At 60.7% G+C, this 57671-nt stretch carries 45 protein-coding genes and 1 pseudogene (1 of these 46 cut by a window edge); 28 read left to right on the top strand and 18 right to left on the bottom strand.

Annotation, left to right across the window (positions count from 1 at the left end):
* Positions 1–37: 37 nt before the first annotated feature.
* From AC1DOG_RS06235 to AC1DOG_RS06205, 7 genes are all read right to left on the bottom strand, one after another.
* The gene (locus AC1DOG_RS06235; RefSeq protein WP_112943209.1) at positions 38–1150 is read right to left on the bottom strand and encodes a M24 family metallopeptidase; all 1113 of its coding nucleotides are present in this window, start codon (positions 1148–1150) and stop codon (positions 38–40) included.
* Positions 1150–2370 carry a M20/M25/M40 family metallo-hydrolase gene (locus AC1DOG_RS06230; RefSeq protein WP_112943210.1) on the bottom strand — a complete coding sequence of 407 codons (1221 nt, stop codon included), beginning with the start codon at positions 2368–2370 and terminating at the stop codon, positions 1150–1152. Before AC1DOG_RS06230 ends, AC1DOG_RS06235 begins: the two co-directional genes overlap by 1 nt.
* Positions 2371–2392: 22 nt before the next feature.
* Positions 2393–4024 carry an ABC transporter ATP-binding protein gene (gene nikE / locus AC1DOG_RS06225; protein WP_112943211.1) on the bottom strand — a complete coding sequence of 544 codons (1632 nt, stop codon included), beginning with the start codon at positions 4022–4024 and terminating at the stop codon, positions 2393–2395.
* Between the two features lie 10 nt (positions 4025–4034).
* A complete protein-coding gene (locus tag AC1DOG_RS06220) occupies positions 4035–4859 on the bottom strand; it encodes an ABC transporter permease (protein WP_112943212.1) in 825 nt (274 codons plus the stop codon).
* A complete protein-coding gene (locus tag AC1DOG_RS06215; RefSeq protein ID WP_477927082.1) occupies positions 4852–5799 on the bottom strand; it encodes an ABC transporter permease in 948 nt (315 codons plus the stop codon). Before AC1DOG_RS06215 ends, AC1DOG_RS06220 begins: the two co-directional genes overlap by 8 nt.
* Before the next feature lie 63 nt (positions 5800–5862).
* On the bottom strand, positions 5863–7413 hold the full coding sequence (locus AC1DOG_RS06210) for an ABC transporter substrate-binding protein (protein WP_112943214.1): 1551 nt from the start codon (positions 7411–7413) through the stop codon (positions 5863–5865).
* Positions 7414–7438: 25 nt separating this feature from the next.
* On the bottom strand, positions 7439–8752 hold the full coding sequence (locus tag AC1DOG_RS06205) for a M20 family metallopeptidase (RefSeq protein ID WP_112943215.1): 1314 nt from the start codon (positions 8750–8752) through the stop codon (positions 7439–7441).
* Positions 8753–8866: 114 nt separating this feature from the next.
* Between AC1DOG_RS06205 and AC1DOG_RS06200 the strand changes: the two genes are divergently transcribed.
* Both AC1DOG_RS06200 and AC1DOG_RS06195 read left to right on the top strand, forming a co-directional pair.
* Complete coding sequence (locus AC1DOG_RS06200; RefSeq protein WP_112943216.1) at positions 8867–9631, top strand: GntR family transcriptional regulator; 765 nt, start codon at positions 8867–8869, stop codon at positions 9629–9631.
* A 201-nt stretch (positions 9632–9832) separates the two neighbouring features.
* Positions 9833–10723 carry a helix-turn-helix domain-containing protein gene (locus tag AC1DOG_RS06195; protein ID WP_112943217.1) on the top strand — a complete coding sequence of 297 codons (891 nt, stop codon included), beginning with the start codon at positions 9833–9835 and terminating at the stop codon, positions 10721–10723.
* A 57-nt stretch (positions 10724–10780) separates the two neighbouring features.
* Here the strand turns inward: AC1DOG_RS06195 and AC1DOG_RS06190 are convergent, their stop codons facing one another.
* Positions 10781–12922 (bottom strand): TonB-dependent siderophore receptor, encoded by a 2142-nt coding sequence (locus tag AC1DOG_RS06190; protein WP_112943218.1) that lies wholly within the window; start codon positions 12920–12922, stop codon positions 10781–10783.
* A 319-nt stretch (positions 12923–13241) separates the two neighbouring features.
* Between AC1DOG_RS06190 and AC1DOG_RS06185 the strand changes: the two genes are divergently transcribed.
* The 5 genes and pseudogenes from AC1DOG_RS06185 (at position 13242) to AC1DOG_RS06165 (ending at position 18224) form a co-directional block, all read left to right on the top strand.
* Positions 13242–14249, top strand: coding sequence for an iron-siderophore ABC transporter substrate-binding protein (locus AC1DOG_RS06185; protein WP_477927067.1), 1008 nt, complete (start codon positions 13242–13244; stop codon positions 14247–14249).
* Entirely contained in the window at positions 14246–15286 is a 1041-nt protein-coding gene (locus tag AC1DOG_RS06180) for a FecCD family ABC transporter permease (protein ID WP_477927066.1), read from the top strand. Before AC1DOG_RS06185 ends, AC1DOG_RS06180 begins: the two co-directional genes overlap by 4 nt.
* Positions 15287–15288: 2 nt before the next feature.
* On the top strand, positions 15289–16323 hold the full coding sequence (locus tag AC1DOG_RS06175; protein ID WP_112943221.1) for an iron ABC transporter permease: 1035 nt from the start codon (positions 15289–15291) through the stop codon (positions 16321–16323).
* Positions 16320–17154: pseudogene (locus AC1DOG_RS06170) on the top strand (ABC transporter ATP-binding protein). Before AC1DOG_RS06175 ends, AC1DOG_RS06170 begins: the two are co-directional and overlap by 4 nt.
* On the top strand, positions 17151–18224 hold the full coding sequence (locus tag AC1DOG_RS06165; RefSeq protein WP_477927065.1) for a DUF2218 domain-containing protein: 1074 nt from the start codon (positions 17151–17153) through the stop codon (positions 18222–18224). Before AC1DOG_RS06170 ends, AC1DOG_RS06165 begins: the two are co-directional and overlap by 4 nt.
* 73 nt (positions 18225–18297) lie before the next feature.
* Here AC1DOG_RS06165 and AC1DOG_RS06160 read toward each other — a convergent pair whose 3' ends face one another.
* On the bottom strand, positions 18298–21087 hold the full coding sequence (locus tag AC1DOG_RS06160; RefSeq protein WP_112943224.1) for a bifunctional aconitate hydratase 2/2-methylisocitrate dehydratase: 2790 nt from the start codon (positions 21085–21087) through the stop codon (positions 18298–18300).
* Positions 21088–21666: 579 nt separating this feature from the next.
* Between AC1DOG_RS06160 and AC1DOG_RS06155 the strand changes: the two genes are divergently transcribed.
* From AC1DOG_RS06155 to AC1DOG_RS06140, 4 genes are all read left to right on the top strand, one after another.
* Complete coding sequence (locus AC1DOG_RS06155; protein WP_112943225.1) at positions 21667–22005, top strand: ArsR/SmtB family transcription factor; 339 nt, start codon at positions 21667–21669, stop codon at positions 22003–22005.
* Between the two features lie 219 nt (positions 22006–22224).
* Positions 22225–23055, top strand: coding sequence for an inositol monophosphatase family protein (locus AC1DOG_RS06150; RefSeq protein WP_477927064.1), 831 nt, complete (start codon positions 22225–22227; stop codon positions 23053–23055).
* 1082 nt (positions 23056–24137) lie between these two features.
* Positions 24138–24698: an FMN reductase gene (gene msuE / locus AC1DOG_RS06145; protein WP_112943228.1), complete on the top strand. Its 561-nt coding sequence runs from the start codon at positions 24138–24140 to the stop codon at positions 24696–24698.
* Positions 24699–24785: 87 nt separating this feature from the next.
* Positions 24786–24956 carry a hypothetical protein gene (locus AC1DOG_RS06140; RefSeq protein WP_162725054.1) on the top strand — a complete coding sequence of 57 codons (171 nt, stop codon included), beginning with the start codon at positions 24786–24788 and terminating at the stop codon, positions 24954–24956.
* 289 nt (positions 24957–25245) lie between these two features.
* Here the strand turns inward: AC1DOG_RS06140 and AC1DOG_RS06135 are convergent, their stop codons facing one another.
* Positions 25246–26634: an FAD/NAD(P)-binding protein gene (locus AC1DOG_RS06135; protein WP_112943229.1), complete on the bottom strand. Its 1389-nt coding sequence runs from the start codon at positions 26632–26634 to the stop codon at positions 25246–25248.
* Between the two features lie 304 nt (positions 26635–26938).
* Here AC1DOG_RS06135 and AC1DOG_RS06130 point away from each other — a divergent pair, with 304 nt between their 5' ends.
* Positions 26939–28120 (top strand): acyl-CoA dehydrogenase family protein, encoded by a 1182-nt coding sequence (locus AC1DOG_RS06130; RefSeq protein ID WP_477927063.1) that lies wholly within the window; start codon positions 26939–26941, stop codon positions 28118–28120.
* 132 nt (positions 28121–28252) lie between these two features.
* Here AC1DOG_RS06130 and AC1DOG_RS06125 read toward each other — a convergent pair whose 3' ends face one another.
* Positions 28253–28555, bottom strand: coding sequence for a putative quinol monooxygenase (locus tag AC1DOG_RS06125; RefSeq protein ID WP_112943230.1), 303 nt, complete (start codon positions 28553–28555; stop codon positions 28253–28255).
* A gap of 9 nt (positions 28556–28564) precedes the next feature.
* Complete coding sequence (locus tag AC1DOG_RS06120) at positions 28565–29356, bottom strand: SDR family NAD(P)-dependent oxidoreductase (RefSeq protein WP_477927062.1); 792 nt, start codon at positions 29354–29356, stop codon at positions 28565–28567.
* Positions 29357–29458: 102 nt separating this feature from the next.
* Here AC1DOG_RS06120 and AC1DOG_RS06115 point away from each other — a divergent pair, with 102 nt between their 5' ends.
* Positions 29459–30385 (top strand): LysR family transcriptional regulator, encoded by a 927-nt coding sequence (locus tag AC1DOG_RS06115; protein WP_477927061.1) that lies wholly within the window; start codon positions 29459–29461, stop codon positions 30383–30385.
* A 121-nt stretch (positions 30386–30506) separates the two neighbouring features.
* Here the strand turns inward: AC1DOG_RS06115 and AC1DOG_RS06110 are convergent, their stop codons facing one another.
* The 4 genes from AC1DOG_RS06110 to AC1DOG_RS06095 all read right to left on the bottom strand — a co-directional run bounded on the left by AC1DOG_RS06110 (position 30507) and on the right by AC1DOG_RS06095 (position 34302).
* Positions 30507–30923 (bottom strand): organic hydroperoxide resistance protein, encoded by a 417-nt coding sequence (locus AC1DOG_RS06110; protein ID WP_112943233.1) that lies wholly within the window; start codon positions 30921–30923, stop codon positions 30507–30509.
* Between the two features lie 187 nt (positions 30924–31110).
* A complete protein-coding gene (locus AC1DOG_RS06105; RefSeq protein ID WP_112819777.1) occupies positions 31111–32427 on the bottom strand; it encodes an ATP-binding protein in 1317 nt (438 codons plus the stop codon).
* Positions 32424–33164, bottom strand: coding sequence for a response regulator (locus tag AC1DOG_RS06100; protein ID WP_112943234.1), 741 nt, complete (start codon positions 33162–33164; stop codon positions 32424–32426). The genes AC1DOG_RS06105 and AC1DOG_RS06100 overlap by 4 nt, the downstream gene beginning before the upstream one ends.
* Positions 33165–33261: 97 nt before the next feature.
* Positions 33262–34302 carry an alpha/beta fold hydrolase gene (locus AC1DOG_RS06095; RefSeq protein WP_112943235.1) on the bottom strand — a complete coding sequence of 347 codons (1041 nt, stop codon included), beginning with the start codon at positions 34300–34302 and terminating at the stop codon, positions 33262–33264.
* Positions 34303–34611: 309 nt separating this feature from the next.
* Here AC1DOG_RS06095 and AC1DOG_RS06090 point away from each other — a divergent pair, with 309 nt between their 5' ends.
* The 3 genes from AC1DOG_RS06090 to AC1DOG_RS06080 all read left to right on the top strand — a co-directional run bounded on the left by AC1DOG_RS06090 (position 34612) and on the right by AC1DOG_RS06080 (position 38873).
* Complete coding sequence (locus AC1DOG_RS06090; protein WP_477927060.1) at positions 34612–36381, top strand: cytochrome c biogenesis protein DipZ; 1770 nt, start codon at positions 34612–34614, stop codon at positions 36379–36381.
* Between the two features lie 47 nt (positions 36382–36428).
* The gene (locus AC1DOG_RS06085) at positions 36429–37190 is read left to right on the top strand and encodes an alpha/beta hydrolase (protein WP_112973031.1); all 762 of its coding nucleotides are present in this window, start codon (positions 36429–36431) and stop codon (positions 37188–37190) included.
* A 216-nt stretch (positions 37191–37406) separates the two neighbouring features.
* On the top strand, positions 37407–38873 hold the full coding sequence (locus tag AC1DOG_RS06080; RefSeq protein ID WP_112943238.1) for an MFS transporter: 1467 nt from the start codon (positions 37407–37409) through the stop codon (positions 38871–38873).
* Positions 38874–39011: 138 nt separating this feature from the next.
* Here AC1DOG_RS06080 and AC1DOG_RS06075 read toward each other — a convergent pair whose 3' ends face one another.
* Entirely contained in the window at positions 39012–40958 is a 1947-nt protein-coding gene (locus AC1DOG_RS06075) for a methyl-accepting chemotaxis protein (protein ID WP_162725053.1), read from the bottom strand.
* A 425-nt stretch (positions 40959–41383) separates the two neighbouring features.
* Between AC1DOG_RS06075 and AC1DOG_RS06070 the strand changes: the two genes are divergently transcribed.
* The 12 genes from AC1DOG_RS06070 (at position 41384) to AC1DOG_RS06015 (ending at position 56795) form a co-directional block, all read left to right on the top strand.
* Entirely contained in the window at positions 41384–41986 is a 603-nt protein-coding gene (locus AC1DOG_RS06070; RefSeq protein ID WP_112943240.1) for an ANTAR domain-containing response regulator, read from the top strand.
* A 55-nt stretch (positions 41987–42041) separates the two neighbouring features.
* Complete coding sequence (locus tag AC1DOG_RS06065) at positions 42042–43313, top strand: CmpA/NrtA family ABC transporter substrate-binding protein (RefSeq protein ID WP_477927081.1); 1272 nt, start codon at positions 42042–42044, stop codon at positions 43311–43313.
* Between the two features lie 360 nt (positions 43314–43673).
* Entirely contained in the window at positions 43674–44972 is a 1299-nt protein-coding gene (locus AC1DOG_RS06060; RefSeq protein WP_112943241.1) for a CmpA/NrtA family ABC transporter substrate-binding protein, read from the top strand.
* Positions 44973–45027: 55 nt separating this feature from the next.
* The gene (ntrB, locus tag AC1DOG_RS06055) at positions 45028–45921 is read left to right on the top strand and encodes a nitrate ABC transporter permease (RefSeq protein WP_112819797.1); all 894 of its coding nucleotides are present in this window, start codon (positions 45028–45030) and stop codon (positions 45919–45921) included.
* Between the two features lie 11 nt (positions 45922–45932).
* Positions 45933–46730 (top strand): ABC transporter ATP-binding protein, encoded by a 798-nt coding sequence (locus AC1DOG_RS06050; protein ID WP_113168152.1) that lies wholly within the window; start codon positions 45933–45935, stop codon positions 46728–46730.
* A 4-nt stretch (positions 46731–46734) separates the two neighbouring features.
* Positions 46735–49197 carry a nitrite reductase large subunit NirB gene (nirB, locus tag AC1DOG_RS06045; RefSeq protein WP_477927059.1) on the top strand — a complete coding sequence of 821 codons (2463 nt, stop codon included), beginning with the start codon at positions 46735–46737 and terminating at the stop codon, positions 49195–49197.
* 4 nt (positions 49198–49201) lie between these two features.
* Entirely contained in the window at positions 49202–49537 is a 336-nt protein-coding gene (nirD, locus tag AC1DOG_RS06040; protein WP_112943244.1) for a nitrite reductase small subunit NirD, read from the top strand.
* Positions 49538–49589: 52 nt separating this feature from the next.
* Positions 49590–52253 (top strand): nitrate reductase, encoded by a 2664-nt coding sequence (locus AC1DOG_RS06035; protein WP_477927058.1) that lies wholly within the window; start codon positions 49590–49592, stop codon positions 52251–52253.
* Positions 52225–53718, top strand: a complete 1494-nt coding sequence (gene cysG / locus AC1DOG_RS06030) for a siroheme synthase CysG (protein WP_477927057.1) — start codon at positions 52225–52227, stop codon at positions 53716–53718. Before AC1DOG_RS06035 ends, cysG begins: the two co-directional genes overlap by 29 nt.
* 133 nt (positions 53719–53851) lie before the next feature.
* A complete protein-coding gene (locus AC1DOG_RS06025; RefSeq protein WP_113168156.1) occupies positions 53852–54982 on the top strand; it encodes an ABC transporter substrate-binding protein in 1131 nt (376 codons plus the stop codon).
* 2 nt (positions 54983–54984) lie between these two features.
* The gene (locus AC1DOG_RS06020; RefSeq protein WP_162725051.1) at positions 54985–56049 is read left to right on the top strand and encodes a FecCD family ABC transporter permease; all 1065 of its coding nucleotides are present in this window, start codon (positions 54985–54987) and stop codon (positions 56047–56049) included.
* Positions 56043–56795 carry an ABC transporter ATP-binding protein gene (locus AC1DOG_RS06015; protein WP_112943248.1) on the top strand — a complete coding sequence of 251 codons (753 nt, stop codon included), beginning with the start codon at positions 56043–56045 and terminating at the stop codon, positions 56793–56795. Before AC1DOG_RS06020 ends, AC1DOG_RS06015 begins: the two co-directional genes overlap by 7 nt.
* A 14-nt stretch (positions 56796–56809) precedes the next feature.
* On the opposite strand, the gene AC1DOG_RS06010 is transcribed toward AC1DOG_RS06015, so the two are convergent.
* Positions 56810–57671: the 3' portion of a sulfate/molybdate ABC transporter ATP-binding protein gene (locus AC1DOG_RS06010; protein WP_112943249.1), read on the bottom strand. It continues 173 nt past the right edge of the window; the window shows 862 of its 1035 coding nt (coding positions 174–1035); the start codon falls outside the window, past its right edge — the gene reads right to left on this strand; it ends in the stop codon at positions 56810–56812.

Raw genomic sequence — 57671 nt, 5'->3', positions numbered from 1 at the left:
TGCTCCGCGGCACCTGTAAACTCGCGCGGTAGCTGCCTCACAGGATTGCGCGCGGGCTTTTCGTCAACCGAATTCCACCATTGCTGCCGACGACCACCGTCTCGCTGAAGCCGAGGCCCTGTGCCGTGGCGTAGAGATGAAAGACCATGTTCTGTTCCAGTGACCAGTCCGAGGTTGGCAAGAATACCCCGGAAAAATCGCTGGTGCGCGGCGTGCGGGTATAGAGCCCGAGCGTATAAGCCGTGACGTTTTCATAGACCGGACGTAGTCCCGCATTGAGCGCGCCCTGGCGCATGATTGCGTCGACGTCGCAGGCTCGCGCCCCCGGCTTCATTGCGGCGATCTGAAGGTCCTGCAATGCGACCAGTCTTTCGGCCGTGACAGCCAATTCGTCTGGGGGGCGTCCCACCACGATCGGCCTCATCAGACGCGCACCGTAATTTCCGACACGCGGGATGAGTTCGACATGCAGGATGTCGCCTTCACCAATTGCCTCGGTCTTGAACACGCCGTGCAGGAATTCATGGCTGCCAACAGCTTTCACAACCGGTCCAACCTCGCCGGTGTCTGCTCCCTCCCGCAAGAATACGCCCGAGGCGATCGCGGCCGCGTCGCGCGTCGTCATGCCCGGCGTCACCTGTCTTGCGATCTCCGCCATCGCCTTGTCGGCAATTTGGGACGCCTGGGCAAGAACGGCAATCTCTTCCCTAGACTTTACCCAGCGTAGGCTGTCACCCACGCCCTGCATTGGCACGAATGTCGCGTCTGGCAGAAGCGCCTGCAGCCGCATGAAGGTTGCGGAACTCATGCAATAGGAATTGGTGTCGAAACCGATGCGCGCCTTGCCAAAACCATGACCGAGGATGCTGGCAGCAACGGCTGCCTGTGCTTCCTCGGTATCGGCAAAGCCGACGACATCGGTGATCCAGCTCTGTTCGCGGCAGGGAGCTTCGTCCAGTGCGCGCAAGCAGAACCACCCTTCCCCGTCGCGTGGCAAGAAGGCCGCGCGATACATGGTTTCGGAGACAGTATAGCCCGTGAGCCAGGCCAGAAGCTCTCCACTGTCGGCGAGCAACAGGTCGGCGCCCGAAGACGCGATGGCGTCCCGGGCGAGAGCGATACGACGATCATATTCCGCCCGGGAGAACACTACGCCACCTCGCAAATATCGAGGATGGTCAGCATGTATACGCGGATCATGTCGAGGAAGTCGATGATGTCGACCCGCTCGTCGGGCATGGTGTTGTAACGACCGCCCGGACCACAGACGATGCCTTCCATGCCGAGTTCATGATAAAGATGGCCAGCATCTGTGCCATAAAAGCGGGTTGGGGTGATGGCACCAGTCGGTTGCTTTTCGCCGCGAACAGCTTCGTAGGCAGCATTGATCGACTTGACTATACGGCTATCTGGGGAGACCTCAAAGGGCGGCATCAGCGGACGGCCTTCGATCATCTCAGGAACCAACTTGGCTTTCAGACCCGGGAAGCGCTCTTCGAGTGCGCGCAGCTCGCGGTCCAGATCGGCGAGCACGCCTTCTTGCGTCTGGCCGGGGGCGTAGCGGCATGAACCCTTGAGGCGGACGAAATCTGCCACCTGTGGCGGACGCCACTCTTCGAGATCGCGGCCGAGCGCGCCATGGACGACGCCAACATGGCCACGATTGATCGAACGATGCACGTCGCTCTTTGCGCCGCTGAAAGTCATGGCATTGATGCGCGGAATGATGTCGCAGGCTGCTGCGATCGCATCGACGGATTCTTCGCGCTTGGAGAGATGGCGCGTGTCGCCGGTCAGTTCGATGACATAGCTCAGTGCTGCCGCATGCATGGTAACGGCGACAAGGTCGCTCGGCTCGCTGTTGATGAAATAGTCAGCTTTCACGCCGCTGTGGATCGCCGCCAACGTCCCGACTCCACCTTGCAGCTCGCCGACCACGAAGGTGAGCGTGACATCGCCCTTCAGCTTGACGCCGGCTTCGAGCAGCGTCTTCACCGCGCAGAAATAGGCGGCGTCACCGGCCTTCATGTTGGAGACGCCGATGCCGTAGATGAACTTGTCGTCGACGAGGCCGGCATAGGGATCGACTGTCCAGCCTTCGGTCACTGGATTGGTATCAAGATGGCCGTTGAACAACAGGCTCTTGCCCTCACCGGTGCCCTTCAATCGGCCGATCGTGTTGAAGCGGCGGCCTTCATCGAACGGCTGGAGTTCGGCTTCGACGCCGATCTTCTCAAGCTCCTTGGCCATCCAGCGGGCGAGATCCTTCTCGCCTTCGGTTTCCGAATGACTCTTGTGCTGGACCATCTTCGACAGGAAATCGAGGCAGGCCTTTTCGTCGATCCGGTCCAACAGGGACTTCGGGTCCATTGTCATGCTCCTTGATGCGGTATCACTGGTATTGTGCGGCGGCGCGCGGCACCGCCTCGATCAGGCGGCGCGTATAGTCCGCCCGGTCTGGGCTATCGATCTCATCGGCCTTCACCACCTCGATCAGGTCGCCGCGATACATGACGGCGATCCGATGGGCGATCTGGCGGATCAGGTTGAGGTCGTGGGTGATGAAGAGGTAGGCCGTGCCGCTGGCTTTCTGCAGTTCGAGCAGAAGCTCCACGACGGATGCCTGGACCGACACGTCGAGTGCCGAGGTGATCTCGTCGCAGATGACGAGCTTCGGCTTCGAGGCAAAGGCCCGGGCGATCGCCACGCGCTGTTTTTCGCCGCCCGAAAGCTGATGCGGATAACGGTTGGCATGGGTGCGCGGCAGACGCACCTGCTCCAGCATGTCGCCGATCTGCTTCTCCATATCCCTACCGTCGCCGAACAGCTTCAGCGGGCGCGAGAGGATTTCGGAAATCTTCTGGCGCGGATTGAGCGAGGCATCCGGGTGCTGGAAGATGATCTGCACGTCCTTGCGATAGGCATTGTCCATATCGCCGAGGCTTTTGATCTCGCGACCGTCGAACCAGATCTTTCCCTCGAACCGGTTGAGACCGGTCATCGCCTTGGCAAGCGTCGACTTGCCCGAACCGCTTTCGCCGACGATGCCGAGGATCTCGCCCGGATTGACGCTGAGGCTGATCGCATTGTTGCCGGTCACCCGTTCCGTCTTCTTGCCGGTCAGTGCGGCAAGAAAGGGCTTGCGGCCGAAATGCACGCTGACATTCTCGACCTTGACCAGCGGCGTGTCGGCCACGACCATGTCATCCTTGACCAGCCGATGGGCAGGATCGGGGACGGCGGCGATCAGTTCGCGGGTATAATCCTGCTGCGGGTTGGTGAAGATGTCGCGGACATTGCCCTGTTCGACGATATCACCGCGCTTGATGACGGCGACACGGCTTGCGGTGCGGGCGACCAGCGCCAGGTCATGCGAAATATAGAGCGAGGCAACGCCGGTTTCCGCCTGCAATTCGACGAAGAGATCGAGGATCTGCCGCGAGGTGATCACGTCGAGTGCCGTGGTCGGCTCATCGAAGATGATGCATTCCGGATTGCAGGCGAAGGCGGACGCGATGACGACGCGCTGCTTTTCGCCGCCGGAGACTTCATGCGGCATGCGGTGCATCATCTGCGCCGGCGTCTTCAGCCCCACATGGGCAAGCCGTTCCTCGCCTTCCTTCCACGCCTGCTTAACGGTCAGGCCGCGGTGGCGGACGAGAACTTCGGCCAGCTGCGTGCCAAGCGAAAGCGTCGGGTTGAGCGACGTGCCCGGGTCTTGGAACACCATGCTGATGCGCCGGCCTCGAATGGCTTCCATCTGCCGCTCAGAATTCTCGAGCAGATTGTCGCCACCGAGCAGAATGCGTCCACCCGGTTCGCGGGCATTCTTCGGCAGGTAGCGCATGATCGACCATGCGAGCGATGTCTTGCCGGAGCCGCTCTCGCCGACGAGGCCGAGGATTTCGCCGCGATGGATGGCGAGGTCGATGTTTTTCAACGCATGATACGGGCCGTTGGCGGTCTCGTAATCCAGCGAGTAGTTCTCGATAGCGAGAACCGGCTTGTTTTCCGTATTGGTCATGGGTGTCACCTCAGGTCCGCGGATTGAGGGCATCGCGCAGACCGTCGCCCAGAAGGTTGAAACCGATGGCGACGATGGCGATCGCCACGCTCGGCCAGATCAGGATGCCGGCGGAAAGATGCATGTAACGGCGGGCTTCCGAGACCATCAGGCCCCACTCGGCAGCCGGCGGCTGTGCGCCGAGACCAAGGAAGGAGAGCGTCGCAAACAGCATCACGGCAAAGGAGACGCGGATGGTCATCTCGACGATGATCGGCGCAATCACGTTCGGAAGCATTTCGCGGCGAATGATGTAAGCGGAGCTTTCGCCACGGGCGATCGCCGCATTCACATAGTCCTGCTTGCGCACCGACAGCGCCACGCTTCGGGTGATGCGGGCCATGCCTGGGGCAAAGGCGATGGCAACTGCGACAAGCGCATTGACCGTGCTGGAGCCGAGAAGATTGACCACGAGGAGCGCGAAAAGCAGGCTCGGGATCGACATGACGGCATCGATCGTGCGCATGATGAATTCGTCGGCTCGGCCGCCGAGGAAGGCGGAGGCGGTGCCAATCAGAGCGCCGATCAGGGTGCCCACGATGGTGGCGAGAACTGCCATCACGACAGTGGCGCGCGCGCCGATCAACAGACGACTGAAGATGTCACGACCATACTGGTCGGTACCGAGCCAGTAGGCGGCGCTCGGTCCCTTGTATCGGGCAAGCGGCGACAGCTTTTCCGGATCGTAAGGTGCGACCATCGGGCCGAAAATGACGATGGCGAGTACCAGAACCACGAGGAAGGTGCCGATGGCGCCTTGCGGCGTCTTCAGGAGACGTTTCATGAACTCAGTCATACTGGATCCTCTTATCGAGCCAGGCATAGAGGATGTCAGCGATAAAATTGACGATCGAATAGGTGGCGGCCATGATCAGCACGCCGGCCTGGATGGCGGGCAGGTCGCGCGCCTGGATGGCGACGATCAGCTGGCGGCCGATCCCGGGAATGGCGAATATTTCCTCGACAACAATGACGCCGCCGAGAAGATAACCGACATCGAGCGCGACGATGGTGATGGTCGGCAAAAGTGCGTTACGCAGCGCGTGACGACGCAGTACATGTCCACGCGACATGCCTTTCAGCCTTGCAGCGCGGATATAGTCTGTATGCAGCACGTCGACGAGTTCCGAGCGCACCATGCGCGAAACATGGGCAATCAGGATGATTGAAATGACGCAGACCGGTAGGACGAGATGCGAAATGCCATCGACAAAATCATCGGTCAGCGGCACGTAGCCGGTTGGTGGCAACCATTTCATCCAGTCGGCGAAGATGAGGACTGCAAGCGTTGCGGTGACGAATTCAGGCAGCGCCACGCCTGCGTAGGAGATCAGGCTCACGACCATATCGGCGACCTTGCCGCGCCGGATGGCCGCAATGATGCCAAGCGGAATGGCAAGGATCAGCATCAGGCCGATAGACAGGAAGGCGARCAGCAGCGAGCGCCCGAGGGCCTCGAACATGACCGGACTGACCGGCTGGCCGGTGCGCAGCGAGGTGCCGAGGTCACCTTGCAGCACATGGCCGAGCCACGTCGCATATTGCTGCCAAATCGGCTGGTCCAGACCCATGCTCTGACGCAACGCATCGAGCGCATCCTTGGTGGCGTTTTCGCCCAGCATCATGACGGCAGCGTCGGCGGGCAGGATCTGGGTAATGGCGAAGACGATGAGCGACACGACGAGAAGCGTGTAGACGATCATCACCAGCCGCTTGGCTATGTAGTTCGGAGACAGGTGCGTGTTCCTTGGTCAAGAGGGCCGGACGCCCGATTCAGGCGTCCGGCGAAGTTGACGTCATCAGCCGCGCTTCGGCGCCTTGTCGGTGAGCGAAGCGTAGTCGAGGCGGAAAACCGATGCGCGTGGATGCGCTTCGAACCCTTCGACCCAGCTGCGCTTTGCGGCCAGAACGTCAAAGAAGGACGGGATGATCGAGGGAACATCCTCGTTCATGATTTCCTGAGCCTTGGTGTAGAGTTCGGCGCGCTTGGCCTCGTCGATCGTGCCACGGGCCTCGGCGATGAGCGCATCGAATGCCTTGTTGTTCCAGCGCGTCTCGTTCCACGACGCGTCCGACGTGTAGAGAAGCTTGAAGATGCCATCAGGCGTGGGCTGCATGTTGTAGAAGCCGACGTAGAAGCTTCCTTTCTTCCAGACCTGTTCGAGGTAGGTCGCGTGCGGCATCGTCTGCACGTTGATGGTGACGCCGGCTTCCTTCGCCATTTCCTTCAGAGCAACGGCGAGCTGCGTGCGAACCGCGGGGCGATCCGATGCGATAAGGGTTGCTTCGAGACCGTTCGGGAAGCCTGCTTCAGCAAGCAGCTTCTTGGCTTCCTCGATGTTCTTCTCGCGCTTCGCCACGTCCTTGAAGAAGCGGTAGGAAGCATTGAGCGGCGTGTCGTTGCCTTCGGTGCCGAAGCCTTCGGTCACGAAGCCCACCATTGCTTCGCGATCGACCGTCAGCGCGATCGCGCGGCGAACACGGGCGTCGTTGAACGGCGCCGTGTCGCAGCCGAAGTTGATGTTGCAGAACTGGCCGGATGGCGTACGCAGGCCGACAAGACCGTCGGTTCCGTCGATGCGCAGGAACTCGGTCGGCTGGATCGTCGAGATGACATCGATATCACCGGCGATCAGGGCCGAGGTTTCAGCCGAATTGTCCGGGAAGACCTGAACTTCGACACGATCGACATAGGGACGAGCCGGATCGTAGTACTTCTCGTTGCGTTCGACCACGACAAGACGGTCCGGCTCGTAGGATACAAGCTTGAACGGACCGGTGCCGACAGCCTTGGTGGAGAGGCTCTTCAGGTCGCCGGTGGCGATCGAGGCCGGGATGATGCGGGCATTGGTATAGGCCATGGCGACTGGCAAGTCGGCATAGGCGCCAGAGAGCTTGAACAGCACGGTCGCATCGTCGACGGCGACGATATCGGCGATCGGGCCGACATTGTTGCGGCCGGGCGAAGCCGTTGCCGGATCGAGGATGGCCTTGAAGGTGGCGACGACATCATTTGCCGTGAAGGCGGAGCCGTCGTGGAAGGTAACGCCCTTGCGCAGCTTGAATGTCCACTCGGTCAGCGCATCGTTGGCGGTCCAGCTCTCTGCGAGATCCGGCTCGATCGACATGTCGACCTTGAGGCGCGTCAGGTTGCTATAGAGCAACTCGGTGACCATGTATTCCGGGTTGACGCGCGTCAGCAGCGGATGGATGACGCTCGCCGCCTGATCGATGGAAATACGCAGCGTGCCGCCTCTGGCAGGCGTTGCCGATTGCGCCAGGCCCAGCGCCGGCGCGGCGAAAATGGCGGCCGTGCCGGCAAGGAAGAAGCGGCGTTTCATTTCCAACATGTATCAGTTCCCTCTTTTGATATGATTAGATGCGGTGTTCTGGAATGGCGTCGGCGGCGAAATCCGCCGCGAGATAGGCGAGAATGCTCTTGGCAAGCGCGATGATGTCGCCTCGCGTCGTGTGTTCTTCAGGGCTATGGATGCAGCTTTCCGGCCGACCAAGTCCACCCAGAAGCACCTCGGGGCCGAAGCCTGCTTTTTGGACGTAGCCGAAATCGGAACAGCTCGCCGCGCCCCACTTGTGAAAATCCTCGGGCTGATAGCCGAAGCCCAGCGACAGTGCCTGCTGCCAACGAGGCCAGTGCGGACCATCGGGATCGTCGGTCGGGATGAGGTGCCCCACGATGTCGATGGCTAGACCGAGATCGCTGCCTGCGACACAGTCGCGGATCGCAGTCTCGACTTCCGCTCTTGCCTCCTCGTAGCTTTCTTCCGGCGCATAGCGGCGGCTGACCAGGATCTTGATCTCAGCCGGAACCTGACCGCCGGCCGTTCCGCCATTGATCGCGGATATCGTCAACTGCGGCCGAAGCGGCCCGCTGGAATGCGGCGGCGGTGCCAGCTTCGATGTACGGCCGGCCACAACGGGCTTAAGGGCTGCCAAGGCGTTCAGCACCGGCAGCGCGCCCTCGATCGCGTTGACGCCGGAGCCTGTGCGATTGCCCTCGCCTGCATGAACAGCATGCCCGGTAATCGTCACCTGCAGATTGAATATGCCGAAGCAGCCCGCCCACACGCGCGGCGCAGCAGATCCGTTGAAGTTGAGGATGTGGCCCTTGAGCATTTGCTGCTCTGCAAGATAACGAATGCCCGGGTAGAGCCCCCCTTCTTCGTCAGTGCAGAGAAGCAGCATAGGATCGTAGGCGAGCAAGGCGCCGGCTTCCTTGGCAGCGCGCAGAGCCAGAAGCGTCGCCGCAATCGTTCCCTTCATGTCGGCGGCACCGAGGCCAAAGAGGTTATCGCCCTCGACCGTCAGCGCCAGTGGATCGCGTGACCAGCCCGGAGCCACCGGAACGGTGTCGACATGATAGTAGAGACCGCATACCGGACGGCCGGTTTCGCGGGTGGCGATGAGATTGGTCCGCTCGCCAGAGGCCGGGCCGCCGGCAACATACCAGAGATCGCGAGGAACTGTCACTCGCTCGAACTCAAAGCCGAGCGGCGCCGCCAGCTCGGTCATCAAATCCGCAAAAGCGTCATAGCCAAGACCGGGCGGAAAGGACGTGTCGACAGCCACCATGCGCGCCAGGTCCTGCACGGCCGTCTCGACATCGCGCTCGATCACTGCCATGGCCAACGCGAAAGCGTCTTGATGCGGGACAGATTTCGGCTCAGACATGGTACGGTCCTTGGCATGGATGCGCGCGCTCGTTAGCTTGCGCTTTCATATAAACTATATAGTAATACTGCGTACATCCACTCCATGAGTCAACTCCAAAGAAGAGGCAAATAATTGCCGGAATTGCCTATTATTTCAGCAGATGCGCCACGATTGAGCGAGTTGTCCGTCCCGCTCTACGAGGTGGTCAAGCGGCAGATCACAGAGGCGATCATGCTTGGTAAACTCGCTCCGGGCTCCGTCCTGCCGAGCGAAGTGGCGCTTTCGCAAACCTATGGGGTCGCCGTCGGCACTATCAGGCGCGCATTGATGGATCTCACCAATGATGGTCTGCTCAGCCGCAGGCGCAAAACGGGCACGATCGTCACCGGCCGACAACCGCAACACAGTCTGCGCTTGTTCTTCCAGTATTTTCGGCTGCACGGACTTGATGGTTCGTTGCGGCAGTCCGTCACTCGGGTGACCGAGATCGCCCGAGGTACCGCTTCGGCGCTGGAAGCGCGAAAGCTGCAGATAGATGCCGGCTCCGACATCGTGACGTTTCACCGCGTCCGCAGCGTCGACGAGCGGCCGATCATGCATGAAACGCTTACGCTGCCGCTGGCGCGCGTACCAGATTTCCCCGACAGGCCGGAAGATATCCCCTCGCTATTTTATCTTCACCTGCTGGATGCCTACAACATCCGCATCTCGGCCATACGCGAACAGATTGGCGCGGATTTGGCGACGGAACAGGATGCACGCTGGCTTGATGTACCGCAGCCCTTCGCGTTGTTGACGATTGACGAGATCGCCTACGATCAGCTTGCGGCTCCGGTTCTGATATCCTCTCATCGCGCTACAACCGCTAACCATCGCTACGTCAACGAGGTACAATGAGGCATGGTTGCTTGAGTAGTTGATGGACGCAGCCACATCGATAACGGCTGGCGCAGACGTCAAGTGACCTTGTCACGCCGAAAAATATGAGCGATAAAATCAGCTTTATTGAGTGTGCTTGTCTTGTGAAGGCCGGTGCATGACGGCATGAGGTGGCATGCGCAAACGCGAACACCGCCCCAAGGTAAACGGATCTCTGCATTGGCTTTTTGGCACACGATGAAATGGCATACCGAAGGAATTCGGGTCGTTGCTCCGGTGAAGTGGCGCCAATTCGATGGATTGGTAAGCGCCTATTGGGAAGCCGAAAGCCAGGCGGGCGCGAAGGGCTATTATCTGGCCGATGATCCGCGCATCATGGTCTTCTTCAACGACGTGTCCTCCCAGATCCATGTGTCCAACAAGAACGGTGACTTCTCTAACAATGCCCGGTCGATGACACGCGCAATCTATGTGCCTGCTGGTGTGCCAATGTGGACGACCAGTCGTTCCACGCACCGCTTCTCTCATCTGAACCTGCACATGCACAAGGATCGGTTGTTGAAGTTTTTGTCGCCTTCCCTCGGCAGTTCGGCGGCGCTATCAGCCTTGCGCCGGCCGGTCGAAATCCAGGACGTCGGGGCAATTCAAACGCTTGGCGGCCTTCTGGTCGATGAGATATCGAAACCGTCGCGACATGCCCTCTATGGCGAAAGCCTGATTGGCAGCATCGTCACGGGGCTTCTGGATCTGCCGGACGAGGCCAGCGAGAAACGCGATGGCCGCATGACTCAGGCTCAGATGAACAGGCTGACTGCACGCATGGACAGGACAAGCGACTATCGAATGACGGTCGCCGACATGGCGGCGGCCGCTGGTCTGTCCGAAAGCTGGTTCGCAACCGTTTTCAGGCAGACAACCGGCAAGACCCCGCTTCAATGGCAGCTTGCCAAACGCATCGACGTCGCACGGGCCTTGCTGGATGAAGACGTGACGGTCGCCGGTGTGGCAGCCCAGCTCGGCTTCTCCGATCAGGCACATTTCACCAAGGTCTTCCGGCAAATCGTCGGCGAAACGCCGGCTGCCTGGCGACGCGCTCGGCGAGGCTTGTAGGCAGACAGGCCCCGCTAGCACGTCGCCAGCGGGACAGTCCGAGTTTTTGGCGCTCTATCACCACGTCTGGCGCAGCGTTGCCATGATCGTGCGGCCAGGATTGTAGTAGACCGCACCACTATCCTTGCTGGCGACGTGCTTTTCGTCGAACAGGTTGCTCGCATTAAGCTGGAACGACGTATTTTCGGCAAACTTGTAGGTGAAGGCGGCATCGAATACGACCGCGCTGTCGGCTGAGATCGTATTGGTGATATTCGTGAAGTAGGCACCGGTATAGCGCGCGCCGAGGCCAAAGGTCATGTCTCCACGAGGTCCATCGCCTTCCAGGGTATAGGTACCCCACACCGAAGCGAAATGCTTCGGAACACGCATCAATCGGTTGCCGTCGTTCAGACCGCCGGGCTCGTCGATATGGGAGGCGATATAACTGTAGCTGGCGATCAGGTTGATGTTGTCGGTCATCTCCGCCTTGGCTTCGAATTCGAAGCCGCGATGCCTGACCTTATCGACGGTTATCGGAAGATAAGTGACCTGGTCGGCGACAGTGATGTTGCCCTTTGTCAGGTCATAGACCGAAGCGGTGAACAAGGCAGGAAATGCATCCGGCTTGTATTTGACGCCGACTTCATACTGCTTGCCGGTCGTCGGATCCGCGCCCGCCGCGGGCGGAGCAGCCGACTCGGCGTAGCTCGCATAGGTCGCCCATTCATCGGTAAGCTTGTAGCTGATACCGATGCGCTTGGTGAATTCGCTATGAGTTCCCGACTTCGTGACGTTGGAAAGCTGGTCAGTCTCGTCGAGATCGAGCCAGTCATTGCGCAATCCGACGCTCACCGTCAGCCTGTCGAAGAATGTCAGATCCTGCTGCAAATAGAGCGCCGCCGTCTTCTGATCGTTGAGGGTGCTCGCGTACGGCAACATTGTGCCAGGGCCACCGGTGTAGACTGGATTTAACCAGTCGATCGAAGGCGCCCCTGTGTAGAAATTGTCGCTGTCTGATTTGAATGCGTTATATTCGCCACCAAGAAGCGTGCGGCTTTCGACCTCATTAAAATTCGCTTCGTAAACAAGGTTCGCGTCAATGATGAACTGCTCGTTAGCCCTCTCGTTGCCAAAGAAGTAGCGGCCGGCCGTCGTCGAACCGTCGGTTGGTGTGCTTCCGATGTAGGCGCTGCCGAAGCCATCGTTCGACTTGCTGTAACGAGCCTTGGAACTGAAGCTCAGACCGTTATCAAACTCATGGTCAAACATCACGCTCAAGGTGTTGCGGTTCGTAGAGTTGAAATAATAGTCTGGCTCGCCGAAGAACGCGCTCCGGTCGAGATCAGTGCCAAGAGGATGGCCACCGCTACCAGGAACACCATCCTTGTCCAGGTGATCGTAGACAACCGTAAGATTTGTTGCGTCGGTAGGGCGCCAGGTTAGGCCACCCATGATGAAGTTTTCGTCGTTCTGGGAAAAATCATATTCATCGTCCGCCCGTTGCAGCTTGCCGGTCAGACGATAGGACAACGTGTCATCGGCAGTGATGTTGTCGCCGAAATCAAAACCGGTTTCCTTGTGGGAGAAAGAGCCGCCCGTCGCATAGATTTCGCCGAAGCGTTCCGACTTCGGTGTCTTGGTCACGTAGTTGACTGAGCCACCGGGTTCCGCCGCACCAAAGCTTGACGAACTGGCGCCCTTCAGTATTTCGATACGCTCGAATGCGTAGGGCTCTTCCCGCACACCTGCAAATGTTCTGCCGATCGCCAGCCCATCACGATAGGTGTAGGGCGTAAATCCGCGGATATCGAAATAATCGAAACGATCGTCCGAGCCGTAGAAGTCGGTCACGACACCGGAAGTGTACTGCACGACCTTTTCCACAGTGTCGGCATTGCGCTCCTCGATTTCCTTGGAGGTGATGACCGAAACGGAGGCTGGTGTGTCCAGGATCTCAGTCGCCAGCTTCCCGGCGCCAGTGGTCTGAGTGGCGACTATCGATTTCGAATCGTTGCTGGTATCGAGCTTGGTGCCAGTAGCCTTTCGCCCTTCCAACACGATCGGCGCCAGCGTCGTTGCAGGATCCGAGCTGGATGCGTCCTGTGCAAAGGCGACAGCGGGAGCAAGTGCTCCGATCGCTGTACATCCCAGCAGCACCGCCTTACGCCAGCGAAGACGGGTTCGTTGAGAGCGCAGACTTGTCGTTTCGATATTCATACTCGCGTTCCAGAAGCTGTTTTCACCATGGTAGGCACCCGGTGGAAAACCGAGAGTGCATGCCGGTTGCGTGGAGAACGCACGTACCGAACGGCATTGTGAATGGCATGAAGCATTCGCCAGCCGGCATGGTCTCGTCCGCGTCCCCCGCTAAAGCCACTAACTTGAGCACGTTTGTCTAGTATTGTAAGTTTTCCGTGTTTTGTAGGATACCATGGGAATCTCGCCTGCATTGCCATTCGACAAACGCATTGCCGTTGACGCTCACGCCTTAACCTGAAAGTGAGAGTCCACTTATACGTTTGGCGGAGTATGTACAATGTTTCGGTTCTGGCGTCTGACCCTCGCGGTGTTGACCTTCGTATACACACTCGCCGCCGGCGGCACATTGAACGGCGCGCTCGCCAATGATGGCGTAACCTACCCCATCACCATAAAGCATGCGCTCGGCACGACGATCATTCCCAAAAAGCCCGAGAGGATCGCGACGGTTGCCTGGGCAAACCATGAGGTGCCCCTGGCGCTTGGCGTCGTGCCCGTGGGCTTTGCGAGAGCGAACTTCGGCGATGATGACGGCGACGGACTTCTGCCTTGGGTCGCCCAAAGTCTGAAGGAGCTTCACGCTGACAAGCCTGTGCTGTTCGACGAAGGAGATGGTATCGACTTTGAGGCAGTCGCTGCCACTCATCCCGACGTCATTCTCGCCTCTTATTCCGGTCTCAGCCAGGCCGACTACGATACGCTGAGCCAAATCGCGCCTGTCGTCGCCTACCCTGACGCCGCGTGGTCCACCGACTGGCGCGAGATGATCCGCCTCAACAGTGCCGGCATGGGCATGGCGCCCGAGGGCGAGGCGTTGATCAAGAAAATCGAAGGCGAGATCACCGCCGCCGTGGCCACGCACCCGGAGATCCGCGGCAGGAAGGCCATGTTCGTCACGCATCTCAACCCGCTCGACCTCAGCACGATCAACTTCTACACGACCAACGATACGCGGGTGAAGTTCTTCAAGGATCTGGGACTTGAGAGCCCAAAGAGCGTCGTCGACGTTTCGCAACCCGGAAAGTTCTCGGGCTCGATCAGCGCTGAACGCATCGACATGTTCGACGACGTCGATCTCGTCGTGACCTATGGCAACATGAAACTGCTGTCGGCATTCACCGCAAACCTTTTGATGTCCAAGATGCCGGCTGTCGAAAAGGGCGCGATCGTCGTTCTCGGCGCAAACAGCGTCGGGACGGCTGCAAATCCCACGCCGCTCTCGATTTCCTGGGTCTTGAAGGACTATGTTGCCCTGCTTGCCGAGGGCGTGGGAAAGTCGAAATGAAGGCGACGAGGAGAACCGTCGTGCCGGCAACAATTGCTGCCCGGTCGAATGGCGCGCGAGGTTTGTGGCTGGCAGGTCTCTTCGTGCTGCTCATGGCTTTGCTCGCCTTGTCTATTACCGTTGGCACTCGTGAGGTGCCATGGAGCGATATTGGCGCGGCGCTCTTCGGACGTGTGGACGATATCGGACAGGCTGCAGTTGCCGTTCTTATCCCACGCACTGTGCTGGCTATGCTTGCAGGCGGCGCTCTTGGCCTTGCGGGCGCAATCATGCAGGGCGTGACGCGCAACCCGTTGGCCGATCCTGGTATCCTCGGCGTGAACATGGGAGCCTCGCTCGCTGTGGTAGTGGGCGTCGCATGGTTCCACATCGCCTCAGCCGAAGCCTACGTCTGGACCGCGATATTTGGCGCCGGCTGCTCGGCCTGCTTTGTCTATACCATCGGCTCGCTGGGGCGTGGCGGAGCCACACCGCTGAAGCTGACGCTTGCCGGCGCCGCGACTTCCGTCGCCTTTGCCTCAATGGTGATCGCGGTCGTTCTGCCGCGTGCCGACATTGCCGGCGGCATACGCTCATGGCAGATCGGCGGCGTGGGTGGGGCGGCGTTCGAGCGGATCCTGCCCGTTCTGCCATTCCTATTGGTGGGATTTGCGATCAGCTTTCTTTCCGCCCGAAAGCTGAACTCGCTTGCTCTGGGTGACGATATGGCGGCTGGGCTCGGTGAACGTGTAGCAACAGCGCGCGCCATGGGCGCGCTTGGGGCGATTTTGCTATGCGGCGCAACAACGGCTATCTGCGGGCCCATTGGCTTCATAGGTCTGGTCGTTCCGCATCTTTGCAGGCTGCTGATCGGCGTCGATCACCGCTGGCTCCTGCCCTTCTGCGCCATAGGCGGGGCCTGTCTGCTCCTGGCAGCAGACATCGTGGGGCGCATCGTCGCTCGGCCGGGAGAACTCGATGTCGGTGTTGTTACGGCCCTGATTGGCGCACCGTTCTTCATTTGGATCGTCAGACGACATAGGGTACGTGAACTGTGACCATGTCTTCGTCCGTATCGGGTTTGACGGCCACCGGCCGTCGTCGCCGCGCCCGCAGACATGCGGCCGTTGTGCTCGCGCTTCTGCTCCTCGTTGTCGCCATCTTCGCTTTCTCGCTGTGTGTTGGACAGACCGTGACGCCGCCGGGTGACGTCCTGCGTGTCCTGATCGGAGAGAACGTCCCGGGCGCGAGCTTCACGGTCGGTCAGTTGCGCTTGCCCCGCGCCGTGCTCGCCATTCTCGCTGGCTTGAGTTTTGGCCTTGGAGGCGTTGCGTTTCAGGTCATGCTGCGCAACCCCCTCGCCAGTCCCGATATCATCGGAATAAGTTCGGGCGCCGGGGCGGCAGCGGTGTTTGCAATCATCATACTGTCGATGAGAGGGCCAATCGTTTCAATTATCGCAGTGGTCGGCGGGCTTGGCGTCGCCCTGATGGTTTACGGCCTCTCGTCGCGAAACGGCGTTGCGGGAACGCGTCTGGTCCTGGTGGGGATCGCAGTCTCCGCCATGCTGGAGAGTATCATTTCATACGTCCTTTCCCAGGCGCCGGCGTGGAACCTGCAGGAAGCCATGCGGTGGTTGACTGGCAGTGTCAACGGTGTCCAGCTGGGTCAGGCTGCGCCGCTTGTCCTGTCACTTGTCGTCTTCGGCGGCCTTCTCGTAAGCCGGAGCCAGGACCTTGAGGCACTCCGCCTTGGCGATGACACCGCCGCAGCACTCGGGGTGCGCGTATCGCGAACCCGGATCATGATCATCATCGGCGCAGTCGGCGTCATCGCAACAGCGACAGCCGTAACAGGCCCGATCGCCTTCGTAGCATTCCTTGCCGGGCCAATTGCCGCCCGCATCGTCGGCGGCAGCGGATCGCTGCTCGTACCCTCGGCGCTGATCGGCGCCCTGTTGGTTCTTGGCGGCGATTACATCGGCCAGTTTCTGCTACCCGGCCGCTATCCTGTTGGTGTTGTAACCGGAGCGCTAGGCGCACCTTATTTGATTTTCCTGATCGTCCGCGTCAACCGGACCGGAGGTTCCCTATGATGGCTCGTACTCTGACAGCCGGCAATCTTTCGGCAGGCTACGGCGAAACGGAAATCCTGCACGATCTCGACCTCGCAATTCCGCCCGGGAAGATAACCGTGATCGTCGGCGCCAATGCCTGCGGCAAGTCGACTTTGCTCCGGGCAATGTCGAGGCTCCTGTCGCCCATCGCTGGACAGGTGCTTCTTGATGGAAAATCGGTCCACAAAACACCACCGCGAGAGCTAGCGCGCTCTCTGGGGCTGCTTCCTGCTTCCCCAGTCACCGGTAGCACCCGAAGGCATCACGGTTGCTGACCTCGTCAGCCGCGGCCGGCATCCGCACCAGAGCCTGTTCTCACGCTGGAACAGCACGGACGACGAGGCAGTGGATGGCGCTCTTGCGGCAACAAACACCGCCGAACTCGCAGATCGGGCCGTGGACGAATTATCGGGAGGTCAGCGCCAGCGCGTGTGGATCGCCATGGCGCTGGCGCAAGCCACTGATATTCTTCTGTTGGACGAACCGACGACATTCCTCGACATAAGCCATCAGATCGAAGTCCTTGATCTCCTGACTGATCTTAATCGGGAGCGAGGCACTACCGTCGTCATGGTGCTTCACGATCTCAATCTCGCCGCGCGCTACGCTGACTATCTGGTTGCAATGAGCAGCGGTCGAGTCCACGTCACGGGAGCCCCGGAGAAAGTCTTGACCGAAGAAAATGTCCGACAGGTTTTTGGCCTGGAGAGCCGCATCATCATCGACCCAACATCGGGACGCCCCATCATGCTTCCGATCGGTCGAAACCACATGGTACCGAGCGTGAGTGCCAAGGAGACGGTGAAATGAACAACACCCAGGAATTCAAGCTCTGTGGCGTCGCTATTCCCAGGGACGCCGATCAGATGCTGAGCGAAATCTGCGAGCACTTTGTCGAACATGCGGATGTCAGGCGCACGGAGTATGGGGCGGTACTCACCAGCAAGCTTGGTTGCGCCGACATACGCATCGACGATCAGCGGCTATCCATCGAACTGACTTGCCCTTCACAACAGGCATTGCAGATGAGCCGTACGAGCATTGCCGAGCATCTATTCTATTTCGCGGGCGACGATGCGCTGGAGCTTTCCTGGTCGCAATCTGGTGCGCTTGCTCAGTTACCCAATATTCATGAGGTGACGGTTGCGTCGACCGAGGATGTCACGCCGCATATGCGCCGGGTCAAGTTCGCCTGTGCCGATGTCAGCCCGTTCATCGGCGGAGACATGCATGTTCGACTGCTTGTTCCGCCTAAAGGCCGCAACCCCGTGTGGCCGGGCCTGCGCGAGGACGGTCGTGTTGCTTGGCCGCAGGGCGAAGACGCCTTGCTGGTGCGGGTCTACACGATCCGCGAGGTCGATATCAAACGCCGCGAGCTCTGGATCGATTTTCTACAGCACCCCGCCCTTGGCGTCGAAACGCCGGGCGCAGATTTCGCTCGCGATGCCCGGCCGGGCGACAAGGTGGCCTTGCTCGGGCCCGGAGGTGGCGCACTTCCCGAGGCCAGCGAGCTTCTAATGGTCGGTGACGAGAGTGCCCTGCCCGCTATCGCGCGAATCGTTGCTGAGATGCCGGCGAGTACACGAATTCGGGCGATTATCGAAATCTCAGACAAGGCAGAGGAACAACCTCTGCCATCTCCCGCTTCACTCGATGTCCGCTGGCTGCATCGCCGCGACTATCTGTCCGATGGCAGAAATATCCTGCGAGAAGAAGCTGAAGCAGCGATCGGTTCGATGACCGATGACACCTTCGTGTGGGTTGCATGCGAGAAGGAAGACATCCGCGCGATCAAGGCGCGACTTAAAGCTCTCCAGCACGACAAGAAGAAGATGTACGTTGCCTGGTATTGGGCAGCCGGCAGCGATACTTCACGCTAATAACTCATTACCCTGGAACGCAAAACGCCCCTCAATGGATCGCATTGAGGGGCGTTTTGGTCAGATCAGAACCTCAGTAGTGGACGGACCGGCTGTCGATCGGCGTCGTCTTCGGCGGAGCAAACTTCGTCAGGTTGATACCTTCGACGGCCACACGATACTCCTCGATGCTCGGCGTGCGGCCGAGGATCGCGGAGAGAACCACCAGCGGAGTCGAAGCGAGTAGCGATTCACCCTTCTTCTCCGCGGTGTCTTCAACGACGCGGCCCTGGAAGAGACGGGTCGAGGTGGCGAGAACGGTGTCGCCCTTCTCGGCCTTTTCCTGGTTACCCATGCACAGGTTGCAGCCCGGGCGCTCGAGATAGAGGATGTTCTCGTACTCGGTGCGGTTCGATGTCTTCGGCTTGACATCGTCGAATTCGAAGCCCGAATACTTCTGGAGGATTTCCCAGTCACCTTCGGCCTTCAGCTCGTCGATGATGTTATAGGTCGGCGCAGCGACGACGAGCGGTGCCTTGAACTCGACCTTGCCCTCGTTCTTCTCGATGTTCTTCAGCATCTGGGCGACGATCTTCATGTCGCCCTTGTGCACCATGCAGGAGCCCACGAAGCCGAGGTCCACCTTCTTGGTGCCGCCATAGTAGGAGACCGGACGGATCGTGTCGTGGGTGTAGCGGCGCGAGACGTCGGCATTGTTGACGTCGGGGTCGGCGATCATCGGCTCGTCAATCAGGTCGAGGTCGACGACGACTTCGGCGAAATACTTCGCATTATCGTCAGGCGTCAGCGCCGGCTTTTCGCCCGAACGGATCTCTGCGATGCGGCGATCGGCCTTGGCGATCAGACCCTTCAGCGTCTGAGCCTCATTGTCCATGCCCTTGTCGATCATGATCTGCATGCGCGACTTGGCGATCTCCAAGCTCTCGATCAGCGTCTCGTCTTCCGAGATGCAGATGGAGGCCTTGGCCTTCATCTCGGCCGTCCAGTCGGTGAAGGTGAAGGCCTGGTCGGCGAGCAGCGTGCCGATATGGACTTCAATGATGCGGCCCTGGAAGACGTTGTCGCCATGCTGCTTGAGCATCTGCGCCTGGGTGGCGTGAACGACGTCGCGGAAGTCCATGTAGGGCTGCATCGTGCCCTTGAAAGTGACCTTGACCGACTGCGGGATCGGCATGGTGGCTTCGCCGGTGGCGAGCGCCAGCGCGACAGTGCCCGAGTCGGCACCGAAGGCCACGCCCTTCGACATACGGGTATGGCTGTCGCCGCCGATGATGATGTCCCAGTCGTCGACGGTAATGTCGTTCAGCACCTTGTGGATGACGTCGGTCATCGCATGGTAGCTGCCCTTCGGGTCGCGGGCGGTGATGACGCCGAAGTTGTTCATGAAGGACATGAGCTTCGGAATGTTGGCCTGAGCCTTTTTGTCCCAGACCGATGCCGTGTGGCAACCGGACTGGTAGGCGCCGTCGACAAGCGGCGAAATGACGGTGGCCGCCATCGCTTCCAGTTCCTGCGCGGTCATCAGGCCTGTCGTGTCCTGCGAGCCGACGATGTTCACTTTGACGCGCACGTCGGAGCCGGCATGCAGCACCTTGCCGGGTGTCACGCCGACTGCGTTGCGGTTGAAGATCTTTTCGACCGCCGTCAGGCCCTGGCCCTCAATGGCGATTTCCTTGTTGGGAGCGAAAACCGGGGTGGCTTCGACACCGAGCGTCTGGGCGGCGAAGGTCTGGAGCTTCTTGCCGAAGACGATGGCGTAGGACGAGCCGGCCTTCATGAACTCCATCTTCTGCGGCGTGAAGGAAGACGCGACATCGACCAGCTCGTTGCCGGCCTCGTCGCGCAGCTTCTTGTTCTTCGCGTCGATCTTCAACACAGTGCCGGTTTCGACCGAAAACTTCTGGTCAAGGATCGGGTTACCTTCGTTGTTGAGGATCGGCTTGCCGTTGTCGTCGAGCTTCTTCACCCAGTTCTTCAGGTTGAGGCCGATGCCGCCGGTGACGTCGACGGTGGTCGCGAAGATCGGCGAGATGCCGTTGGTGCCGGCGACGACTGGGGCGAAGTTGACGAAGGGAACGTAGGGGCTCGCCTGCTTGCCGGTCCACAGCGCCACGTTGTTGACGCCGGACATGCGCGAGGAACCAACGCCCATCGTGCCCTTTTCGGCGATCATCATGACCCGCTTGTCCGGGTGCTGCTGCTGCAGGGCGACGATCTCGGCCTGTGCCTCAGGCGTGATCATGCACTGGCCGTGCAGCTGGCGGTCGGAGCGCGAATGCGCCTGGTTGCCGGGAGAGAGAAGGTCGGTCGAGATATCGCCTTCGGCGGCGATGAAGGTCACGACCTTGATCTCGTCTTCGACATCAGGAAGCTTGGTGAAGAATTCGGCCTTGGCGTAGCTCTTGAGAACGTCCTTGGCGACGGCATTGCCGGCCTTGTAGGCATCGCGCAGGCGGAACATGTCGGCGTCGTAGAGGAAAACCTGGGTCTTCAGCACGTCGCCGGCCTGACAGGCAATTTCGGCATCGTTGCCGAGTGCTACGTCGAGCAAAACCTGGACCGACGGACCGCCCTTCATGTGCGACAGCAGCTCGAGGGCGAATTTCGGGGTGATTTCGGGTACGTTGGTCTCGCCGAGGATGATCTTCTTGAGGAAGGCAGCCTTGACGCCGGCGGCACTCGTCGTGCCAGGGAGCGTGTTGTAGATGAAGAATTTCAAAGCATCGGCGCGGTGCTCGCTGCCGGTATCCTCGATCAGGGCAGTGATTTCGCCGGTCAGCGCGCCGTCATCGATCGGCTTGGGGGCGAGCCCTTGAGTTTCTCTGCTTTTGATTTCGGCCAGGTATTCCAAGTACAGGTTCATCGCAATCCCAACGTCATGGTGTGTGGGGCGCCGACGCGCAGCGCCACCGAACGGCAGTGTTCATCAGCCGAGGTCTTACAGCTTTCGTGCGTGTCAACCAAGGCCATCCGTGCAGATACCGCACTTCAACAAAAAAAATATTACTTTCGGTAGACGAACACGCGATTTTGACGGCGCACCAGCAACTCTCCAAACCATACTTCGCAAGGACATCGACTGACGATGTGCACGCGATCGACATCTGTATTTCAAATTTTTCAGAGGGTTGAAGCGCAGTCGTTAACCGTCTTTTCAACACTGTGAACGATTGTGGCAGCGTAACTTCAACCGGGTGAACATGATGTCCACTACTCCATCACAGCATGGCCAGCCGCCCCATATGGCGGAAAATGCGCTGTTGCCGCCACGGCTTCGTTCCGCCGGCTTCCACATTGGCTTCCAATCCATTCATCCGTCGACCTTCGCGCGACTGCCGGCGGTATCGGGCTAGTCGTTCCATTTCGTGCTTAAACTTCCGGGAACGACGGAACGCGCGATATCGCGGACGACGGTTCCCGCCTATTTCATTGGGAAAATCATATGCAGGAAGACAATCGGAACCCGCAGGGCATTGCTGCTCTGGCGGAGCAGCTTGCGGTTCTCGGAAACGCCAACCGGCTCGCGATCCTGACCAATCTCGCCGAAGGCGAGATTCAGGTCAACGTGCTCGCCAAGAAACTCGGCCTCGGCCAATCGGCGCTCTCGCAACACCTCGCCATCCTGCGGGCCTGCGAATTTGTCTCGACGCGGCGCGCCTCGCAATCGGTGTTCTACTCGATACAGCCACGTTCGATCGCCGCAGCATTGGCGAGCGCCCGGGACTTGCTCATTGGCGCCGGTGGTGGTGAAGGGGAACGCGCGATCCGGCAGCGCCCGTAGGAGTGAGGTGCAGAGAGCGCGCTCCAGGCAACCTTCGGTGCGCGCAGGGCCACACGGCATTTGCCCCGTCGCCTCCGGAGCAATTCGCACGCAAGCCGTTTGGAGGTCTGGCCTCCGGCGTCAACATCATGCTTGGAAAGCGCGGCGCACGTCACGAAAACGTCACGCGGCTCTGCCATGCGTTCCGGCTGTATTGTAGTTTCATTACCCGGGTTCCTAATGACATCCTCTCCAATAGCCGCGCGCCTTTCGCCAAACGCCTCCCCTCGCCTGATCACTCTCGCATCGACGGTGGTAAAGGCCGGCGAAACGGCCAGACGGTCGCTGCAGCGCCGGCGTATTAGTGATGTGGTGTCAAAGGGGCCGCGCGATTACCAGACGGAGATCGACGTTGCAGTCGAGCGGATCATCGTGGCGGACATGATCGCGGCATTCCCCACCTACTCGATCAAGGGCGAAGAGGATGTCGGCAACCGGGTGGTCGGAATGGATGCGCCGATCATCTACATCGACCCGATCGACGGGACGACCAACTTCGCCTGGGGTATCCCGCATTTCGGCATGACGATTGCGATCGCCGAAAGCGGACAGATCGTTGCTGGCGTGGTCTATGATCCGATGCTTGACGAGCTGTTCAGTGCCGAACTTGGTGGTGGCGCCTATCTCAACGGCGAGCGCATTTCCTGCATCGACAACTCCGATATCGAAAACGTCGTCGTGGGCGCCGGCCTGCCCGTTCCCGGTCAGGTCAAGGCGGTTTCAACGGACGTCTATTTCGACGCGCTGAAAAGATTGATGGGCAGCACAGCCGGCGTACGGCGAGCGGGCTCGGCGGCACTGTCGATCGCATATGTTGCAAGCGGCCGTCTGGACGGTTTCTTTGAAGATAGCTTGTCGCCACATGATTATGGGGCGGCTGCACTGTTGGTAACGGAAGCCGGCGGCACGATATCGGCATTCAAGGGCGGCCCCGTGACGTCGAACGGCGACATCCTCGCGGCCAATAACACGCTGCACCCCTGGCTTATCGAAGGATTTGACAGCAACTAGTTCCAATTACATTCAGTGAGGCGATACGCCGGTTGCGGTGCCAACCCGGCGAAACCCTCGTCATTGGTGTAATGAGACACACTCGGCTTGCGTGTCGATAGCGGTCGTGCGCGCAAGCGCGGGACCCGCCGCGGCCACTGGAATTGTTATCGCACATTCGACTTCGCGCAGCCGCAACCGCGTTTGACAGGACGTTGTTATTGACTGTCCCAAGCGACAACTTCAAGCTTGCCTGCCTGACGACCAATTCAAGCTGTGGGCCACTCAAGTCTCATGCGAGACCAAATCCGTACGGGAGACATTTTCTACGCCAGCGGCCACAATCTCGTCGCAGTGGCGCAGATGATAAAGCTTCCTCGGACGAGGAGAACCACCGTCTACCGATAACCTTGCGAGAATATACGAGATGATCATCTCCTATCGGCAGCAGCTAAGCGAATAAACGTCGCCTACGAACTCAACCGGCACATCCAAGGCATTGCGCCATTGCGCCCGACGGCGCACTCGTGGCGCTAACCTAGCCCAGAATCTGAAGACTCCATCGGTAGGCCTTGGCTCGCCCGACGACTTGAACTGCGTCGCACTCGCCGACCTTGGTATTGCGGCAGCCAACGAGGTGGTGCTGTATCCGCGTCCTGCCTTCGGCTTTGCCGACAACGTCAGGCCACTTGGCGACAGTCTTGGCAAAGTCCTTGACGGGGCTGGGACCTCGCTTTCGGGCACGCCAAGCTCTCGGTTCGATCTCCAACTTCCTTCAAAACCGCAAGGCAGCAAATTATTCTATCTTTTCTATAGAAATAGAAACGCCTGCCTTCATTATCCCTTCGGCACTGCTTAACTTCCAAGAAAATGCGCGACAAGAGGATACGTCGAATTCGATGCTGGAACACGCCCTATCAGAGCTGGCTCACCGGGGTGACTGATCGGAAACACCGGACAACAGACATACCATTGCCACGCAACAGAGAATAATTTTTGGGCGAGGCAACACATTCTTGCAGTGAAACATCCGCATGCGCGGACAGGCCTTCAGGCCAACCGCACCCCTCGAATAAGCGGGAAAGCCCGCGAAAGGAACTTTGATGAGCAACGATCTTATTGTCGGCTTCTCGGGCAACATCACTCGACCCTCCAGCACGAAGCGCTTCGTCGAAAACGTAACGGCCTCACTAGCTGAGCGCGCAGGTCTGGAGCATGTGGTCTTCGATATCGAGGATTTCGGTCCGGCGCTGGCCACAGCGCGTTCGATCGCGGACCTCGACACGAAGGCGCAGGGGGTGATCCGCGCGATCATCGAGGCTGACGCTCTCGTCATCGGCTCACCGACCTATAAGGGAAGCTATACCGGCCTGTTCAAGCATGTAATCGATCTGCTCGATCCGGCCGATCTGCGCGGCAAGCCGATCATTCTGACCGCAACCGGTGGCGGCGACCGGCATGCGCTGATGGTCGAACACCAGCTCCGTCCGCTGTTTGCCTTCTTCGAGGCTTTTGTCGTGCCAACCGCCGTTTACGCGTCGAGCCGTGACTTCACCGATGGCGCCCCCTCGCCTGCGATCACTGGCCGCGTCGAACAGGCGCTGGTCCAAGCCGCGGCGCTGGTGCGCACGCGCTCCGCGCCTACGGCAATCGCCGCGGAATAGTCGACAGCTATCGCATTTGGCGGTGCAGTTCTTCGAGATATCAAGACATAGCCGGAACCGGGTTAGCTATGGCAGGGCAAAAAACATGTGGTCGGCATCACCAACCACATGTTGCGCAGGCGCAACCTCGTGGCCCCCTTATCCGGCGACGAGCTCGAAATCGACTGCTTCTCACCCAAAGATGAAACGCAGTTCTTACCGGAGCGCCTTGTTCGCCTGGACGCATTGACGATCTGGGACGCCCGGCCGGGGCAATGAGCATCCCTCATCTTGCGCGCTGCAAAGGCGTGGTGCGTTATCGTAACTCCTAACTGTTCGGTCGATGCAGAAAGGCGCGGTCCTCTAGACGCGGAAACGCTGTCGCGGCTGAAGCCCGGGGTAGTCTCGACAATACGGTGCGTGGAGACTTGCTCGACAATATTGACGCGCTTGAAACCGTGTTGCGCACGGCGATCTGGCCGCAGCCTCGACCGAGAAAGATCCTGCCGAAGCGGGAGTGTCGCTCGTTAGATATCACACACTCCGCAGGTGACAAAAAGCTCCTGCTCTATCCATCCACCCAGCCTTGCTCGGAAAGCGAGAGTTCTTGGATCCAGCTGTCGAGCGCGGCAGCGGCAACATGTCCTTGGGTAACGATCTCCGGCACCAAGTCAATATCGGGCAGACTACCCAGGCCGAGCGGGCCCATGGCAAACAACCCATGAAAGCGCTGCGGTCCCGAGGCCGCGCGGCCGCAGCGATCGACGAGAATACCAAGATCGACCTCGTCACGTTTTGCAAGGCCGGCGCGCAACACGGAGCGATAGAGCGGAGAATCAAGATCCGTTGGCCGCGACCGGCAATCGACAGCCCTGCTGGCATAAAGCACCTCAGGGCCAGCCGGTCCTGAAAAAAGCACCCCATTCGTCGCGATGCGTTCAACCTTGCCCTTGCGCAGAGTGATAGCACCATCTGCGATGGCCTGATGAAGTCGCTCAAAATGCTCAGGCGGCAGACGGTTACGATGGCTATCATATATTGCGCGCACATGGCGCTTGAAGCGGCCGCGCTCTTCCTCGCTCAGCTCTTGCCACAGATCATGAGCCCGCAGCCTGAAGCCATTCATGATGCCCTGCCAGCCAGTTCCATCGGCATTTGCAGCCTCCGCCGCCCGACGCAGGTGCCTGAAGGCACCGCGAAGCGTGCGGGGAAACGGCTCATCGGACACGATCGGCACCACGGCCGAGCGGGCATGTGATTGCGGCAGGAAACCTGAAGCCGATATCAGCGTTACGTGTCCTGCCTGACCGTCTGCCAACAGGCGAAGGGCCCGATCGACCGCACGGACACCGGCGCCGATCACGACGACATTATCACCACCGGGGTCTACCTGCCCTCCCGTCGGATTCTCACGCAACCCATAGCCCGTAGCGAGAAAGACCGCATCGAAACGGGCGCTCTGCCGGTCGCCAAACGAAAGCGAAAATCCCTGTTCCACGCTATGATCCAAGCTCGTCACGATCTCGGGACAGATCTGCACGACGACGTCGGTCCTATTTTGCAGCACTTCGGAGAAGCGCTGATGCACATACAGGGAAAACAGCTCCCCAGGCACGAAAGATTGATCCAGTCCCGCCCCCTCATCGTCGGCGCCATCTCCAAGCGTCTGCTCCGCCTCGAGCCATCTACTGAAGTCGTCGCGAACCACCGGATCGACGGACAGGTCGCGAACCCGGCTGTTGAGTAACGTCGTTGCCGATTGGCTTACGCCCCTGCTGAGATCAACCGTCTGTTGCGGGTCATACATGACAAGATGGAATGGCCTTTTGACCGTCCTCAGCAGCGCAATGGCCGTCAAAATGCCGGTGAAGCCGCGGCCGACGATCGCGACCTTGAACAGCGAACGTGTCTGCAGATTTCGCGTTTGTCCCGAAAAACTGGAGGGGAGCTGTGTCATGCGTCAGTTCCTTTCCTGCATTGCTCCGGCAGTATGCACCGGCAAATTTACTCGGATCGGGCTAGGGCATATCGTCTACCAAAAGCATAGAAATTATGATTGTGAAGGCAAGCTCTTTTTGAGAGGCCGCGATTGGGGCAAATGCGGCAACGGGCGCAGGGCGGTTTCCCAGTCCTTAGCGGCGCACAATCGGCGACGCCAAAGAAATGACTTTTCTCGCCTCGGATAGTTTATGGATTTAATGTTCTTTTCTTTCGCTCGCCGATCTTTCATCCATAGTGATCTCAGCCTGGGAGAGCACGAGATGGACAGAATTCCTCATGCAACGGGTCGAATTAGCCAGCTGACTGCCCGACTGGCAAGCGAAGAAGAAGCGATCGCAACAGCAAACCAGTTCGCCTGCCGCTATCGGGAAATGGCGTCGGCGCCCGATAAGTGTCGGCGTCCGAGCGGCGGTGAATCCGACGCGATATCGCAATCCGGCCTGCTAGCAATTACCGTTCCTCCGGAATATGGCGGCATCGATATATCCAACGCGGTTCTCGCGAAGATCACCTCGATCCTCTCGCAAGCTGATGCGCGGATTGGCCGGATCGTGGAGAACCATTTTTACATTCTTGAGACGCTGAGAACCGACGGGACACAGGAACAGAAGCGATACTTCTTCGCACGTGCCCTTGCCGGTGACAGGTTCGCCAGTGTCCCGTCGGAGCGCGGTTCAAAGACCCTCGCCAATGAAGATATCAGAATTACCCGAGATGGGTTGGGCTATCGCGTCAGCGGTTGCGGAGGCGAGGTCGCAAGCGCGGCGTTTGCGGATTGGATTGCTATCGTCGCGCTGAACGAAGAGGACAGGTTGACCATATCGTTCGTCCAACATGGAACAGAAGAAACGGGCACTGCCAGCGGCGCGGCGGTTTTGGACCATGTCTACATCCATGCGGACGCCGTCGTCGCCCACTACAAGAGTTTTGAGCGGCCAACGACGTTGGGTGCATTCGGTCAGGTCCTTGAGGCTAGCGTCGATCTCGGTATCGCTCGAAGGAGCTTCTCGCAGGTCATTGAGAGCACCAAAATGCACTCCCGATCATCGGTTCATGGCGGCACCCATGAGAGTTCGGGAGAGGCTCGGTCCATCACCCGCATCGGAGCGCTGGCGGTCCGGCTGGAGGCCGTAACTGCCCTGATCGAGAGCGCAGGCCTGAAGGTCGATATCGCACAGATCGAGACGACCGAGAAAAACGTGACGGCTGCCGCGCTGGCTGCGGGCGCCGCCAAAATTCTCACGTCGGAGATTGCCATAGACGCCGCTGAAGCCCTGGTCGAACTCGCCGCAGCGTCAGCCGCAGATGCCGGCCTCACTCGGCTCCGTCAGGAGACCGGCATCCGCGCACAGCTAGATCCCGCGCACAGAAGATATCACGCCGCCCTCGGCCAATATCATCTCAACGGCATCACACCGCCGAGCAGCGGTTTGGGCCTATAGAGTGACGTGACGATAGACTGAGATCGGGCAAGAGAATGCTCTTTGTCCTGCTATCGCGTGCCTCCTGCTCCTGAGCGCCGCACAATTGCGCGGCGCTGTGGGTTTGTGGCCCTGCATGCTGGGCAACCGACTTCAGCCGGCAATCTTGGTCATTCGGTGAAGCGCGAAATCAGCGAAGTAGTCGCCGGCGCCAAGCGACTGGAAACGCCGCATCGCGGCGCCCTGCATATGAGCGCGCCACGTTTCTTCGCTCTCCCAGCTCTCCACAAAAATGCGAACGCGTCCGTCATCGAGCGACTGGTGCAGTTCGTATCTTAGGCAGCCGTCCTCGACCAACGTCTCGGCAACAAGCTTTTCCTGGGCTTCACCAAGAAGCGCCTCCTTGCCCGCTTTGGCGGTGGTGATGGCGATAATGGTCAATGGTTCGTTGGCCATCGATCGTCCTCAGGCGATGGTGTTCACGAGGCCGCCTTCGGCACGCAGCGCAGCGCCGTTCGTGGCCGATGAGCGAGGGCTGGCGAGATAGGCGACGAGGTTGGCCACCTCTTCGGCATCCACCATGCGCTGCAGGATCGAAGCGGCACGCGCGGTTGCGAAGAATTCGGCCTCGATTTGCTTGATCGGTGCAGACGGATCGCTGGCCTGGCTGCGCAGAAACGCCTCGATGCCCTCTGAACGCGTCGGCCCCGGCAGGACCGAGTTGACCGTGACGTTGCTGCCGCGCGTCAGCTGCGCCAATCCGCGCGAGATCGACAGCTGGGCAGTTTTGGTCGTTGCGTAGTGGATCATGTCTTGCGGAATGGCGAGGCCGGATTCGCTCGAGATGAAGATAATACGCCCCCAGTTGCGCTCCAGCATGCCGGGAAGATATGCCCGCGACAGACGTACGCCGCTCATGACGTTGACGTCGAAGAGGTGGCTCCAATCGGCGTCGGTGATATCACCGAAGGCCTTGCTCTCGTAGATGCCGAGATTGTTGACAAGAATATCGACCGCAGGCGCCGCCTTGGCGATGATTTGAGCACCTTCGGCGCTGCTGGCATCGGCGAGCAATCCGCTCACGTCCGATTTGCCGGTTGCCCTAATGGCGGCGACGGCCGCGTCGAGCTTGGCGCCGTCGCGCCCGGTGATAATGACGCGCGCACCTTCCGCCGCGAGCGCACGGGCGATTTCAAGACCGATGCCGGCGGTGGCGCCGGTCACGAGTGCGGACTTTCCGGTAAGTTGCAGGTCCATTGCGGGGGCTCCATGTGTTGTGTTGGTGAACACAATCTATGACTTTGCCGCCGAATGAACTATTGCTTTGCGAGAACATGCACCTGTGAACATGGATCATCAATGCCACGCGTCCTGATGGAGCGCTCCGGTGAAATGGAAGTGTTTGCGCGCGTTGTGCGCGATGGCGGCTTCTCCGCCGCTGCCCGCAATCTCGATCTCACTCCATCGGCGGTCAGCAAGTTGATCGCGCGTCTGGAGGCCAGGCTCGGCACGCGGCTCCTGTTGCGCACGACCCGCGCCTTGACCCTGACCGAGGAAGGGGAAGCCTATCACCATGCAGCGCTGAAAATTCTGCAGGAGCTTGACGATGCGGATCAGGAGGCCGCGGGCGGTGCGATGAGGGGGCGGCTCAGGATCAATGCGACCATTCCCTTCGGTACGATGTTCGTGGTGCCGGCCATACCGGATTTCATTGCCGGCAATCCCCATCTGATCGTCGATCTCAGCCTGACCGACAGCATCGTCGACATGGTGGCCGAACAGACCGACGTCGCCATCCGGATGGGCAATCTGCCAGACAGCGGATTGATCGCCCGCAAACTGGGACAAAGCCGACGCGTGGTCTGTGCCGCGCCAGGCTATCTCGAACGGCGCGGATATCCGGCAACGCCGGGGGATCTCGAACAGCACGACTGCCTGACATTCAATTTCCGGCGCGCGCGACCGGCATGGCCGTTTCGCGTCGCGGGACGCGAGGTCGGCCAGCCGGTAAAGGGCAGTATCGTGGTCAACAACGGCGAGACGATGAAACAGATGGTGCTCGCGGGCGCTGGCATCGCCCGCATTGGTCTGTTTCATGTGGCGGACGACATCAGGTCCGGACGCCTGGTGCCGCTGCTCGAGGAACACAATCCAGGAGACCTGGAATTGGTTCACGCGGTCTACGTGGGCGGCGGCCCGCTGCCCCACCGCGTCCGGGCCTTTATAGAGCACATGGTCGTCACCCTGGCCGGTTCGCCTCTGCTCCATGGAGAGGCGAACCGATGACCACAGCAAGGGGGGATGGCTCGTTCGACATGACATCGTAGATACAGGGCGATGCGAGGACCGCCGCGATCATGACCGCAAAGACAGCTATCTTCATTGTAATGCCTCCCTTGCCGTCCACTTAGACCAATGTCAGCTCGACGGCGATATTGCCGCGCGTTGCCTTCGAATAGGGGCATGTCTGGTGCGCATCGTCGACAATCGCGCGGGCGAGTTCGGGATCGATTCCCGGCAGGCTGATCGCCAGACGCGCTTGCAGGAAATAGGCGCCGTCGGTGGTTCCGAGATCAACCTCCGCGTTGACCGCCGTCTCGGCCGGGAGCCTGAGCTGGCGCTTGCCGGCGGCCTTGGTCATCGCGCCGATGAAGCAAGCCGACCAGCCGGCCGCAAACAGCTGCTCGGGATTCGTGCCCGGCTTGCCGCTGCCGGGAGGCGACAGGCGAATGTCGAGCTGTGCGTCGTCGCTGCGGGCAAATCCTTCGCGGCCGCCTTTGGTGTGGGTCTTGCCGGTGTAGAGAACGGTATCGATCTTGGTCATGGAACACTCCTTTGTTGCGTCGCCTTTTTTCATCGCTTGGGCGACGTTGGCTGACAGGGAGTTTTTTGATGCATCCGCGTATCCGGCATGTTTCGGAAAATGCCGGAAGTGTATCAGAACGTACGCAGCGGCTTCGCAGACATTCAGCCTTACAAAAAGCGCCCGATGATCGGCGAAGCGATCAGTTTTAGCGGAGCCGGATCTCCGCCGCCAGGCCGCCGTCCGTGCGGTTGTAGAGCCGAACCGAGCCGCCGATCGTTCCGGCAAGCTGCTGGGCGATCGCCAGTCCAAGCCCTGTCCCGCCTGTGTCGCGGTTGCGCGACGTCTCGACACGGAAGAAGGGCTGCATGGCGCTCTCAAGCATATCGTCGGGGATGCCCGGCCCGCGATCCAAAATGGTGACGACGACATCCCCCTCTCCGCTCCGCTCGACAGCGATGTCGGCGCTGCCAGCGAACTTGATGGCATTGTCGATAAAGTTCGTGAGAATTCGTCGCAGAGCATGCGGCTTCGTCGACACTGTACCTTGAACGACGCCGAGCACGGTTACGGCCTTTCCCGTATCCTGATAGTCGTAGGCAATGCTGTCGATGAAGGAAGAGAGATCAATGCGCGAACTCTTTTCGCCATTGCCATGCGAGCTTCTCGCATAGGCTATGCCGTCCTGCACCAGTCGCTCAATTTCGCGCAGGTCGTTGACGAGCTTGTCTCTCTCCGGCGTGTCGTCGGCCATATCGGCGCGCAGCCTCATGCGTGTGATGGGCGTCTGCAGGTCGTGCGAGATCGCCGCGAGGATCTGTACGCGCTCCTCCAGATAATGCCCGATACGGTCGCGCATCGCGTTGAAGGCGCGGGCAGCGTGCGCGACTTCGCTCGGCCCCCGCTCGCTCATCGGCTCGCCCTTTTGGGCCGGATCAAGCGTATCGGCGGCGGCGGCAAGCGCGCTTAGCGGGCGGATGGCCAGGCGCACGGCAAACCAGGTGCATATGACGAGAAGCGCCATCTGCGCGGCGAAGACATAGGGAAGCCATTCGGCCAGCGGCATGACGCCACGCGGCGTGACGTCAATCGTCAGCGGCGCACCATCAGACAACGTCAGATGGGCCTGGAGTCTCTTGCCGTCACCTGGGATGGATTCGACCTTGAGGGGAAACTTGCGACCCGCCGCTTCCTCTACCCGTTCCGCGATCTCGGCGCCCCGGCCGGACATGTCGGAAACGCCAGGCAAGCCGGGACCAAGAACGAGGCGATAATTGCCGCGGCTCAGGCGATCGACCCAATCGGCCCGCTCATTGGCAGGCAGACGGTCGATAACGGCGATCGAGGTCGCGAGATCGCTTTCCAGCGTGCCCAGCATGACGGCCTTGGCCGACATATAGCGTTCGGCAAACAGGATGCTGAACGACAGGCCATAGGCGATTGCCAGACCGGCAAACAGGATGAGAAAGAGCCGGGAGCGCAACGAGCCCGGCCACCAGCCGATGCGAGCGCGCGCCTCGCTCATGTCCTCGGCTCCGATATTTCAACCGGAACGGAGAAGACATAGCCTTCGGCGCGCACCGTCTTGATATAAGTCGGCTCGCGCGCATCGTCGCCCAGCCGCTGGCGCACGCGGCTCACCAGAAGATCGATCGAGCGGTCGAACAGCTCCGCATCGCGGCCCTGCGTGAGATTGAGCAGCTGGTCGCGGTTGAGGACGCGTTGAGGGTGATCGATGAAGACCCGGAGCAGCCGGTATTCGGCGCCGCTCAAGGCGATCTCTGTCCCCTCCTTGTCGAGCAGATGGCGGCCGACGGTATCGAGACGCCAGTCGCCAAAGGACAAGAGCTGACCGGCCTCGGTGATTTGGAGATTGGGCGGCAGCATGCGCGTCCGGCGCAACACCGCCTTGATGCGCGCCAGAAGCTCGCGTGCTGCGAAGGGCTTCGGCAGATAGTCGTCTGCGCCCATCTCAAGGCCGATAATCCGGTCCATTTCGTCGTCGCGCGCCGTTAGCATCAAAACGGGTATGGCCTTGTGCTTTCCGGCCCTGAGTTCGCGACACAGCACCAAACCGTCGTCACCCGGCATCATCACGTCGAGCACGATCAGATCGACGGAATTGCCTTCCAGAAAGCTGCGCATCTGGCGGCCATCGGCTGCGACGGTCGTGCGCAAGCCATTCTTCTTCAGATAGCTCGATACGAGCTCGCGAATCTCACGATCGTCGTCCACGATCAAAATATGGTCGATGTGCTCCATGTCTCGTCTTTCACACGATTCGCGGCCTTAAAGTCAGCTATTAGTTTCGCGTCGGCCACCGCGAGTAAAGGAGATTTCTCGCAGGTGGCCGATCGCTTTAGAACGAGGCGACGTCGATCACAGCCTTGGCAAACGCCTCGGGTGCTTCCTGCGGCAGATTGTGCCCGATGCCACCGGTTACGTTGCGATGCTCGTAATGGCCGGAGAACTTGGCCTTATAGGCGGACGGGTCGGGATGAGGTGCGCCATTGGCGTCACCTTCCATGGTGATAGCAGGCACGGTGATGACGGGCCCCATGGCCAGCTTCTTTTCATAGGCATCATACTTCGCTTCGCCTTCGACGATGCCGAGACGCCAGCGATAGTTATGGATGGTAATGTCGACGTGGTCGGGATTGTCGAATGCGGGAGCCGAACGGTCGAAGGTCGCGTCGTCGAACTTCCAGGTGGGGGACGCAGTTTGCCAGATCAGCCGCGCGAAATCGCGGGTATTGGCCGCATAGCCGGCGCGGCCACGCTCGGTGGCGAAATAAAACTGATACCACCAGGCAAGTTCGGCCTTGGGCGCGAGCGGCTTTTTGTTGATCTCCTGACTGCCGATCAGATAGCCGCTCACCGAAACCAGCGCGTTGCAACGCTCCGGCCAGAGGACTGCCATGATGTCGGCGGTACGCGCGCCCCAATCGTAGCCTGCCACAATCGCGCTCTCGATCTTGAGCGCATCCATCAGCGCGATCATGTCTGCTGCAAGCGCGGACTGCTGGCCGTTACGTGGCGTATCCTTGGAGAGGAATGTGGTGGTGCCGTAGCCGCGAAGGTAAGGGACGATGACGCGGTATCCAGCCTTGGCGAGGATCGGCGCGACGTCGACATAGCTGTAGATATCGTAAGGCCAGCCATGCAGGAGCAGAACGGCCGGACCGTTTGCCGGGCCGGCCTCGGCGTAGCCGATATCAAGCACACCTGCATTGATCTGCTTCAGCGCTTCGAACGACTGGTGCCCACCAACCTTCTTTGCGGACGAGGCGGCCGCGGTCTGCGCGTTTGCCAGCGTTGCGGCGCCGAATTCGACGGCGGCGACGGTCATTGCGGCGATGCCGAAGAAGCGGCGGCGATCGAGGTTGATTAAATTGGTCATGGATCTCTCTCCTGTCCGTGTTGACTATTCTCACGATAAAGCCGGCGCCGTGTATCCCCGATGTGTCGCAGGCGGACCGTTATTGAATGCGACTGTAGCGGCGGCCCGTCTGGATACATTGCGATACAATCGCCAAGCCCTTCCGCCGCCCATTGTTTCGCTCTGTAGCTCGGCCCGCGATCGCTACAGTTAGACACACTTCTCCTAGAGGCCAGACACATCCCGGATACGTCGTCACAACAGATTGCTGTCACTGCTGATCGAACCAGTGTCCGTTCAGCATCGCACCTGGTTTCAAAGGAAACGACGATGACGCTTCTTATCATTGCCTATCTCGGAGGGGCGCTGACCATTCTCAGCCCCTGCATCCTGCCCATTCTCCCCTTCGTCTTCGCTCGCGCCGGCCAGCCGTTTGTCCGCAGCACATTGCCGATGCTGATCGGCATGGCCGCCACCTTCGCGGTTGTGGCGTCGCTTGCGGCGGTGGGTGGCAGCTGGGCGATCCACGCCAATGAATACGGTCGACTCACGGCACTCACTCTGCTCGCCGTCTTCGGCGTTAGCCTGCTCTCGCCGCGCGTCGCAAGCACGATCACGCAGCCGGTCGTGGATTTCGGCAACCGGCTGGTGAAGGCCTCGGGCAAGCCGGGCGCAGCGCCGACGGCATTGAGCTCGCTGACCCTTGGTATCGCGACCGGTCTCTTGTGGGCACCTTGCGCAGGTCCGATCCTCGGGCTCGTTCTGACGGGTGCAGCACTTCAGGGCGCAAATCTCGAAACGACCTTGCTGCTCATCGCTTACGCAGCCGGTGCCGCGACCTCGCTTGCCGTTGCATTGCTTATCGGAGGCAAGGTGTTTGCCGGCATGAAGCAGTCGCTCGGTGTCAGCGAGCGCGTTCGCCAAATTCTCGGCGCAGCCGTTCTTGCTGGCGTCGCCGCAATCGCGCTCGGTGCCGATACCGGACTACTTGCAAGGCTCTCCTACGCCAGCACCACCTCCTTCGAACAGGCAGTCCTCGACCGCTTCAACGCAAAGCGCGATCTGCCCGCCCCCACCGAGGTCGCCAGCAACGGTGCAATGACCGCCGCCGGCAATCTGGCGTTTCAGGCCAACCTGCCAGTCGAAGGTATTGCGCCATCGCTTGACGGTGCCGTGGAGTGGCTGAACTCGCCACCGCTGAGCGCCGAACAGCTCCGCGGCAAGGTSGTKCTTGTCGATTTCTGGACCTACTCCTGCATCAACTGCATCCGCACCACGCCGTTCGTTCGCGCCTGGGCCGAGAAGTACAAGGATCAGGGCCTCGTCGTGATCGGCGTGCACGCCCCGGAGTTCGCCTTCGAGAAGAAGATCGACAATGTACGCAAGGCCGTCGCCGACGCCAAGATCTCCTACCCCGTCGCGATCGACAACGACTACAAGATCTGGCGCGCCTTCGAGAACAACTATTGGCCCGCCCACTACCTGATCGATGCCAAGGGCCAGATCCGCTACCACCACTTCGGTGAAGGCAATTATCGCCAGACTGAGCAGGCGATCCAGGACTTGATCCACGAAACCGGCAGCGCGAAAGTGGCCGCCAGCACGGTAACTCCGAATGCCAAGGGCGCGGAAGCAAGCCCGGACCTGAAGGATATTCGTTCCGGCGAGACCTACATCGGCTACGAGCAGGCCACCAACTTCGCCTCGCCGGAGGGTCTGCACGAAGACGCCAACAGAACCTACTCGGTCGGCGATCTTAGCCTCAACGAATGGGGGCTGTCGGGCGCATGGACGATCGGCCGCGAGCAGGCAACGCTCGAGAAGTCGGATGGCGGCATTGCCTACCGGTTCAGTGCCCGTGATCTCCACCTTGTCCTCGGTCCGGATGCATCGGGAAAGCCTGTGCGCTTCCAGGTGACGATCGACGGAAAGGCGCCTGGTGTCGACCACGGGGCGGATACCGACGCCGATGGCAACGGCACGGTGACGTCAACCAGGCTCTATCAACTCGTCCGCCAGGCAGGCGACGTCGAGGCGCACAACTTCCAGATCCGCTTTCTCGATCCCGGCGTCGAAGCCTACGCCTTCACCTTCGGCTGAACCTACCCCTACCCGATCTTAAACATCGATCCAAAGGAGACTAACTCATGAACCGCCGTATTATCGCCACCCTCGCCCTTGCATTCGCCACCAGCGTTGTCGCCTACGCGGCCGAGGCCGCCGAGGTGAAGAACATCGTCATCGTCCACGGCGCGCTTGCCGATGGTTCCGGATGGCGCAAGGCAACCGATATCCTGGAGAATCGCGGCTTCAACGTCACGATCGTGCAGGAGCCGATCACCTCGCTTGCCGATGACGTTGCCGCGACCAACCGCGTGCTCGACCTCCAGGACGGTCCGACGCTGCTCGTCGGCCACAGCTATGGCGGCATGGTCATCACCGAGGCCGGTCGCAACGCACATGTCGCGGGCCTCGTCTATGTGGCGGCCTTCCAGCCGGACAAGGGCGAAAGCCTGCTGTCGCTGGCAAGCTCCAAGCCGGCTGGCGGCATGAACATCCGCGAGACGAAGGACGGGCAATATCTTTACCTTGACCCCGCTGCCTTCGCCAACGACTTCGCCGCCGACTTGCCGAAGAGCGAAGCTGCGTTCCTGGCAAAATCACAGGTCTTCGCTGCAAAGCAGGCCTTTGCCGCGAAGATCGGCGATGATCCGGCCTGGAAGTCGAAGAAGAGCTGGTCCGTGGTTGCGACAGACGACCGCTCGATCAATCCCGAGCTCGAGCGTGACATGGCAAAGCGCGCGGGAAGTACGGTGACGGAGATCAAGGCAAGCCACGCGGTCTTCGCCTCTCAGCCGGACAAGGTCGCGGCCGTGATCGAAGCCGCCGCACACGCGGCTTTGAGGTAAGCTCCAGGTCTTAGTCAGTCATCCGGACGCGGAAGACGATGGAGGGGGGCGCTACGCCAGCGCGCTCCCCTCTCCCGTTCAACTAACCACTCACGACAAGTTCACAGCCAAATCCCCTTGACGCGGCGGCTGCGAGGAATAGTAAGGGCACTACCCAATAACCGTCGGCGCCGCGCGCTTCTTCGCCTACGCCGACGTTTGCCTCGAAAGCCTCCTATGACACAAAGAACTTCGCATCGCGGACTGGTCGTTGTCGCGATCATGGCAAGCATGGCGATGATCGCCATCGAAGCGACGATCGTCTCGACGGCAATGCCGCAGATCGCAGCCCAGCTCGGCCAAATCAATCTCTACTCCTGGGTCTTTTCGTCCTTCCTTCTGACACAGACCGCGACGACCGTGATCTTCGGCAAGCTCGCCGATATCTACGGCCGCAAGCCGATGCTGCTGGTCGGTATCGCGCTGTTTATGCTGGCATCCATACTCGCCGGTTTCGCGTGGTCGATGCCTTCGATGATCGCGTTTCGCCTGCTGCAGGGGATCGGTGCCGGCGCCCTTCAACCAGTCGCGATGACCGTGGTGGCCGATCTTTTCCCGGGCAATCAGCGTGGCAAGGTCCAGGGATATCTGGCAAGCGTCTGGGCGCTGTCTGCCGTCGTCGGGCCGCTTCTTGGAAGTATCATCATTCACAACCTACCATGGGCCTGGATCTTCTGGATCAACATACCCGTGGGTCTTCTGGCGGCGCTGTGCTTCATTTTGTTCCTGCATGAAGAAAAGCGTCCGCGTGTCGTCTCCATTGACGTTGTCGGTGCCGCGCTCTTCGCAGTGTCGATTGCCGCGCTGATGATCGCGCTCACCGAGGTGGAGAACGGCCTCTCCAGCTATACCATTGCAGCCTTCGTCATCTTTCTATTCGCCCTGGTCGCCTTCATCTGGCAGGAGCGCCGCGCAGAAGCGCCGATGGTCGCCCCCGATTTATGGCTGAGACGCCCGATCGCCTTCGCCAACTTGGCAGTTTTCTTCGCCAGCATGTCGATCATGGGTCTCACAACTTTTCTGCCGATGTACGTGCAAACGGTGCTCGACCGCTCGCCGCTTGTCGCCGGCTTCGCCTTGACCATGTTGCTTCTTGGCTGGCCCTGTGGCGCAACGATCGCATCACGTCAGTTCTCCCGCTTCGGTCTGCGACCGATCATGATCGTCGGGAGCCTGTTCATACCAGTCGGAACCTGCTTGCTCGTGCTATTGGCGCCGTCGAGTTCCCCGGTGCTTGCTGCTGCCGGCTCCCTGATCATGGGCTTTGGAATGGGCTTGATGAACATTGGCGCCCTCATCCTCACGCAGGAGAGCGTCGGCGCGTCCGATCGCGGTAGCGCTACTGCTTCCAACGTGTTTTCGCGCAATCTCGGCAGCACGCTTGGCGCCGCGGTCCTAGGTGCGGTTTTGACCTATGGTCTGGCGCACGCCAACAATGGGCAGGCGATCACGCCTGAGCAATTGCGGGCTTTGCTAAACGGTTCCGGCACGGTGCTTGGCGGCGGCGATGAGATCCGCCTGGCATTGCAACAGGCGCTGCACGCGACTTTCATGGTGATGATGCTTATTGCCGTCCTGATCGTGCCGGCATGCCTGCTGGTACCACAGCAGCAAGCACCGCAAGCTGAACCGAAGCGCGCCTGATTACCGACCACGCAAGACCGTCATTTCGGCGTGGTTGCTCAGCGCCTTTTCCGGCCAGCACACGATTGTTGGATCGGCCACTTCGCTGGCCGATCCACGTTTTTCGCGACGTCTTGCTGCATTAGGGCGACAGCGTGATCAGAATTCTTCCCAGTCATTTTGCGCTGCGGCGACAGAGGCGTTCCCGCTCCTGAAGCTGGACGTCAAGCGCTGGGTCAAAGCCCGCGCCGGCGACGCCACGGGCCGCGAAGCTTCGGTCACGGAACCAAGCGACGCCTGTATGGGTCGGCGGCTGTGCTGATCAAGTGTGAACTGACCGAGCAATGTGTTCAGCGCACTGGCCTCCTTCGCCAGGCTGTGGCTGGCCGCATTCGTCTCTTCAACCATGGCTGCGTTCTGCTGCGTGCCCTGGTCCATGGTGTTGACCGCGGTGTTGATCTCCTGAATGCCTGTTGACTGCTCGCGCGCCGCTTCGACGATGGCCCTGACGTGCCTGGTGATCTCGGTCACCTCCGCTTCGATCTGCACGAGCGCCGTACCGGTTTCACCAACGAGATTGACGCCGGTGTTGACCTGGTTCTCGGAGGTCGTGATCAGGAGTTTGATCTCCTTGGCGGCCTTGGCAGATCGCTGCGCAAGTTCACGAACCTCCTGTGCGACGACTGCAAAACCCTTGCCGGCTTCGCCCGCGCGCGCCGCTTCAACCCCTGCGTTCAGCGCAAGCAGGTTGGTCTGGAACGCGATATCATCGATTACGCCGATAATGTTGCTGATTTCGCTCGACGACTTGGCGATCTCGTTCATGGCGGCAACGGCATTGCGAACGACGCCGCCCGACTTCTCGGCGCCAGAGCGTGTGCGCTCGACAAGCACGCTTGCCTCTTCCGCCCGCTTGGTGGAATCGCGCACGGTCGTGGTGATCTGTTCCAGTGCCGCAGCGGTCTCTTCCAGTGACGCGGCCTGCTGTTCGGTGCGGCGAGCGAGATCGTCGGCGGCAGAGCGAATTTCGGCTGCACCGGAATTGATCACGCCCGCGTTCTTGCCCACCTCCTGAAGTGCTGCCTGCAACTTGTCGAGCGACACGTTGTAGCTGTTGCGAAGCGCATCAAGGTGATCCACGAACGGCTCGGAAATGCGGTACGAGACGTCACCGTCGGCAAGGCGGCTCAGACCAAGTGCAAGTGCTTCGACGGCCTGCCTGGTGTTGGCTGCATCCTGCTCCTTGGCGGTCTCACGTGCACGACGCTCCTGTTCCGAAAGCGAACGTCCTTCATCTGCCTCGCGTTCAAGGCGCGAGCGCTCCAGTGCATTGTCGCGGAATACGGCAACGGCAGCAGCCATCTGGCCAACCTCGTCCTTGCGATCCAGCCCGGGCGTCTCGCTTGCCGTGTCACCAGCTGCCAGTGCCTTCATGCGTTCCCGCAGGTGATCGATCGGCACTGTTATGCCGCGCGCGGCAACGAAGAGGCCGAGAAAGACGATCGCGACCAGCGCGACACCCAGTGCCGACAGACCGGTTACGATCGTGTGGTTTGTCGTCGCCTGGAGATCAGCCGTGCCCTCTTCCATCATCTTGATCAGCTGGTCATTGCCACCGGCAAACAATGGGAGAATAGCCGTCAACCGAGTGCCGGCTTCGCGCATGACCACAACGGCTTCGTCGCGTTTTCCCGCTTTGACCAGAGTGATGGCTTGCTGTGCGAGTTCATCGAATGCAGAGATCGCGGTCAACATCTTCGCGGCAGGCTCTGCGCGCGATTCCACCAGACGACCGGTCGTTGCGACGCGCTCCTTCATCAAGACGAGATTGTCATTATAGATCTTGATCGATGATGCGAATTCCGGCGACGCGGGATCGTTGATCATCATCAGCCCTAGCTGGAAGCCAAGCTGCAACAGTCCACCAGTAGCTCGGGCATTGAGGGTCGCAGCCATGCTCTCGTGCGACAGGAAGCTCGCGTAGCGGCTGTCGGCATTTTTGAACTGCATGCTGACATAGGCAAGTCCGGCGATGGCGGTGACACCCATCAAGGCAATCACGGCGACAATTTTCGTGCGAATTCTAGTGTTTTGGAGAAGACTCATTGGGTGGCCTGAGGGGACGCCGGCATCGCCGTCTGTCATCGAAGCGCACAAAGCCGCGATACCGCAGCCGAGGCGTGACATAAGCATTTGCCGTTAGACGAAGGATCATGGCAGCGAAACTCCCACCCTCATGGCGAATAGCTCCTCCCAGACTGCCGATGCAAATTTGTCGTCCCTTTAGCTTACGAAAGCTTTAAAGATTTCATCTTTTTACGGTAACGCCCCGGCGTGACACGGGACGGGACCTGGCTGTGGCGCATGACGACTGCGGCAATGCGCAACACTGAGGCAGTGCTTGATGGCCCCAGCCTCGAGACTGAATGCCTATATTTTGCGCAATTCAATATTTGCTTGATTTTTCGGCCGATCTCACGCATTCCAGACCAGCAAGATTGACACCCTCGTGAACGGAATGCTGACTGCCAGTGGCAACGCCTCAACCTGCCAAGCCCAGCCTCAATGTGCTGGTTATCGATGAGAACAGCATTCGGGCCTCCATCATCGAACTGGGGCTGCGCGAGGCCGGATATCAGCGGGTGACGGTCGTCGACGACATGAATGGTCTGGCGCGGCGCATCGAGGAGGTTAATCCCGATGTCATCGTCATCGATATCGAAAACCCTAATCGCGACATGCTTGAGAGCATCTTTCAGATTTCCCGGGCCGTGGCACGTCCAATCGCCATGTTCGTCGACAAGTCCGATGAGGATTCCATCATTGCCGCAGTTGATGCCGGTGTGTCCGCCTATATCGTTGACGGCCTGAAAAAGGAGCGGGTGAAGCCGATCCTCGAGATGGCCGTCAGCCGTTTCAACGCCTTCAACCGCCTGCAGCGCGAGCTGGCGGACGCGAAGTCGGCGCTTGAGGAGCGCAAGGTTATCGATCGCGCTAAGGGCATCCTGATGAAGATGCGCGGCCTGTCGGAAGACGAGGCCTTCGTGCTTCTGCGCCAGACCGCCATGAACGAGAAGAAGAAGATTGCCGATATCGCCCAAAGCGTCATCACGGCCGCCGGGCTATTGATGTGAGTGTTGGCGCCTATCATATGCTTGATGTCCGGAGGAAACCGGGATGGACAAGATCATGACCGACAATGCCAGCAGCGGCAGCCTTGCCGCACCGACAAGCACGGCGACCGAAGGCTCGAGAACGCTGCGCGCCGGCTTCATCCCACTTGTCGATGCCTCGGTCCTGATCGCAGCCGCGGAATTTGGCTTTGCCGCCAAGGAGGGGTTGACGCTCGACCTCGTCAAGGACGTTTCCTGGGCCAACGTCCGCGACCGCCTGGCGTTTCGCCAATTCGATATCGCCCATATGCTGTCGCCCATGCCGGTCGCCTCGGCGCTGGCGCTCGGCTCCAACCCGTCGCCGACGATCACACCCTTCTCGCTCGGGCGCGGAGGCAATGCGATCACCATGTCGACGGCGCTCTTCGAACGGATGCAGCAGGCGGCGGGGCTTTCCGAAACACCGACCGCGCTCGAAAGCGCGCAGGCGCTGGCAATGGTCGTGCGCGAGATGAATGCGGACGGCGAGCCGATGCCGACGCTGGGCATGACCTATCCCTTTTCCTCGCACAATTACGAATTCCGCTATTGGCTCGCGGCCGGCGGCATCGATCCCGACAATGACGTGCGGCTGGTCGTGGTCCCGCCACCGCTGACTTCGGACGCGCTTGCCGCCGGCGCCATCGATGGCTTCTGCGTCGGTGCGCCATGGAACATGATCGCCTCCGAGCGCGGCGTTGGGCGAATTGTCGCCGCCAAGCAGGATATCTGGCCGTCAGCGCCGGAAAAGGTGATCGGCATGCGTCCGGACTGGGCGGAGGCCCATCGCGACACCGTTTCCAGGCTAATCGTTGCGCTTGATGCCGCCGCCCGCTGGTGCGACCGCGTCGAAAACCACGATGCGCTGGCGCAGGCGCTCGCCGACCCGCGTTACATAGCCGCCCCGGTCGAGATAATCCGCCATGTGCTGGCCGGCGAGTTCAGCCTTGACGCCAAGGGCAATCGTCGCGTGATCGATGATTATTTCCTTTTTCACGGCCGCTTTGCCAACTATCCCCGCCCCAGCCAGGCGCTCTGGATCTACAGCCAGATGGTGCGCTGGGGGCAGGCCGAGATGTCGCTGAACAATGCCAGGGCAGCGGCCTCCGCGTTTCGTCCCGATCTCTACCGGGCGGCACTCGGCCCGGATAGCGCCCCTGCCGATGCCGACATCCGCATCGAGGGAGGCATAGACGGAGACCGGTTTATGGACGGTCACGTCTTCGATCCGTCGCGGTTCGCCGACTACGTTTCGGGCTTCGCGGTCCGTAGCGTTCAATCGCCACCGAAGGGCCCGGACGACCACTGATTGTTTGTTGCTGTGCACAAATAGCTTGCACACCGGAATGCCGTCACGATGGCATTCGCACAAAACATTGCCATCAGAAAATCGAGACGAAAAATTGAGCAGATAAGCATCTGCCGATTTTACGCTTTATTTTCAATTGCATAAAATCGCACTTTAGAACTGGCACACCGTTTGCTTTTCTTAAACCGCACCGGTCAACGGCGATCGGGGCGAGATGAGCGCGCGATAAGCGCTCGCAAAAGACATCGACGTCGCAAGGCCTTTGTAGTCCGGGATCCTCCCTCCCGATGACGCATCCGCCGAGCGGCGTTTTTTTATTCCCCAAACTCCGGCCAGCACCAAGCAGAGGGAACCTGCGCAATGAGCAAGATAATCACGACCGGCATCACACGTCGCGGCATATTGAAGACCGCGGCAACCGCAGCCCTGATCACGGCGGTGCGTAGCGCCTTCCCGTCAGGCGCCTTCGCCGCCGGTGCAGGCCCCGAGGTGACGGGCGCCAAGCTCGGCTTCATCGCGCTCACCGATGCCGCGCCGCTCGTTGTCGCGCAGGAGAACGGTCTGTTCGCCAAGCATGGCATGCCCGATGTCGAGGTCGCCAAGCAGGCGTCCTGGGGTGCCACGCGTGACAACCTTGTTCTCGGCGGAGCCGCCAACGGCATCGACGGCGCGCACATCCTCTCGCCGCTCCCCTATCTCATGCACACCGGCAAGGTGACGCAGAACAATCTGCCGGTGCCGATGACCATTCTCGCGCGGCTCAACTACGACAGCCAGGGCATCTCGGTCGCCAAGGAATATGCCGATACAGGCGTGCAGCTGGACGCCTCAAAGCTGAAGGCCGCTTTCGACAAGAAGAAGGCCGAGGGCAAGGAGGTTAAGGCGGCCATGACCTTCCCCGGCGGCACGCACGACCTGTGGATCCGTTACTGGCTCGCCGCCGGCGGCATCGATCCGGACAAGGATGTATCCACGATCGTGGTACCGCCGCCGCAGATGGTGGCGAACATGAAGGTCGGCAACATGGACGTCTTCTGTGTCGGCGAGCCCTGGAACGAACAGTTGGTCAACCAGGGTATCGGCTTCACGGCGGCAACGACCGGGGAACTCTGGAAGGGGCACCCGGAAAAGGCGCTCGGCATGCGGTCGGATTGGGTCGAGAAGAACCCGAATGCCGCCAAGGCGCTGCTGATGGCCGTGATGGAAGCCCAGCAATGGTGCGACAGCATGGAAAATAAGGAAGAGATGTCGGCGCTGCTCGGCAAGCGCCAGTGGTTCAACGTGCCGCCGAAGGACGTGCTCGGCCGCCTCAAGGGCGACATCAACTACGGCAACGGCCGCGTCGCCACCGGCACCGATCTCTACATGAAGTTCTGGGCCGGCGGCGTTTCCTATCCCTTCAAGAGCCATGACAGATGGTTCCTCGCCGAGAATATTCGCTGGGGCAAGTTCGCGCCGGATACCGACATCAAGAAGCTGGTTGACGAGGTCAACCGCGAGGACATCTGGCGCGCCGCCGCCAAGGACCTCGGCGTCGCCGCCGCCGACATCCCGGCATCGTCCTCGCGCGGCAAGGAAACCTTCTTCGACGGCAAGGTCTTCGATCCCGAAAACCCCTCCGCCTATCTCGACAGCCTGACGATCAAGGTCGCGTCCTGATCCGTGCCGCCGGCGTGGACCGCGCCGGCTCTTCCATCCCGCAGAGGAGCGTAGAATGCCCGCTTTGGCCAAGAAACAAACAATCGCGACATCGGCAACCGCAACGAACACCGCAACTATCCTGCCGCTCGCAAGGCGCCCGGCGGCAAAGATCAACATCACGAAAATCGCGGCCGTGCTTGCCCGTAACGTCCTGCCGCCGCTCGTCGTGCTCGCCATCCTGCTTGGCGTGTGGCAGGTGCTCTGTTCGTCGCCAACCGCCTCGCTGCCCTCCCCACATCAGGTGTGGCAGGAGAGCTTCGACCTGATCGCTTACCCCTTCTTCAACTATGGCTCGCAGGATATCGGGCTTGGCTGGCGCGTGCTGATCTCGCTGCAGCGCGTGGCTTACGGCTTCGGCTTGGCCGCAGTCGTCGGCGTGATTGTCGGCGCCGTCATCGGCCAGTCGGTCTGGGCGATGCGCGGCCTAGATCCGATCTTTCAGGTGCTGCGCACGGTGCCACCCCTTGCCTGGCTGCCGCTCTCTCTCGCCGCTTTCCAGAACGCCAACCCTTCGGCGATCTTCGTGATCTTCATCACCTCGATCTGGCCCGTCATCATCAACACCGCCGTCGGTGTGCGCAACATCCCGCAGGACTACCGCAACGTCGCTCAGGTGCTGCGGCTGAACCAGATCGAGTTCTTCTTCAAGATCATGCTGCCTTCGGCCGCCCCATACATCTTCACCGGCCTTCGCATCGGTGTCGGCCTCTCCTGGCTAGCGATCGTCGCTGCCGAAATGCTCACCGGCGGCGTCGGCATCGGGTTCTTCATCTGGGATGCGTGGAACTCGTCCCGCCTGCCCGACATCATCGTCGCGCTTGCCTACATCGGCGTCGTCGGCTTCGCGCTCGACAAGCTGGTGGCGGCAGTCGGCAAGCTGATCACCCGCGGCGCTTCGGCCAATTGAAGGGAACGACCATGACCGCCTATCTCAAGCTCGACCATATCGACAAGCATTTCGACCGGGCCGGCGTGCGCGCCGAGGTGCTCAAGGGCATCAACCTGACCATCTCCAAACGTGAGTTCGTCTCGATCATCGGCCATTCCGGCTGCGGCAAGTCCACCCTGCTTAACCTCATCGCCGGCTTGACGCCCGTGTCCTCAGGTGCCGTGCTGCTCGAAAACCGCGAGGTGAATGCTCCCGGCCCCGAGCGCGCCGTCGTCTTCCAAAACCACAGCCTGCTTCCCTGGCTCACCGTCTACGAAAACGTCAATCTCGCCGTCTCCAAGGTATTCAGCAACTCCAAGAGCAAGGCCGAGCGCCACGACTGGGTGATGACAAACCTCGATCTCGTGCAGATGGCCCACGCCAAGGACAAGCGTCCCTCCGAGATATCCGGCGGCATGAAGCAGCGTGTCGGCATCGCCCGGGCGCTCTCCATGGAGCCTAAAATCCTGCTGCTCGACGAGCCATTCGGCGCGCTCGACGCGCTGACGCGCGCCCATCTGCAGGATGCAGTCATGGAGATCCATGCTCGCCTTGGCAACACGATGGTGATGATCACCCACGACGTTGACGAGGCCGTTCTGCTTTCGGACCGCATCGTGATGATGACCAACGGTCCGGCAGCCAAGATCGGCGAAGTCCTCGACGTGCCGATCGCGCGCCCGCGCAACCGCATCGAGCTTGCCTCCGACCGAACCTACCTCAAATGCCGCGAAGCCGTGCTGAAGTTCCTCTACGAACGCCACCGCTTTGTCGAAGCCGCGGAGTAACCCCATGTCAGAAACGCGCATCGAAAAACTCGTGATCATCGGCAACGGCATGGCGCCCGGGCGCATGCTCGAGCACTTATTCGAAAAGGCGCCGGGCCAACATCAGGTCACGATCTTCAACGCCGAGCCGCGCGTCAATTATGACCGCATTATGCTGTCGCCGGTTCTATCTGGTGAAAAGAGCTACGAGCAGATCGTCATCCATGGCGACGGCTGGTACATCGATCACGGCATAACGCTCTACAAGGGCCACAAGATCGTCGCCATCGATCGCGATGCAAAGACGGTGACCTCGGACCACGGCGTGACGGAGAGTTATGACAAGCTGGTGATCGCCACCGGCTCCGTACCCTTCATCATCCCCGTCCCCGGCAAGGACCTGCCAGGGGTCATCACCTATCGCGATCTCGACGACGTGCAGGCCATGCTTCTGGCGGCGCAATCACGCGAGAAAGCGATCGTTATCGGCGGCGGCCTGCTTGGTCTGGAGGCGGCTGCTGGTCTCGCGCAGCGCGGTATGGATGTGACCGTGCTGCATGTGATGTCAACGCTGATGGAGCGCCAGCTCGACCCCGCCGCCGGCTATCTACTGCAGAAGGCCGTCGAGGAACGCGGCATCAAGGTCATCACGAAGGCCAACACCAAGGCGATTATCGGCAACGGCAAGGTCGAGGGGATAGAGCTCGACGATGGTCGCATCATTCCGGCAAGCCTTATCGTCATGGCCGTCGGCATCCGCCCGAATGTTGGCTTGGCGAAAGAGGCCGGCCTTGCGGTCAATCGCGGCATCGTCGTCGATGACGGCATGCGCACGTCGGATGGCGATATTCTCTCGCTCGGCGAATGCGCCGAGGTCGGCGGCATGGTTTATGGCCTCGTCGCGCCGCTCTATGAGATGGCCCGCATCGCCGCCTCGCACCTCGCGGGCGATACCTCGCCGGCCTTCGTCCATTCGGACACACCCACAAAACTGAAAGTCACCGGCATCGATCTCTATTCGCTTGGCGACTTCGCCGACGGCGACGACCGCGAGGAGATCGTGCTGCGCGATGCCACCGCCGGCGTCTACAAGCGCCTGGTGCTGAAGGACAACCGTATCATCGGCACTGTTCTTTACGGCGAGACGGCCGATGGCGCATGGTTCAACGATCTGAAGAAGAAGCAGACCGACATCACCGAGATGCGCGACACGCTGATCTTCGGACAGGCTTACCAGGGAGGATCGCCGCTGGACCCTATGGCGGCCGTTGCAGCCTTGCCGGATGATGCGGAAATCTGCGGCTGCAACGGCGTATGCAAGGGGAAAATCACCTCGACCATATCGGCCAAGGGGCTGACGTCGCTCGACGACGTCCGCGCCCACACCAAGGCGTCCGCCTCCTGCGGTTCCTGCACCGGGCTGGTCGAACAGCTGATGTCGCTGACGCTCGGCGACAGCTACAACCCGGCCGCCGTGACGCCGATGTGTACCTGCACCGAACTCGGCCATGACGACGTGCGCCGCCTGATCAAGGCCAAGGGTTTGAAAACGATCCCCGCCGTCATGCAGGAGCTCGAATGGAAGACCTCCTGCGGCTGCGCCAAGTGTCGCCCGGCGCTTAATTACTACCTCGTCTGCGATTGGCCGGACGAATACGCCGATGACTACCAGTCGCGCTACATCAACGAGCGCGTCCACGCCAACATTCAAAAGGACGGCACATATTCGGTGGTCCCGCGCATGTGGGGCGGCGTGACGAACGCAAACGAATTGCGCGCCATCGCCGATGTCGTCGACAAGTTCGAGATCCCAATGGTGAAGGTCACCGGCGGCCAGCGCATCGACCTGCTTGGGATCGAGAAGGAAGACCTGCCGGCGGTCTGGGCCGATCTCGGCAAGGCCGGATTCGTTTCCGGACAGGCCTATGCGAAGGGCCTGCGAACGGTGAAGACCTGTGTCGGGTCAGATTGGTGCCGCTTCGGCACGCAGGATTCCACCGGCCTCGGCATCCGCATCGAGAAGTTCATGTGGGGCTCCTGGACGCCGGCCAAGCTTAAGCTCGCCGTTTCCGGCTGCCCGCGCAACTGCGCGGAAGCGACATGCAAAGATATCGGCGTCATCTGCGTGGATAGTGGCTTCGAGATCCACTTCGCGGGCGCTGCCGGTCTCGACATCAAGGGCACCGAGCTTCTCGGCCTGGTGAAGACCGAGGACGAGGCGCTGGAGCACATCGTGGCGCTGACGCAGATGTACCGCGAGCAGGCCCGCTATCTCGAGCGCATCTACAAATGGGCAAAGCGCGTCGGGCTGGAGGAAATCCGCCGCCAGATCATCGGCGATGCCGACAAGCGCAAGGCCTATTACGACCGCTTCGTCTTCTCGCAGACATTCGCTCAGGTCGATCCCTGGTCGGAGCGCGTCTCCGGCAAAGACAAGCACGAATTCAAGCCGATGGCGACGATCGGCTTCCCCCAGGCAGCGGAGTGAGGCGATGGATATGAACTGGATCTCGATTGGCGACATCTCCGACATTCCGCTGCGTGGCGCGCGCTGCGTGAAAACCCCTCAGGGCAAGATCGCCGTTTTCCGCACGGCGGAGAACGAAGTTTTCGCGATCGAAGACCACTGCCCGCACAAGGGCGGGCCGCTGTCGCAGGGGATCGTGCATGCCAAGGCGGTCACCTGCCCCTTGCACAATTGGGTGATCTCGCTGGAAACCGGCAAGGCTCTGGGGGCGGATGAGGGTGAGGTGCGGACCATTCCCGTGAGGAACGAGAATGGGACGCTGTTTATCGCGTTCGAGAGCTTGATGATGGCGGCGGAGTGATTGGCTCATGGTGGAAATGGCACCCCCCTCGACACCCGGAGAGGGCACCCCCATGCCCGGTGAAACCAAAACCACCTGTCCCTATTGCGGCGTCGGCTGCGGTATCATCGCAACGGTCGCCGATGATGGCGCAGTCTCCGTCAAAGGCGATCCCGACCATCCGGCGAACTTCGGACGCCTGTGCTCCAAGGGGTCCGCGCTCGCCGAAACCATCGATCTCGACGGACGCCTGCTCTATCCCGAAATCGCCGACCAACGAACGGATTGGGACACCGCCCTTGATCTCGTCGCCGACCGCTTCTCAAAAACGATTGCCGAACACGGGCCGGATTCCGTGGCACTTTACGTTTCCGGCCAGCTGCTCACAGAAGACTATTACGTCGCCAACAAGCTGATGAAGGGCTTCATCGGCTCCGGCAATATCGACACCAACTCCCGCCTTTGCATGTCGTCCTCCGTAGCCGGCCATCGACGCGCTTTCGGCGCCGATACGGTTCCCGGCGTCTACGAAGATCTCGAACTGGCCGACCTCGTCATCCTCACCGGCTCCAATCTTGCCTGGTGTCATCCTGTCATCTATCAACGTATTGCGGCAGCCAAGGCAGTGCGCCCGGGCATGAAGGTCGTGGTCATCGACCCGCGCCGAACAATGACATCTGACATCGCCGACCTGCATCTGGCCATTCGTCCCGATAGCGACGTTGCGCTGTTCACGGGCCTTTTCGCGCACGTCATTTCGGCCGGCGCAATCGATGAGAACTATGTGGCGGAGCATACCAGCGGCTTCAACGAAGCCTTCGCAAAGGCCTCGATGCTTTCGTCCAGCGATGTATTGGAGCAGACCGGCCTGCCGGCCATGCAGCTGCGCGAATTCTACCGCTTGTTTACGGCGACCGAGAAAGTCGTCACATGCTACAGCCAGGGTGTCAACCAATCCTCATCCGGCACCGACAAGGTCAATGCAATCATAAACTGTCATCTTGCCACCGGCCGCATTGGCCGGCCTGGCATGGGACCCTTCTCTCTCACCGGTCAGCCGAACGCCATGGGCGGTCGCGAGGTCGGCGGCCTCGCCAATATGCTTGCCGCCCATATGGCGATCGAAAACGCCGATGACCGCGATCGGGTCCAGCGCTTCTGGCAGTCATCTGTTATCGCGCAAAAGCCCGGCCTGAAAGCGGTCGACATGTTCAGTGCTGTCGCGGACGGGCGCATCAAGGCGCTTTGGATCATGGCGACCAACCCAGTGGTCTCCATGCCCGACGCCGATGCCGTCGAAAGAGCGATCAAAGCCTGCCCCTTCGTCGTCGTCTCCGATATCCTGCGCGACAGCGACACCACGCGCCATGCCCATGTCCTCTTGCCCTCCCTCGGCTGGGGCGAGAAAAACGGCACGGTCACTAACTCCGAACGCCGCATCTCGCGCCAGCGCAATTTCCTCGACACGCCTGGCGAGGCCCGCGCCGACTGGTGGCAGTTGACCGACGTCGGACGCCGCATGGGCTTTGACGGCTTTGGCTACGGCTCGCCGGCGGACATCTTTGCCGAGCACGCGGCCCTCTCCGCGTTCGAAAACGACGGCAGCCGGGATTTCGACATCGGATCCTATGCGGGGATCGATGAGCAAAGTTACCGCCTGATGTCGCCATTCCAATGGCCTGCCAAGCGGGGAATTGCCCCCATAAGCGTTAGCAGCAAGCGCTTCTTCGCCGATGGACGCTTCTACCATCCTGATGGACGCGCGCGTTTTATCGCCGTCGAGCCCACCATCTGCGATCGAACCAATCCCGAGTTTCCCTTCACGCTCAACACCGGCCGCATTCGCGACCAGTGGCACACGATGACGCGGACGGGCAAAAGCGCCCGGCTTTCGTCGCACATCGCCGAGCCCTTCGCCGAACTGCATCCGCGCGACGCGATCGAGATCGGCGTCGGCAATGCCACGCTGGTCGAAATCGAAAGCCCTCACGGCAAGGCAATCGTGCGAGCGCTGATCACCGAGCGGCAGGCTCGCGGCAGCATCTTCGCGCCCATGCACTGGAACGATCAGTTCGCTGCCAAAGCTCGGATCGATGCCGTCGTCGCGCCGATCACCGATCCGGTATCCGGCCAGCCGGCCTCGAAGAACGTTGCGGTCACGGCAGAGCCTTTCACCGTTGCATCCTATGGCTTCGCCGTTTCGGCAGCCAAGCCTGAGGGACTTGATACCCGATATTGGGCGCTGGCGAAGGCCGACGGCGGCTGGCGGCTCGAATTGGCTGTCGATCAACAGGTGGATGATTGGTCGCTCTGGTGTCGCCGAACATTTGCCATTGCCGAGGAGATAGAGCCGCTTGGCTACGTGGATCGGCAATCCGGGGACGTCAGACTTGCCTTCTTTGAAGGCGACCGGCTTCTCGCCGCCCTCTTCATCGCCCGGCAACCGGTTGCCGTCGCGCGCAACTGGGCAATCGCGCAACTCGTCGCGTCGCACGACCAACCGCGCAAGCGCTTCGCGCTGGTCGCCGGTCGCCCTGGCGCCGACATGCCGGATCCCGGCGCCACCGTTTGCTCTTGCCTTGGCGTCGGCGTCAACCAGATCATCGCCGCTGTGGGCGGCGGTTGCCATAGCGTCGAGGCGGTCGGCGCGCAAACCAAGGCCGGAACCAATTGCGGCTCCTGCCGCGCGGAAATCAGGGGGATCATCGATGGATGTCTTGCAGCAGCGGCGGAATGACAGCCCGGCCCGCATGGAGCCGCTCTCCAAACTTCCGGTCTTCTGGGCGCTGGAAGGCAGGCGCGTCGTGGTGGCGGGCGGCACGGATGCGGCAGCATGGAAGGCCGAGTTGCTGGCAGCCTGCGGGGCTTGTGTCGAGATATTCGCCGAAGACCTCAGTGACGCATGCGCCGCTCTCGCCGCACACAAGCCGGAGCATCCATCCGCAAGCGTCTACCACCACCAGCGCGAATGGCGGGAAGCGGACCTCGAACACGCCGCTCTGGCGATCGGCGATTGCGAAGATGGCGACGAAGCCCAGCGCTTCTTCGACGCCGCACGCGCGACGGGGGTCCCCGTCAACGTCATCGACAAGCCGGATTACTGCCAGTTTCAGTTCGGCTCGATCGTAAACCGCTCGCCGGTCGTCGTCGCCATTTCGACGGATGGCGCTGCCCCGATCCTCGCCCAGGCGATCCGTCGCCGGATCGAAACCTTGCTACCGCAGGCGTTGAAGGGTTGGGCGGGATTGGCGCAGGCGTTGCGAGATCAGATCAACGAACGGCTGGCGCCGGGGCCCTTGCGCCGCGCGTTCTGGGAGAAATTCGTCGATCGCGCCTTCTCGAGTTCGGATACGCCGGAGGAGGTCGTCGGCGGGCTTCTTCTTAAGGAAGCCGAGAGGCTTCGCGGAGCGCCCGCCCTCACATTTCAAGGCCGGGTTACGCTTGTCGGCGCCGGTCCCGGAGACGCAGAACTGCTGACACTGAAGGCGGTGCGGGCCTTGCAGGCAGCCGATGTGATCCTGTTCGATGATCTGGTCTCCACTGAGGTGCTGGAGCTTGCCCGCCGGGAGGCAAAGCGCATGCTCGTCGGCAAGCGCGGCGGTCGCACAAGCTGCAGCCAGGAAGATATCAACGACATGATGGTCAAGCTCGCCAAGGCGGGCAAGCGCGTCGTCCGTCTGAAATCCGGCGATCCGATGATCTTCGGCCGCGCCGGCGAGGAGATCGCGCATCTGGACCGAGGGGGTATCCCCGTCGATGTCGTCCCCGGCATCACGTCGGCAAGCGCGATGGCGTCCCGTCTCGGCATTTCGCTCACCCACCGCGATCACGCCCAATCCGTGCGCTTCATCACCGGCCACTCCCGCCATGGCGGCCTGCCGGAGGATGTGAGTTGGGCAAGCGTCGCCGATCCGCGTACCACCACCGTGTTTTACATGGGCGGCAGGACGGCGACGTTGATTGCCGAGCGGCTTATCGCAGAAGGGCTTTCGCCTTCGACGCCGGTTATCGTCATGAGCGATGTTAGCCGGGTCACGCAGCGTGACTGGCGCGGTCCGCTTGAGGAACTCCGCGAGGGCATTGCCATCATCGGTTACGATCAGCCGGTGCTGATCGCCGTCGGATCGGCACTCGCGGCACGTGAAATGGCGAACCAGAATGGCAATCAGCAGAAGCTGGACCTGCAACGTGAGGCCTGCTGATCAAGCGCCTTCGAAGATGGTTGCAGAGATTGACACCGGAGGACGCTCAATTTCAGGCTAGCCGCGAGATGTAACTTGACTAATAAACTCATAAAATAATAAACGGGGTCAATTCCAAGGGAGTGACCCAAAAATGCGCCTCGCTGGCAAAATCCACGCACTAGCAGCAGCCCTCTTCATGTCGACCGCCTTGCCGGCCCTGGCCGATACCGTCACCATCAAGGATGTGACAGGGCGAAGCGTCGAGGTGAACACGCCCGTAAAGCACATGATTCTCGGCGAAGGCCGGCAGATCTACTTCCTCGCCGCGCTCGACAAGGAGAACCCTTTCGAACACGTCGTCGGTTGGCGCGACGATCTACCGAAGGCGGATCCAGAATCCTATGACGCCTATCTAGCCAAGTATCCCGAAATCGCCAAGCTGCCGACATTCGGTGGCATGAAGGATGGCACTTTCGATATCGAGCAGGCCGTGGCGCTGAAGCCCGACGTCATCTTGATGAACATCGACGCCAAGACAGCGACGGAAGAAGCAGGCTATATCGAAAAGCTCGGCAAGGTCGGCATTCCCCTCGTCTACGTGGATTTCCGCGAGAAGCCGATGGAAAACACCGAGCCAAGCATGCGCGTCATGGGCCAGTTGATGGGCAAGGAGGCGGTCGCCGAAGATTTCATCAAGTTCCGCGCCGACAGCATCAAGCGCGTGACAGATGTGATCGAGAAGAACAATCCGAAGAAACCTGTGGTCTTCGTGGAACGTGCCGGCGGCTATTCTGATGATTGCTGCATGTCTTTCGGCAACGAGAACTTCGGCAAGATGGTCGAAATCGCCGGCGGCATCAACATGGCGAAGGATATCATCCCCGGCACATTCGGAACGGTCAATCCCGAGCAGGTCATCGCCTCCAACCCGGATCAGATCATCGTGACCGGCGGCAATTGGGATAAATACGTCCCGGGCGGCGCCTGGGTTGGTGTCGGTTACGGCGCGGATCTCAAGGAAGCCCGCCGCAAGCTTGAGGCTCTGACAAAGCGTCCGGCCTTCACCGGCGTCAAGGCCGTTGCCGACGGCAATGTGCATGCCATCTGGCATCAGTTCTACAACAACCCCTACCAGTTCGTCGCGATACAGGAGATGGCGAAGTGGCTGCATCCCGATCTCTTCACAGACCTCGATCCTGAAGCGACTTTCAAGGAACTTCACGCCCGCTTCCTGCCGCTGGATTACAAGCAGGGTTACTTCGTCTCTCTGAAGGAGATGTGAGAATGGCTGTGAGTGCCATCGAGACATCGGCAACGGGGCGCGTGCAATATCGCGCCCTTGCTTTGCGCCGCATCCTGATCCTGCTTGCGCTCACTATCGCGCTATGTGTCAGCATCGCGCTCGATATGGCGCTCGGTCCGGCCAACTATTCGCTATCGGACGTGCTTGCAGCACTTGCTAATCCGAGTGCGGTGGCCGCGCAACTTCGGGTGATCATCTGGGATATCCGCATGCCGATCGCCCTGATGGCGGTCACGGTCGGGGCATCGCTGTCGGTTGCCGGCGCGCAGATGCAGACCATCCTCTCAAACCCACTCGCAAGCCCGTTCACGTTGGGAATCTCGGCCGCGGCGAGTTTCGGCGCGGCGCTCGCGCTGGTCGGCGGCGTCTCGCTGTTTCCCGGCGCCATCCAGTACATGGTGCCGCTCAACGCCTTCCTGATGGCGATGGCCGCGGCGCTCTTCATTCATTTCGCCTCGACAATGCGAGGTGTGAGCGTCGAGACCATCGTGCTGCTCGGCATCGCGCTGGTCTTCACCTTCAACGCAGCCTTGTCGCTGCTCGAGTATCTGGCCTCCGAGCAGGCGCTCGCAGCGGTGGTGTTCTGGACCATGGGCAGTCTGACCAAGGCGACATGGCCGAAGGTCTGGTTCACGGCGAGCATCCTCGTAGTGACCGTCCCCTTGTTCATGAAGGATGCCTGGGCACTGACCGCACTACGGCTCGGCGACGACAAGGCGGCCAGCATGGGCGTCAATGTGCGGCGCCTGCGGCTGCAGACAATGATGATTGTCAGCCTACTCGCCGCCATCCCCGTTTCTTTTGTCGGCACGATCGGCTTCGTTGGGCTGGTCGGTCCGCATATAGCGCGCATGGTCGTCGGCGAGGATCAGCGCTTCTTCTTGCCGGGGGCCGTTATCTGCGGCGCGCTTCTTCTGTCCGTAACATCGGTGGTGAGCAAAATGCTCATTCCAGGCGCCATCCTGCCGATCGGCGTGATCACGGCGCTGGTGGGCGTGCCGTTCTTCTTCGTCCTCATTTTTAGCAACAGGAGACGCGCATGGTAGCGCTCGCGCTAAAAGGTGTCGGCGCGACCTATGGTCGGGTCAAGGTTCTCCAGGATGTCGGGATCGACGATCTTCGCGGCGGCAGCGTGACCGCGATCATCGGGCCCAACGCGGCCGGCAAGTCCACGCTCTTCAAGCGCATCGCCTCGCTGATCAAGGGGCCGGGGCTGGTCGAGCTTTCCGATACCGAGGCCGGTCCGCGAACGATCTGTTACATGCCGCAGGACACCGGCGCCAATGCGGTTCTGACAGTCTACGAGTCGGTCTTACTGTCGGCAAAGCAGGGCAGCGGTTGGAGGGTTGCCGACGAGGAGCTGGCGGCAATCGACCGGCTATTGAAGGCGCTGCGCATCGACGAACTCGCGTTTCGTGGGCTTGGCGAACTTTCCGGCGGCCAGCGCCAGCTGGTCTCGCTTGCCCAGGCGCTCATTCGCAATCCGGAAGTCCTGCTCATGGACGAGCCGACCTCGGCGCTCGATCTCCACCGGCAGGTAGAGGTTCTGGACTTCATCTCCGCCACCGCCAAGCGCGATGGCATGATCATCCTCATCGCGCTTCACGATCTAAATCACGCACTGCGCTATTGCGAGAACACCGTCGTCATCAGCAACGGCAAGATGGCGGCGAGCGGCAAGACCAGCGACGTGATCACCAAGACCATGCTGCGCGATATCTACAAGATCGACGCTCGGATCGAACACTGCTCGCAGGGAACGCCGCTGGTCATCGTCGACGGCGCGATCTGATGGGTTAGCTCTGCCTAGACTGCAACCTTCGCTGCGCCAAAGACCTTGGCGCGACGGACGGTGACGAAACCGCGGTCACCCGCCTTGACGGCACGCTCGGGCTCGACATTGAATTCGAGCTGAGCGCCACTTTCAGTGCTCGCCAGAATGCGGCGACCATCCGGCCGGTCGAGCACACGGTCGACGCTGGCGCCGATGCCGGGACCGTCCCCTGACCAATCGAGATCGGCCGGGCGCGCATAGATCTCGCCGGTGCCATCGGCAATACCGGGTGCCGCGACCGAAGCGCCACCGGTATAGGCGACGCCGGAGCGGATTTCGGCCGGCAACACGTTGGCATCACCCAGGAATTTCATCACGAAGGCCGATTGCGGATCACGGCAGACCTGCTCGGGCGTGCCCTCCTGAACGATCTTGCCGTCCTTCAGGATGACGACGCGGTCTGCAAGATCGAGCGCCTCTTCCTGGTCGTGGGTCACGAAGATGGTGGTGATGCCGAGCTCGTGGTGGATCTCGCGCAGCCAGCGGCGCAGGTCGTGACGCACATTGGCGTCAAGCGCGCCGAACGGCTCGTCCAGAAGCAGCACTTTCGGATCGACCGAGAGCGCACGGGCCAGCGCCACGCGCTGGCGTTGACCGCCCGATATCTGCGCCGGGAACCGGTCGCCCAGCCCCTCAAGCCGCACGAGGCGGAGCAGTTCGGTGACGCGCGCTACGATCGCGGCCTTGTCGCGCTTGACCTTCGACACCTTCATGCCGAAGGCAATGTTTTCGGCGACCGTCATGTGCGGGAAAAGCGCATAGTGCTGGAAGACGAAGCCGACGCCGCGATCGCGCACCGGAATGTCGGTCGCATCCTGATCGCCGAAGAATATC

This window comes from Rhizobium sp. 01N48 (assembly GCF_056399145.1).
The sequence above is the reverse complement of the archived record's forward strand: the minus strand, read 5'-3'. Positions and strand labels throughout refer to the sequence as shown.

Excerpts from the sequence above, each read along its gene's own strand:
- AC1DOG_RS06230 (WP_112943210.1), bottom strand. The coding sequence starts at position 2,370 with ATGGACCCGAAGTCCCTGTTGGACCGGATCGACGAAAAGGCCTGCCTC.
- nikE (WP_112943211.1), bottom strand. The coding sequence starts at position 4,024 with ATGACCAATACGGAAAACAAGCCGGTTCTCGCTATCGAGAACTACTCG.
- AC1DOG_RS06220 (WP_112943212.1), bottom strand. The coding sequence starts at position 4,859 with ATGACTGAGTTCATGAAACGTCTCCTGAAGACGCCGCAAGGCGCCATC.
- AC1DOG_RS06210 (WP_112943214.1), bottom strand. The coding sequence starts at position 7,413 with ATGTTGGAAATGAAACGCCGCTTCTTCCTTGCCGGCACGGCCGCCATT.
- AC1DOG_RS06205 (WP_112943215.1), bottom strand. The coding sequence starts at position 8,752 with ATGTCTGAGCCGAAATCTGTCCCGCATCAAGACGCTTTCGCGTTGGCC.
- AC1DOG_RS06190 (WP_112943218.1), bottom strand. The coding sequence starts at position 12,922 with ATGAATATCGAAACGACAAGTCTGCGCTCTCAACGAACCCGTCTTCGC.
- AC1DOG_RS06185 (WP_477927067.1), top strand. The coding sequence starts at position 13,242 with ATGTTTCGGTTCTGGCGTCTGACCCTCGCGGTGTTGACCTTCGTATAC.
- AC1DOG_RS06180 (WP_477927066.1), top strand. The coding sequence starts at position 14,246 with ATGAAGGCGACGAGGAGAACCGTCGTGCCGGCAACAATTGCTGCCCGG.
- AC1DOG_RS06175 (WP_112943221.1), top strand. The coding sequence starts at position 15,289 with ATGTCTTCGTCCGTATCGGGTTTGACGGCCACCGGCCGTCGTCGCCGC.
- AC1DOG_RS06165 (WP_477927065.1), top strand. The coding sequence starts at position 17,151 with ATGAACAACACCCAGGAATTCAAGCTCTGTGGCGTCGCTATTCCCAGG.
- AC1DOG_RS06160 (WP_112943224.1), bottom strand. The coding sequence starts at position 21,087 with ATGAACCTGTACTTGGAATACCTGGCCGAAATCAAAAGCAGAGAAACT.
- AC1DOG_RS06155 (WP_112943225.1), top strand. The coding sequence starts at position 21,667 with ATGCAGGAAGACAATCGGAACCCGCAGGGCATTGCTGCTCTGGCGGAG.
- AC1DOG_RS06150 (WP_477927064.1), top strand. The coding sequence starts at position 22,225 with ATGACATCCTCTCCAATAGCCGCGCGCCTTTCGCCAAACGCCTCCCCT.
- msuE (WP_112943228.1), top strand. The coding sequence starts at position 24,138 with ATGAGCAACGATCTTATTGTCGGCTTCTCGGGCAACATCACTCGACCC.
- AC1DOG_RS06135 (WP_112943229.1), bottom strand. The coding sequence starts at position 26,634 with ATGACACAGCTCCCCTCCAGTTTTTCGGGACAAACGCGAAATCTGCAG.
- AC1DOG_RS06130 (WP_477927063.1), top strand. The coding sequence starts at position 26,939 with ATGGACAGAATTCCTCATGCAACGGGTCGAATTAGCCAGCTGACTGCC.
- AC1DOG_RS06125 (WP_112943230.1), bottom strand. The coding sequence starts at position 28,555 with ATGGCCAACGAACCATTGACCATTATCGCCATCACCACCGCCAAAGCG.
- AC1DOG_RS06120 (WP_477927062.1), bottom strand. The coding sequence starts at position 29,356 with ATGGACCTGCAACTTACCGGAAAGTCCGCACTCGTGACCGGCGCCACC.
- AC1DOG_RS06115 (WP_477927061.1), top strand. The coding sequence starts at position 29,459 with ATGCCACGCGTCCTGATGGAGCGCTCCGGTGAAATGGAAGTGTTTGCG.
- AC1DOG_RS06110 (WP_112943233.1), bottom strand. The coding sequence starts at position 30,923 with ATGACCAAGATCGATACCGTTCTCTACACCGGCAAGACCCACACCAAA.
- AC1DOG_RS06105 (WP_112819777.1), bottom strand. The coding sequence starts at position 32,427 with ATGAGCGAGGCGCGCGCTCGCATCGGCTGGTGGCCGGGCTCGTTGCGC.
- AC1DOG_RS06100 (WP_112943234.1), bottom strand. The coding sequence starts at position 33,164 with ATGGAGCACATCGACCATATTTTGATCGTGGACGACGATCGTGAGATT.
- AC1DOG_RS06095 (WP_112943235.1), bottom strand. The coding sequence starts at position 34,302 with ATGACCAATTTAATCAACCTCGATCGCCGCCGCTTCTTCGGCATCGCC.
- AC1DOG_RS06085 (WP_112973031.1), top strand. The coding sequence starts at position 36,429 with ATGAACCGCCGTATTATCGCCACCCTCGCCCTTGCATTCGCCACCAGC.
- AC1DOG_RS06080 (WP_112943238.1), top strand. The coding sequence starts at position 37,407 with ATGACACAAAGAACTTCGCATCGCGGACTGGTCGTTGTCGCGATCATG.
- AC1DOG_RS06075 (WP_162725053.1), bottom strand. The coding sequence starts at position 40,958 with ATGAGTCTTCTCCAAAACACTAGAATTCGCACGAAAATTGTCGCCGTG.
- AC1DOG_RS06065 (WP_477927081.1), top strand. The coding sequence starts at position 42,042 with ATGACCGACAATGCCAGCAGCGGCAGCCTTGCCGCACCGACAAGCACG.
- AC1DOG_RS06060 (WP_112943241.1), top strand. The coding sequence starts at position 43,674 with ATGAGCAAGATAATCACGACCGGCATCACACGTCGCGGCATATTGAAG.
- ntrB (WP_112819797.1), top strand. The coding sequence starts at position 45,028 with ATGCCCGCTTTGGCCAAGAAACAAACAATCGCGACATCGGCAACCGCA.
- AC1DOG_RS06050 (WP_113168152.1), top strand. The coding sequence starts at position 45,933 with ATGACCGCCTATCTCAAGCTCGACCATATCGACAAGCATTTCGACCGG.
- nirB (WP_477927059.1), top strand. The coding sequence starts at position 46,735 with ATGTCAGAAACGCGCATCGAAAAACTCGTGATCATCGGCAACGGCATG.
- nirD (WP_112943244.1), top strand. The coding sequence starts at position 49,202 with ATGGATATGAACTGGATCTCGATTGGCGACATCTCCGACATTCCGCTG.
- AC1DOG_RS06035 (WP_477927058.1), top strand. The coding sequence starts at position 49,590 with ATGCCCGGTGAAACCAAAACCACCTGTCCCTATTGCGGCGTCGGCTGC.
- cysG (WP_477927057.1), top strand. The coding sequence starts at position 52,225 with ATGGATGTCTTGCAGCAGCGGCGGAATGACAGCCCGGCCCGCATGGAG.
- AC1DOG_RS06025 (WP_113168156.1), top strand. The coding sequence starts at position 53,852 with ATGCGCCTCGCTGGCAAAATCCACGCACTAGCAGCAGCCCTCTTCATG.
- AC1DOG_RS06020 (WP_162725051.1), top strand. The coding sequence starts at position 54,985 with ATGGCTGTGAGTGCCATCGAGACATCGGCAACGGGGCGCGTGCAATAT.
- AC1DOG_RS06015 (WP_112943248.1), top strand. The coding sequence starts at position 56,043 with ATGGTAGCGCTCGCGCTAAAAGGTGTCGGCGCGACCTATGGTCGGGTC.